Annotated in this window: 49 protein-coding genes (2 of these 49 cut by a window edge); 13 read left to right on the top strand and 36 right to left on the bottom strand. The window is 64.8% G+C overall.

Going from position 1 to position 57671, the window contains the following annotated elements:
• The 17 genes from AC1VVG_RS04450 to rfbB form a co-directional block, all read right to left on the bottom strand.
• Nucleotides 1-532 carry the start of a nucleoside-diphosphate sugar epimerase/dehydratase gene (locus AC1VVG_RS04450; protein WP_049035493.1) on the bottom strand. Its footprint begins 1352 nt before the window's first position, so only the first 532 of its 1884 coding nucleotides appear in the window; the start codon lies at nucleotides 530-532; its stop codon lies off the left edge, out of view.
• Between the two features lie 12 nt (nucleotides 533-544).
• Nucleotides 545-1561: an MraY family glycosyltransferase gene (locus AC1VVG_RS04445; protein WP_059557214.1), complete on the bottom strand. Its 1017-nt coding sequence runs from the start codon at nucleotides 1559-1561 to the stop codon at nucleotides 545-547.
• A gap of 6 nt (nucleotides 1562-1567) precedes the next feature.
• Complete coding sequence (locus AC1VVG_RS04440; RefSeq protein WP_206141210.1) at nucleotides 1568-2533, bottom strand: NAD-dependent epimerase/dehydratase family protein; 966 nt, start codon at nucleotides 2531-2533, stop codon at nucleotides 1568-1570.
• The gene (locus tag AC1VVG_RS04435) at nucleotides 2530-3399 is read right to left on the bottom strand and encodes a glycosyltransferase family 2 protein (protein WP_482835304.1); all 870 of its coding nucleotides are present in this window, start codon (nucleotides 3397-3399) and stop codon (nucleotides 2530-2532) included. Before AC1VVG_RS04435 ends, AC1VVG_RS04440 begins: the two co-directional genes overlap by 4 nt.
• A gap of 147 nt (nucleotides 3400-3546) precedes the next feature.
• The gene (locus AC1VVG_RS04430; RefSeq protein WP_482835303.1) at nucleotides 3547-4806 is read right to left on the bottom strand and encodes a sulfotransferase family protein; all 1260 of its coding nucleotides are present in this window, start codon (nucleotides 4804-4806) and stop codon (nucleotides 3547-3549) included.
• 241 nt (nucleotides 4807-5047) lie between these two features.
• Nucleotides 5048-9283, bottom strand: coding sequence for a glycosyltransferase (locus AC1VVG_RS04425; protein WP_482835302.1), 4236 nt, complete (start codon nucleotides 9281-9283; stop codon nucleotides 5048-5050).
• A 207-nt stretch (nucleotides 9284-9490) separates the two neighbouring features.
• Entirely contained in the window at nucleotides 9491-11779 is a 2289-nt protein-coding gene (locus AC1VVG_RS04420) for a glycosyltransferase family 2 protein (protein ID WP_482835301.1), read from the bottom strand.
• A 5-nt stretch (nucleotides 11780-11784) separates the two neighbouring features.
• On the bottom strand, nucleotides 11785-15048 hold the full coding sequence (locus AC1VVG_RS04415) for a class I SAM-dependent methyltransferase (protein WP_482835300.1): 3264 nt from the start codon (nucleotides 15046-15048) through the stop codon (nucleotides 11785-11787).
• A 147-nt stretch (nucleotides 15049-15195) separates the two neighbouring features.
• On the bottom strand, nucleotides 15196-16629 hold the full coding sequence (locus AC1VVG_RS04410) for a mannose-1-phosphate guanylyltransferase/mannose-6-phosphate isomerase (protein ID WP_482835299.1): 1434 nt from the start codon (nucleotides 16627-16629) through the stop codon (nucleotides 15196-15198).
• Nucleotides 16630-16715: 86 nt separating this feature from the next.
• Nucleotides 16716-18593: a glycosyltransferase family 2 protein gene (locus AC1VVG_RS04405; RefSeq protein WP_482835298.1), complete on the bottom strand. Its 1878-nt coding sequence runs from the start codon at nucleotides 18591-18593 to the stop codon at nucleotides 16716-16718.
• A 17-nt stretch (nucleotides 18594-18610) separates the two neighbouring features.
• The gene (locus tag AC1VVG_RS04400; protein ID WP_301940767.1) at nucleotides 18611-19360 is read right to left on the bottom strand and encodes an ABC transporter ATP-binding protein; all 750 of its coding nucleotides are present in this window, start codon (nucleotides 19358-19360) and stop codon (nucleotides 18611-18613) included.
• A gap of 10 nt (nucleotides 19361-19370) precedes the next feature.
• Nucleotides 19371-20153: an ABC transporter permease gene (locus tag AC1VVG_RS04395; protein WP_301940766.1), complete on the bottom strand. Its 783-nt coding sequence runs from the start codon at nucleotides 20151-20153 to the stop codon at nucleotides 19371-19373.
• 61 nt (nucleotides 20154-20214) lie between these two features.
• A complete protein-coding gene (locus AC1VVG_RS04390; RefSeq protein ID WP_482835297.1) occupies nucleotides 20215-21114 on the bottom strand; it encodes a glycosyltransferase family 2 protein in 900 nt (299 codons plus the stop codon).
• A 1-nt stretch (nucleotide 21115) separates the two neighbouring features.
• A complete protein-coding gene (gene rfbD, locus AC1VVG_RS04385) occupies nucleotides 21116-22015 on the bottom strand; it encodes a dTDP-4-dehydrorhamnose reductase (protein ID WP_059557227.1) in 900 nt (299 codons plus the stop codon).
• Nucleotides 22008-22559 carry a dTDP-4-dehydrorhamnose 3,5-epimerase gene (gene rfbC / locus AC1VVG_RS04380; protein WP_011544743.1) on the bottom strand — a complete coding sequence of 184 codons (552 nt, stop codon included), beginning with the start codon at nucleotides 22557-22559 and terminating at the stop codon, nucleotides 22008-22010. The genes rfbD and rfbC overlap by 8 nt, the downstream gene beginning before the upstream one ends.
• On the bottom strand, nucleotides 22544-23437 hold the full coding sequence (gene rfbA / locus AC1VVG_RS04375; protein WP_059557228.1) for a glucose-1-phosphate thymidylyltransferase RfbA: 894 nt from the start codon (nucleotides 23435-23437) through the stop codon (nucleotides 22544-22546). Before rfbA ends, rfbC begins: the two co-directional genes overlap by 16 nt.
• Nucleotides 23438-23448: 11 nt before the next feature.
• Entirely contained in the window at nucleotides 23449-24510 is a 1062-nt protein-coding gene (gene rfbB / locus AC1VVG_RS04370) for a dTDP-glucose 4,6-dehydratase (protein WP_482835296.1), read from the bottom strand.
• Nucleotides 24511-24854: 344 nt separating this feature from the next.
• Between rfbB and AC1VVG_RS04365 the strand changes: the two genes are divergently transcribed.
• Together AC1VVG_RS04365 and AC1VVG_RS04360 are read left to right on the top strand one after the other, a co-directional pair.
• A complete protein-coding gene (locus AC1VVG_RS04365; RefSeq protein WP_482835295.1) occupies nucleotides 24855-25691 on the top strand; it encodes a symmetrical bis(5'-nucleosyl)-tetraphosphatase in 837 nt (278 codons plus the stop codon).
• Nucleotides 25692-25803: 112 nt separating this feature from the next.
• Nucleotides 25804-26802: a glycosyltransferase family 2 protein gene (locus tag AC1VVG_RS04360; RefSeq protein ID WP_482835294.1), complete on the top strand. Its 999-nt coding sequence runs from the start codon at nucleotides 25804-25806 to the stop codon at nucleotides 26800-26802.
• 37 nt (nucleotides 26803-26839) lie between these two features.
• Here AC1VVG_RS04360 and AC1VVG_RS04355 read toward each other — a convergent pair whose 3' ends face one another.
• The 8 genes from AC1VVG_RS04355 to AC1VVG_RS04320 all read right to left on the bottom strand — a co-directional run bounded on the left by AC1VVG_RS04355 (nucleotide 26840) and on the right by AC1VVG_RS04320 (nucleotide 33443).
• Nucleotides 26840-27697, bottom strand: a complete 858-nt coding sequence (locus AC1VVG_RS04355; protein WP_226227300.1) for a lysophospholipid acyltransferase family protein — start codon at nucleotides 27695-27697, stop codon at nucleotides 26840-26842.
• A gap of 19 nt (nucleotides 27698-27716) precedes the next feature.
• Nucleotides 27717-29003 carry a dihydroorotase gene (locus AC1VVG_RS04350; protein WP_034187264.1) on the bottom strand — a complete coding sequence of 429 codons (1287 nt, stop codon included), beginning with the start codon at nucleotides 29001-29003 and terminating at the stop codon, nucleotides 27717-27719.
• Nucleotides 29004-29055: 52 nt separating this feature from the next.
• A complete protein-coding gene (locus AC1VVG_RS04345; RefSeq protein WP_006476735.1) occupies nucleotides 29056-30087 on the bottom strand; it encodes an aspartate carbamoyltransferase catalytic subunit in 1032 nt (343 codons plus the stop codon).
• A 73-nt stretch (nucleotides 30088-30160) separates the two neighbouring features.
• Nucleotides 30161-30673 carry a bifunctional pyr operon transcriptional regulator/uracil phosphoribosyltransferase PyrR gene (gene pyrR / locus AC1VVG_RS04340; RefSeq protein ID WP_034187263.1) on the bottom strand — a complete coding sequence of 171 codons (513 nt, stop codon included), beginning with the start codon at nucleotides 30671-30673 and terminating at the stop codon, nucleotides 30161-30163.
• Entirely contained in the window at nucleotides 30660-31109 is a 450-nt protein-coding gene (gene ruvX / locus AC1VVG_RS04335) for a Holliday junction resolvase RuvX (RefSeq protein ID WP_011351144.1), read from the bottom strand. Before ruvX ends, pyrR begins: the two co-directional genes overlap by 14 nt.
• On the bottom strand, nucleotides 31106-31684 hold the full coding sequence (locus AC1VVG_RS04330) for a YqgE/AlgH family protein (RefSeq protein WP_034187262.1): 579 nt from the start codon (nucleotides 31682-31684) through the stop codon (nucleotides 31106-31108). Before AC1VVG_RS04330 ends, ruvX begins: the two co-directional genes overlap by 4 nt.
• A 182-nt stretch (nucleotides 31685-31866) precedes the next feature.
• Entirely contained in the window at nucleotides 31867-33168 is a 1302-nt protein-coding gene (locus tag AC1VVG_RS04325; protein ID WP_124669245.1) for a hypothetical protein, read from the bottom strand.
• A 104-nt stretch (nucleotides 33169-33272) separates the two neighbouring features.
• On the bottom strand, nucleotides 33273-33443 hold the full coding sequence (locus AC1VVG_RS04320) for a rubredoxin (protein WP_004186709.1): 171 nt from the start codon (nucleotides 33441-33443) through the stop codon (nucleotides 33273-33275).
• 252 nt (nucleotides 33444-33695) lie between these two features.
• Between AC1VVG_RS04320 and AC1VVG_RS04315 the strand changes: the two genes are divergently transcribed.
• Complete coding sequence (locus AC1VVG_RS04315; RefSeq protein ID WP_034187260.1) at nucleotides 33696-34562, top strand: hydroxymethylpyrimidine/phosphomethylpyrimidine kinase; 867 nt, start codon at nucleotides 33696-33698, stop codon at nucleotides 34560-34562.
• A 186-nt stretch (nucleotides 34563-34748) separates the two neighbouring features.
• On the opposite strand, the gene groL is transcribed toward AC1VVG_RS04315, so the two are convergent.
• Together groL and groES are read right to left on the bottom strand one after the other, a co-directional pair.
• Nucleotides 34749-36389 (bottom strand): chaperonin GroEL, encoded by a 1641-nt coding sequence (groL, locus tag AC1VVG_RS04310; protein ID WP_021163332.1) that lies wholly within the window; start codon nucleotides 36387-36389, stop codon nucleotides 34749-34751.
• A gap of 46 nt (nucleotides 36390-36435) precedes the next feature.
• Nucleotides 36436-36729, bottom strand: a complete 294-nt coding sequence (groES, locus tag AC1VVG_RS04305; protein ID WP_004186661.1) for a co-chaperone GroES — start codon at nucleotides 36727-36729, stop codon at nucleotides 36436-36438.
• A gap of 669 nt (nucleotides 36730-37398) precedes the next feature.
• Here groES and AC1VVG_RS04300 point away from each other — a divergent pair.
• The 6 genes from AC1VVG_RS04300 (at nucleotide 37399) to AC1VVG_RS04275 (ending at nucleotide 45187) form a co-directional block, all read left to right on the top strand.
• A complete protein-coding gene (locus AC1VVG_RS04300; protein ID WP_482835293.1) occupies nucleotides 37399-38865 on the top strand; it encodes a carbohydrate porin in 1467 nt (488 codons plus the stop codon).
• Nucleotides 38866-38941: 76 nt separating this feature from the next.
• The gene (locus tag AC1VVG_RS04295; protein WP_124669247.1) at nucleotides 38942-40075 is read left to right on the top strand and encodes an NHL repeat-containing protein; all 1134 of its coding nucleotides are present in this window, start codon (nucleotides 38942-38944) and stop codon (nucleotides 40073-40075) included.
• 11 nt (nucleotides 40076-40086) lie between these two features.
• Complete coding sequence (efeB, locus tag AC1VVG_RS04290; RefSeq protein ID WP_482835292.1) at nucleotides 40087-41412, top strand: iron uptake transporter deferrochelatase/peroxidase subunit; 1326 nt, start codon at nucleotides 40087-40089, stop codon at nucleotides 41410-41412.
• Nucleotides 41413-41474: 62 nt separating this feature from the next.
• Nucleotides 41475-42509: an iron ABC transporter substrate-binding protein gene (locus tag AC1VVG_RS04285; protein ID WP_059557244.1), complete on the top strand. Its 1035-nt coding sequence runs from the start codon at nucleotides 41475-41477 to the stop codon at nucleotides 42507-42509.
• 2 nt (nucleotides 42510-42511) lie between these two features.
• Nucleotides 42512-44110, top strand: a complete 1599-nt coding sequence (locus AC1VVG_RS04280) for an ABC transporter permease (RefSeq protein ID WP_200097084.1) — start codon at nucleotides 42512-42514, stop codon at nucleotides 44108-44110.
• 27 nt (nucleotides 44111-44137) lie between these two features.
• Nucleotides 44138-45187 carry an ABC transporter ATP-binding protein gene (locus tag AC1VVG_RS04275; protein ID WP_482835291.1) on the top strand — a complete coding sequence of 350 codons (1050 nt, stop codon included), beginning with the start codon at nucleotides 44138-44140 and terminating at the stop codon, nucleotides 45185-45187.
• 28 nt (nucleotides 45188-45215) lie between these two features.
• Here the strand turns inward: AC1VVG_RS04275 and AC1VVG_RS04270 are convergent, their stop codons facing one another.
• The 9 genes from AC1VVG_RS04270 to AC1VVG_RS04230 form a co-directional block, all read right to left on the bottom strand.
• Nucleotides 45216-45731, bottom strand: a complete 516-nt coding sequence (locus AC1VVG_RS04270; RefSeq protein WP_482835290.1) for an SRPBCC family protein — start codon at nucleotides 45729-45731, stop codon at nucleotides 45216-45218.
• 44 nt (nucleotides 45732-45775) lie between these two features.
• The gene (locus tag AC1VVG_RS04265) at nucleotides 45776-46408 is read right to left on the bottom strand and encodes a LolA family protein (protein ID WP_034187254.1); all 633 of its coding nucleotides are present in this window, start codon (nucleotides 46406-46408) and stop codon (nucleotides 45776-45778) included.
• Nucleotides 46405-46827 (bottom strand): cupredoxin domain-containing protein, encoded by a 423-nt coding sequence (locus tag AC1VVG_RS04260; protein WP_034187455.1) that lies wholly within the window; start codon nucleotides 46825-46827, stop codon nucleotides 46405-46407. Before AC1VVG_RS04260 ends, AC1VVG_RS04265 begins: the two co-directional genes overlap by 4 nt.
• Before the next feature lie 26 nt (nucleotides 46828-46853).
• Complete coding sequence (locus AC1VVG_RS04255) at nucleotides 46854-47636, bottom strand: anti-sigma factor family protein (RefSeq protein WP_482835289.1); 783 nt, start codon at nucleotides 47634-47636, stop codon at nucleotides 46854-46856.
• Nucleotides 47633-48148, bottom strand: a complete 516-nt coding sequence (locus tag AC1VVG_RS04250) for a sigma-70 family RNA polymerase sigma factor (protein WP_049032111.1) — start codon at nucleotides 48146-48148, stop codon at nucleotides 47633-47635. Before AC1VVG_RS04250 ends, AC1VVG_RS04255 begins: the two co-directional genes overlap by 4 nt.
• 33 nt (nucleotides 48149-48181) lie before the next feature.
• On the bottom strand, nucleotides 48182-48541 hold the full coding sequence (locus AC1VVG_RS04245; protein ID WP_034187251.1) for a COG4315 family predicted lipoprotein: 360 nt from the start codon (nucleotides 48539-48541) through the stop codon (nucleotides 48182-48184).
• Nucleotides 48542-48825: 284 nt separating this feature from the next.
• Complete coding sequence (locus tag AC1VVG_RS04240) at nucleotides 48826-51429, bottom strand: beta strand repeat-containing protein (protein ID WP_482835288.1); 2604 nt, start codon at nucleotides 51427-51429, stop codon at nucleotides 48826-48828.
• A gap of 538 nt (nucleotides 51430-51967) precedes the next feature.
• Nucleotides 51968-53212, bottom strand: coding sequence for an NAD(P)/FAD-dependent oxidoreductase (locus AC1VVG_RS04235; protein WP_034187249.1), 1245 nt, complete (start codon nucleotides 53210-53212; stop codon nucleotides 51968-51970).
• Between the two features lie 67 nt (nucleotides 53213-53279).
• Nucleotides 53280-54059, bottom strand: a complete 780-nt coding sequence (locus AC1VVG_RS04230; protein ID WP_034187454.1) for an ABC transporter substrate-binding protein — start codon at nucleotides 54057-54059, stop codon at nucleotides 53280-53282.
• 381 nt (nucleotides 54060-54440) lie between these two features.
• Here AC1VVG_RS04230 and AC1VVG_RS04225 point away from each other — a divergent pair, with 381 nt between their 5' ends.
• The 4 genes from AC1VVG_RS04225 to AC1VVG_RS04210 all read left to right on the top strand — a co-directional run.
• Nucleotides 54441-55403 carry an ornithine cyclodeaminase family protein gene (locus AC1VVG_RS04225; protein WP_482835287.1) on the top strand — a complete coding sequence of 321 codons (963 nt, stop codon included), beginning with the start codon at nucleotides 54441-54443 and terminating at the stop codon, nucleotides 55401-55403.
• Nucleotides 55400-56194, top strand: a complete 795-nt coding sequence (locus AC1VVG_RS04220; protein ID WP_482835286.1) for a helix-turn-helix transcriptional regulator — start codon at nucleotides 55400-55402, stop codon at nucleotides 56192-56194. The genes AC1VVG_RS04225 and AC1VVG_RS04220 overlap by 4 nt, the downstream gene beginning before the upstream one ends.
• 182 nt (nucleotides 56195-56376) lie before the next feature.
• Nucleotides 56377-57108 carry a DsbA family oxidoreductase gene (locus AC1VVG_RS04215; RefSeq protein WP_343726971.1) on the top strand — a complete coding sequence of 244 codons (732 nt, stop codon included), beginning with the start codon at nucleotides 56377-56379 and terminating at the stop codon, nucleotides 57106-57108.
• 138 nt (nucleotides 57109-57246) lie between these two features.
• Nucleotides 57247-57671, top strand: partial view of a DHA2 family efflux MFS transporter permease subunit gene (locus AC1VVG_RS04210; RefSeq protein WP_200088946.1) — the start only. 1015 nt of this gene lie beyond the right edge of the window; the window shows 425 of its 1440 coding nt (coding positions 1-425); its start codon is at nucleotides 57247-57249; its stop codon lies beyond the right edge, outside the window.

Genomic DNA, 57671 nt, shown 5'->3' with positions numbered 1-57671 from the left:
CGTCGTCGAGCAGGCCGACGAGGCGCCATTCGCCGGAACGCGACAGTTCGCGCGCGAGACTCGCGCCGGCCGTGCCGGCGCCGAGCACCAGCACCGGCTTGCCCTTGCCGACGAGGCCGCCGTACAGGTAGTACTCTTTCGTCGCGCGGTAGAGCGCGCGGGCGCCGCCCATCGCCAGGAACAGCATCAGCGGCGACACGAGCAGCACCGAGCGCGGAATGATCGGCTGCGGCTGGAACATCACGGCGCCGATCATCACGATCACGCCGCCGCCGACCACCGCCTTTGCGATGCGCATCAGGTCGGGCAGGCTCGCGAACACCCACAGGCCGCGATACAGGCCGAATCCGTGGAACATCAGCGCGTAGACGGGAAGAGCCCAGGTCAACGCCATCAGCGCACCGCTCAGGAAATCATGCGGAACGCTGCCGTTGAAACGAACGAGATAGGCGAACAACCATGCGGCGGCAACCGCCGTCAGGTCGAACAGGAAAGCACTCAGCGACAGCCACGACGCTCTGGATCGAAACATCGGCGGGAAACCTCAATAGTTGTTTTTGGCGGCCGACTGAAACCGGCGCCAACGCATGTCGATCAACCATCCGAAACATGCCAGGACGCCATACCACGCGAGGAACGACAGCCATTGCTGCAGTTCGGGGCGGCCCTTTGCCCACACGGCGACAATTATGCCCGCGAGCATGATGAGGTACCAATAAAGGGCGGTCCGGCCATGACTCACGCCCGATCGGACCATCCTTTGATAATAATGCTCGCGGTGCGCCTGCCAGAACTTTTCTCCGCGTAACAGGCGTCTCAAAAGTGTTACAGATGCATCGGCAATAAAGGGCGCGAACACCATCGCCGGAAACCAGATCGGCCAGACATCGGTCCGCCAGCCCCAGTAGCCCAACGCACCGGCCAAGAACCCAAGCGGAATCGAGCCGGCGTCGCCGAGGAACAGCCTGGCCGGGTGGAAATTGAGCAGAAGAAAGCCCAGCGCCGCGCCTGCGATCGCCGCGCCTGCCACGACCAGATCGGGCGACGTATTCGCGCCGCCGAGCGCCGCGGCCGCGTATCCGCCGAAGCCGAACAGCGCCATGCCGCCCGCGAGGCCGTCGGCGCCGTCCATGAAGTTGTACAGGTTCGTCAGCCATACCATCGCGAAACCCACACCGGCGAGCAGCCACCAGGGCGCATCGGCCGGGAACACGACGAGCAGCGCGACGACGGCCGCGAGGTGCGCCGAGAACCGCACGCGGGCCGGCAGCCCGCGCCGGTCGTCGATCTGCGACATCGCGGCCAGGCCCGCAGCGGCGATGGCGATCAGCCAGAGTCGCGGTGCCAGCGCCAGCAGCGCAACGACACAAACCGGCACGATGCCCCATCCGCCCACGCGCGGGGTGGGCAGCGTATGAAGCGAACGGTCGTTTGGAATGTCGGTCGCCAGGCGCCAGGCCAGTCCGGTGGCGAGCAGCACGCGGAGAATCGTCGTCGAAGCGAATGCGGCGGCCAGGGCCACCGCGGCCGTGGTGAGCCAGGTGGGGTTCGCGAGAAGCATGTGGTCTTATTTTCGTGTATCGCGCGAACGATACCATGCGGCGGTCGCTTCGAGGCCCTGGCGGGTCGTATAGGGCGGATGCCAGCCCAGCACGCGCTTGATCCGGCCCGTGTCGAGCTGCAGGCTGCCGGTCAGGCGGTCGATCGCCGCACTACGGCCGGTCAACTTTCCGAGCACACGCAACAGCGCCGGCGGCACCGCGATCAGCCGGGCCGGCTTGCCGAGCGCGTCGCCGACGAGACGCAGCAGGCTCGCGACCGACGGCGCATCGTCGTCGGCAACGTGAAAGCATTCGCCGGCCGCGCGCGGGTCGATTGCGCAACGCAGCAGCGCCTCGGCGAGGTTATCGACGTAGACGATGCTGCGGCGCGCCGAAACCGCGCCGAGCGGCAACGGCATCCCACGTGCGACCGCATCCATCATCCGCAGGAAGTTGGCGCGTACCGCCGGGCCGTAGACGAGCGGCGGACGAACGACGACGATGTCGAGCCCCGCCGACGCGCCGAACTGCGCGAGCTGCCGCTCCGCCCGCAGTTTCGAACGGCCGTATGCATCCTGCGGATCGGGTTTGGAAGCCTCGGACAGCGGCACCCCGCCGTCGCCCTCCCCAACCGCCTTGATGCTGCTCGCGAACACGATGCGGCACACGCCGTGATGGCGCGCCGCCTCGGCGAGACGCAGCGTACCGGCAACATTGGTGGCATCGAACGCGGCGTCGGGATCGGGCGACTCGTCGCGCATCACGTGTACGCGCGCGGCGAGATGGATCACGCAATCGGCGGCCAGATCGGCGGGCCACGCTTCAGCCAGCGCATCGAAATCGGCGGTGTCGTGCACCCACTCGCGCACGCCGTCGATGCAGCCGCCCGGACGCCGCACCAGGGCGGTAACCGAGTGCCCGGCCTCCAGCGCGCGGCGGCAGACCGCGCGGCCGACGAAGCCGTTCGCGCCGGTGACGACGAGATGGCTCACCAGAGCCTCCAGCCGAAGCGGTTGTAGAACTTGAATGCCGATGCGGCGAACATGCGGATGTGTGCGAAGCCTTTGTGGGATGCGCCACCGCCGTGATGAATCACGCGCACCGACGGGACATACGCGACGCGGGCGACCTCGTGCGTGCGCAGGCTCAGGTCGTAGTCCTCGAAGTACAGGAAGTAGCGCGGATCGAAGCCACCAAGTTTCTTCAGGACTTCAGTGCGGAACAGCATGAAGCAGCCGCTGACGATCGGCGGATCCCAGACGACGTCCTGGCCGTTGATGACATCGCGCATTTCGTAGCGGGCAAGGCGCCTCGCAAAATGCTCCCGGAACCGGACCGGCAGAAAGCCCCGCACAAGCAGATCGAGAACCGCCGGGTAACGGCGGCAGAGATACTGCTGGCCGCCCGCATCGTCACCGATCCACGGCGTGAGCAAACCGACCTCAGGATGCATGTCGAGGAATTCGAGTGCGCACACGAGCGCGTCGGGTTCGATATCGATGTCCGGATTGAGGATGAGGTGATAGGTACTGTCGACCGCCTCGATCGCGAGATTGTGACCCCGTCCGTAGCCAACGTTACCGTGCCCGGTCAGCAACTCGTAATCGACTCCGGTGCCGCTGACTCCGTCTCGAATCGATTCGAGCTTGGTGGCCTCTTCACCATTGTCAACGAGGCAAGTGCTGATCGCCACCTCTCCCCTTGAACGCCTCAATGGCCCACTGGCCGCCTCGACACTGGATAAGGTCCGCGCAAGCAGCGACGCGTCGGGACGAAAGGTCACGACGGAAATCGACAGATCCTTGCCGGGCGAAAAAGGCGCGCGTTGTGAAACGGATGGGGCGATTTGAGATGCCACGTTATGACGAAACCGTTAAGAGCATGCAACACCAGAAGTGTGCCACACTCGCTCGCAGCTGCCGACACGTACCGGCTCGAAGCGACCGATGTCGGCACGGCTACAGGAATGAGTTCGTCAACCGCGCGTAAGCATCGCGAACTGCGTTCACTTCCGGCTTGAAGCCAGCCCGCTGAGAAAGCGCAGCGGCTTCGTGATTCGCCAGGATCGAGACCCCTGCATTGCAGCAACAGTGCGCTCCGCTCGTTCAAGTGCGACGTGTTGCATTTCCGATGCGGTTTCGTGCGTGGCGAGGGATTCGGCGAGCGCGACCCGTTCCTTCATCGCGACTTCGAGTTCCATGCGCAGTCCGTCTCCGATCGCAATCGCCGATTCCGTGCGCTCCCGCCAGTCGTTCAGTTCGCTTGTTTGATCTTCGATCTGCCGCTGCAATGCCGCACCTTCATCGCGACACCCTGAGACTTCTGCGTTCAATCGTGCAATTTCCTGCTCGAGTCTCCACTCAAGCTGCAAAATCGGCGACAGCGCTTCAAGATACTGCCGGGCCTGCTCGATGATCGGAAGCACGCGTCGTTCGAATTCCGGATCATCGAGCTCGGTTGCTGATTCGAGGGCGCCAAAGAGTGCCTTCACGTGCTGCTCGGCCGAATTTACCTTCGACAGATCACCCGACCCGAATTTCGTGTGCCGCAATCCACCGTCAAGAAACTCGTCCTCGAACGCCGTCACGCGTGATACATCGAGCGGCAGTTCGAGACGCGCCGACATCCGTGCCAACTCCACTCGCGGCGCCTCCATCAACTTGTCGTAGTCGACAAGCACTCGCTGCCTGCCTTTCGTATGTTCGAGCGACGGGATGGTATGCATCAGCCAGAGCAGAAATGATTTATCGTGAGAGAAGTTGTCACGCTTCTCCAGCGATAACCCGACGCTCATCGGATTCCGTATGGCCAGCGCATAGACGACACGTACGTCAAGGCTGTCGAAAATGGGTTGCCAGAATGGCAACAGGCGCGAAATGCGCGGGTCCTTCAACGCAAAGATCTTGTTTCTGCATTTCGTCGACAGAAGTTCTGTCGCTCGCTTGCGAATCGCCTGCAGGCTGACTTCACCGATCTTGCCGAATTCAATCGGAGCGAGACTGTGCCAGTCCGCACCGGCCAGACTCAGGATCTCCTGGTTGATCGCGTTGATGTCGAGATCCTCGAAGAATCCCTTGTCATTCACACCCTGCACTGCCGGCATGAGATTGTCACCAAACTCAGCGCCCATCGTCTCCATTGCGCGAGTAATGACGCTGGTGCCGCTTCGATGCATGCCCAACACGACGACGAGAGTGGCCTCGCTTGGCGGGTCGACGTCAGGTGTGAATTGCATATTGGATATGACGACAGGACGCACAGCCACGATTGATACCGACAACGTATGGACCTAACGAGCACGAACGTATTACCTGCCCGAGATAACGGGGCACTGAATGTGATGAAAGCACATGATTACAACCTGCCAATCGCATCATAAATTTGATGCGATTTTATCGCAATCACGAGCAGCATGAGCACACCATGATGTTTCAAAATAATACTCGCGCCGCCTGAACCGATCGGTCGTGAGAAACATCACACAAACCGACCGGCGCCGTCCACCATTACCTCACCGCAGCACTGGCTTGCATTACCTTGTCAATTTCATTAACAAAACTTTCAAGTGGCTCCTTCCACGCCCAGATTCTCGATTTCCGCTCCCGACCACCATTCAAATAATCCTGCGCAACGATCGCGGCTGCCACTGGGTCGCTGGTAACGTCGACCCCGAATGCTCGATGGGCAGGGTTATCGGACGCGATCACCGGCAGGCCCATTGCAAGTGCCTGACCAATACCGAGGTTGTATCCTTCCCATCTCGAGAAATTCGCATAGAGATCGGCACCCGCATAGAGATCGACCATTTCCTCGTCACTCACGTTCGCATGTACACAAACGCCACGCGCGGTCATTTCAGCGATATCGTCTGCGTCACCCTTGCCACACAGAACCAAGACAGTGCGCGCCGCCAGAATCGGATCAAGCAATTGGAGCGCCTGGTACATTTCAATATACTGGTCAACCCCCTTATACAGTCGCTCCGCCGCATGGAAACGGCAGACATTTAGAATGACGAATTTGTCATCCCAATTATTTTTCCTGCGAATTCGGGCGCGACGGTTATTTGATTCGTGATTCCATTGTCCCAAATGTTCATTCCCGAGCGGAATTACACCATCCGGTGGAGTAACGGCCTCTTGCGCCACGGCGTCGGAAATCGCGAATACCTTCGTACAGATCTCCAAGCTCAACGCCTTCTGGTCGAGAATATCCTGACGCGCTGCCGCATCCGGAAACAGGTTGGGCGGAGGCTCGCCATAGTCGTAAGCAATCACTGGCGGAGCATTGCCGGTCCAACGCGCAACGTCAAAGAACGGTGGCGTGTGAGCGACAATGACATCAACGCCCATCTCCACCGCGATCGTAGCAGCGGATCTGGGATCACGGACGTCGACTTTCTGGCAACCTGTATATTCGAAATCGTTCGCACCGAGGAACCCGGCAATGACAACGTCGTAACCCCTGGCCAGCAACTCACGCACCTGCAGTTCGACGACGACTGCAACACCATGACCACGCGCATGCGTCGACGAAAGCATCATCACACGAGGGCGATGCGAAGCCCTGAGATCGCTCCATACTGGACGTCGACGCGGCGCAAATGCCAGCTTGTAGGTCGATTCCATCGACAGATTCGGCGAATAGTACGGGTCGCGCCACAGTCGATCACGATGAAGCGACCAAGCAATTCGCGCCTCCTTGCGAAGCAACTTCACCTTTTCTGGCTTGTCGTCGTATCCCCGCGTCTTGCTTTCGTGATGGGTTACCAGCGCCTCCGCAAAATAGATATTCCTTCTGCCACGCGCCAGCAGATCCAGACAAAATACGACGTCGTTGAAAGCTACCCGCAGTTCCTCCCGCAGTCCGCCCACTTCATCGAACGCAGCCTTCGAGACCATAAGGCATGCGCCGGTCACAGCAGCAACCTCATGAGTTGCATTTGCGAGCCCCCGGTATCCCCCCTCGTCAGGACCAAGGAAGAGGTGAGCATGAGCGGCAACACCCTGAATTCCCAGCACTACACCGGCATGCTGTACCGTGCCATCACCGTAAAGCAGCTTCGGCCCCACCGCTCCGACATCGGGCAATAGTGCGTACGCGGCCATCTTCTTGAGCCAAGCAGGATCGATGATTTCGGTATCGTTATTGAGCAAGACAAGCAACTCGCCTCGACACGCTCGCGCAGCGACGTTGTTTAATCTCGCGTAGTTGAACTCGCGAGGATCTCGCAGGATGCGAATTCTGCCTTCGCGCTCTGCCAAACTCATTCCGTCAATCGTCATGGGATCGACTGATCCGTTGTCGATCACAATGACCTCGAGTTTGTCCTTTGGCCAATCTGTTTTTCGGAGACTCTCGAGGCAAGGCCCGAGCAGGTGCCATCCGTCGCGCGTCGGAATCAACACGCTGACGATCGGCAGTGAATCAGGCAATTTCGGCAAATCAATCGAAAGCGGGTTGAACGTCGGTATCGCGTCATGGAATGTCACGTGCGGCACGTGGGTAATCGCGCGCTGATCGATCGATAATGCAATTTCATGTGCGGTCAGGTTCAAACCGACGTCCTGATCGAGCATGCGATGTGCGACTTCAGCGCCAATGTCGCTCGACCAACGAAGTGCGACCATTTTTCCAAGGAGCAGCCCCTGCTCCGCCAGTAAGCGTGAGAAGTCAGGCTTGAACCACGGATCCCGTGGCAAACCGCCTTCGGGCAGATGATCTTCGTCGGAATATGCCAAGCGATAAGTCGCACTTCGCAGCAGTGCGTCAACAAGCACTCTGGGACCATGAGAGCGAGGAATTGCTCCCGCATCGATCAACAGCACAATCTGGCCATCATTCAATTCCGGGCGCGAGAACGAAAAGCGCGGATCATCTTCGAGTGATTGTGCACACTTCTGGGCAATTGCAGCGTCTGTGCCGCGCTCCATCATCACAAAAGCGGTCCATTTCACACCGATGATCTTTCGAAGTGCTTCCAGCGTTTCATTCCATACCGTTGCCGCTTTCGCCGTCAATCGAACGATGACGACAATCTCCGGTATCGAACTGCACGTAGCCTCCATCGCGGCCAGCACCTCGGCATCCGGCGTATCCATTCGCAATAACCACGATGAATAGGAAACCGTCACCGATTCGTGTGGTGCGAGCAGCGCAGTATTCACTGGCACTGTTACCGGTTGAGGTGGCGGCAACGCCCCCCCCCCCATACGCCGACGGAACGAATTCGAGAGCACTTGCTTAGCGGCAGGATCCCCAGACAGCACTGCTTTACGCACCAACTGCATACGCGCGCTCTGCAGACTGGCGGAGCGTCGAGTCGCCTCCACGATTGCCCTAACCGGCGCCGTCAGTTTCCATGCCTCCGACGAAAGCACCGCGCCAAGCTGGTGTTCAATCTCAGTTCGTCGAGCACTCTCTGCTGCAGCCAATTGCTCCGCATCGGATACACGTTGCATCAAATGCGCAATTTGCGCATCCCTTTCGCTAATTGACCGTGCTCGACTCGATAGAAGTCCGGACAGCGCTTCACGCATCTGGATTTCCGCTTCCTGACCGGCGACAACTGCTCGTTGCGCGTCATCTCGCTCCTTCTGGACAGCTTCCAGTTGTTCTCGAGCGTCGCTCAAGTGAGCCTCAGCCTCTTGCAAGCGATGCGCGAGTCCGCTCCTTTGCTCACCCGGCAATACATCGATCGACGTATCGGTCAGGCCAGCGTGTCGACGCAATTCATCGACCAGCATCCGGGTTCTCCGCAGATTTTCGCGGAGCGTATTGTTCTCCGCGTCGACTCGGGAGACGTGCTGATCTCCGCCCCCTATCGGAAATGCATCGCCAGCAACTAACACATTCGCTCTACGATCACCCTCGGCAGCTTGAGGAAGTACTGCAATGTATTGCTCCTGCAGCGATCGGCATATTTCCTCAAACCTTCTTTCGCCATCGATACCTTCTTCCAACTCCCATGTCTTCAGTCGATCGATGATGTCGTAGACAGCTCGCAGCAGGCCGACAGCGGCCGGATAGTCGCCGCGCCCTTGCGACTTCGACAGACTAGCCCATCCATCGATTCTGGCGTGCGCGTAAGCAATCAGGTCACTTCCGCCGTCATCGTCCCTTGCACGGTCGATGCGTGACGTATAACGATTCGATTTCTCGATCCATTGCTCTACACTTGCATGCGACAGATGATGCATGCAGACGCCCGATTCAGGCGGAATTGCATAAACACGATCCGTTTTTGGTTTAATTCCTCCATGCACGGTCGAGAGAATCTCTACGGCGTCTTTCCGGAAAAATCTTGCCTGATGCTCAGGCCAGTAATAAGCTTGCTCGTCGTGAATGCCAAGAATATAATGCCTCTGCGGGAGCAGATATACATCGGCCCTTGGATTCAGCAATTCATCACGAAGATATTCCCCCGTCTCGACACTCACGCATTCGTCATCGTCGAGGCACAGCACCCATTCATGAGTACATTGCGAAATAGCAAACTGACGCGTGTCTTCGACGACAGGGGACCATGGAACAGAAATCGTGCGATGCGCAAACGCCTGAGCAATCTCAAGTGTTCCATCTGTCGATGATTTGTCGACAACCAGCAACTCGTCAGCAAACGATAGCGCCCGAAGGCATGTCTCAATTAGGTTCGCGCGATTATATGAAATCACGAGCGCACTGATTTTTTCAGAGCGGTTCTCTCGATCGTCCAAAAGCCCACCCTCAACATACTCGCTCATTAAATTTCCCACCGCAATAAATTTACCGCACACAAAAAATTCGGATACCGAATCCGATCCGCCATCGCATCTCGACTCCATGCATCATGCCCCTTTGGCCAAGGGACTCGCGGCGCGCTCGCGGAATCCATGGCGGGCCGGCCGGCCCCGACATGACCACTCGCCAATCACATGCGCTTGCCATGGAGGGCACCCTGTCGCCGAGCCCTACGCCGCCACGCCCTCTTCCCGGTCATTCTCGTCGACCCACGGCTTGCGCACGCGCGGCGGAAAATTGGGGCGGAAATCACCACCACTTATGGTCAGATTCGGGTTATAGAAAGGATCATTCCTGATGACATCCGCCCAGATTCTACGGAAGTTGTCGCATTCCTCGAGGAACTGCCGCCGGCGATCTTCGTTCGTCGGCAGTCCGAGGCTCGCTGATTCATGATGGAAAAGCAATGCACGCGGCGTCCACACATTCGCGTATCCCGCATGTCCCAGACGCATGCCAAGATCCACGTCATTGAACGCCACCGCGAAATTGACTTCGTCAAAACCCGAGACTTCGAGAAAAACCTCGCGACGCATCACAACACATGCGGCTGTCACGGCCGAGTACCGCTGAGTACACACAGCACGACCAAAATAGCCGAACGTTTCGCGAGGCTCTCCAACATGCGGGTGCCCGGCAAGGCCGCCGATACCTACGACTACACCACTGTGCTGGATCGTCTCATTCGGATAAAGAAGCTTGGCACCAACCGAGCCGACCTCGGGGCGCAACGCGTGCCCGACCATTTCTCGTAACCAGTTCGGTTCGATCACTTCAATGTCGTTGTTCACGAAAGCGAGCAACGGCGCGTCTGTCTGGGTCACGGCCCAGTTATTAAGCGCGGCAAAACTGTACGGCTTGTCATAATCGAGCAAATGAACCTTTGGCGATTGCAGCGCCTGAGCAAAATACTCCATCGTGCTCGCTTCCACACTACGATTGTTCACGATGACGATTTCGTAGTTTTCGTAGGTCGTTTTCTCGAGAATCGAATCGACTGCAACACGCAGCAGTTCGACCTTGTCCTTCGTCGGGATAATGATTGCGACCTTCGGCTCAGGCGCAGGAACCGGCCACGTAACCTGGTAGTAGCCGAGATGCGGCTGACGTTCCACCGTCGCGCTCCGTCCGGTTCGCTCGAGATGTTCGCGAATCGCACGCTCCGCTGCCTCGTACGGATACAGCTTCTCCGTCGTAGCGAGCGCAACAGAGCCGCTGATTGCTCGCCAGTGGTACAGAATGAAGGGAATATGCTTGATGCGCTCCGACGTCGTGTGCTCGCTGAAGCGAAGCGTCACATCGTAGTCCTGACTACCATTGAATGCACTCCGGAAACCGCCGATCCCCCGCAGTATCGATGTGCGGTATACCGCCAGGTGCACCACCGCATTCTGCGACAGCATCAGATCGTAGTTCCAGTCCGACTTGAACCACGGCTCGTAGCGCTTACCCTGCTCGTCGATTTTGTCTTCATCCGAGTAGAGCATATCAAGATCAGGCTGCTTGTTCAGTTCCACTGCGACCATATACAGCGCGTGAGCGGCAAGCTCGTCGTCATGATCGAGCAGCGCACAAAACTCGCCTGTCGCGAGCGACAACGCCGAATTGGTGGCTTCGGCAATATGTCCGTTCGTCTCGCGACGCAAATATCGGATTCTCGAATCCTGTGCCGCATATCGTTCGCAAATCTGCTGCACATGAGGTTGCGGCGATGCATCGTCAACGAGGCACAGTTCCCAGTGATCATAAAGCTGCTCACGCATCGATTCGATACATCGGATAAGGAATCGCTCGGGCGTGTTGTAAAGGGGAACCAGCACGGAAATGAGCGGACGATACTCGAGACGCTGGATATGCGCCGCGATCATGGATACATCGTCCTGCGACAATGTGTCATAGCGTGCCACCCAATCTCCATACTCGCTGCTCAACTGGCCCGGCAAGGTATCGGCAGTACGATCCCTGAGTGCATGCCGCAGCGCGCCAGCGACTCCGCGCGCCTTGAGCAGCCGCATGGCTTGCACGGCGTACGGGAAAAACAGCGCGGGCTTGTCACACAGCACGCGGATCATCGGCTTCATGCGCCGCCACGCCAGCGACAGCCTTGACATGGGTTGAATCGAGAACCGCTTGATCCTGAAACGTCCAGGACAACTCATCGGATCCAGGCGAATCGTCCGTACATTCGCCGGAAACACGACCATCGCGCCCTGCGCCGACAAAGACGTTGCGGGCAATGCCTGCGCAAGCTCCTGCGAAAAACCGGTGCCGGCGTCGAAATAGAACGTCGGAGCAAGAACGCCACTCTCAAGTTCGACCTCGAGCGTGACGAGGTTCCACCCCGCCAAGATTCGAGCATTGCCGAAATCAAGCAGAAAATACGGATCGGCCCCGGTGGCAACCCACCATGGTCCGTCCGGCGTCAAATCATTCGCCGGTTTGAGCGACGGCTCGATCATATGAGTCATTTCTGAGTTGACGAGTTGCGGGACGGACGATCGCCGCCGGGAATCTGCACAAACAAGTCGCTTACGGTCTGATCGAAATGCTGCGTCGAACAATCGACGGCAACGCGCTCAAGCGCGTTCGCCCGCACCGCATTCCACAATACCTCGTCGCTGTACAAGCGCACACATGCGCCGGCATACGCATCGGCATCGTCCTCAGCCAGGAGATGCACACCGGACTCCCAACCCAGTTGTTCGGCAATTAGCCGGGTCGTCACCATAGGAACACCATACGATGCCGCGCTATGCGCCTTGAATGGGATGCCTGCGGCAATTCGAGTTGGTGCAATGACAACACGCGCAGCGTCGTACCACGGCTCTAGATCATCGACTCGACCGACTAGGTGCACTGATTGATCCTTCAATGCGAAAACACTGGCAGCCCGGTTGTAGCCGACGATGTGGAGCTTGAGATCGGCGCCCAGTTTCTTGAGGATCCTCGGCCAGATTTGCGTTACAAACCAGCGCAGGGAATCGGCATTGGGCGATTTGTCGTCGTGAATTCCGCCGACAAAAAGGAAGTCGGCACGTTGCGCGAACTCACGTGGTGTCGGCTTCGGTTCGACCGCGTGGCCAAGCACGTAGACGGGTCCCACACCATGCGATTCGAATTGACACTTCTCGGCTTCGGACACGGAAATAATCGCCTTGGCCGGACGGGTCAGCGCGATTTCCTCTCCAACCAGTTTGCGCGCATCGTCTGGAGATACCGTCTCGCCAGACAATTTTTTCTCAAGCAGTACTCTCGAAGAAAACAGCGATTCCGCGTCGTAAATGATGGTCGCGTTGCTCACCCAGGGCGACTTGCCCTCGTTGGTTGCCCCGAGGAACGCTTTCATATTATGCGGACGACAAACCACAATCGCGTCGTAATAGCCCGCACGCTCCTTCAAGAACTGAGGAAGCTCTCGTGCCGAATAGTCGCGCATCACTTCAACTGAAGCCGGCACAGTGCGCCGGATATCCGACCAGCTCTCGTCGTGGCGGAACATCGGAAAGAGCGTGATATCTGATCCTGCCTTTTCCAGTGCACACAGAAGCCCGAGTGCGCGAGGGTAACCCGCGCCCAGATTTTCGTGTGGAACGCGATCTTCGATAAAGAGGAGTCTTTTTCGGCTGCTGCGTGCGGCTCGCGCCCACAGGATCTTGTCCAACTCCACCTCGCGCTGATCTCGGAGCCAGTCCGCGTGCCGCTCGCGGAAGATCGCATGGTTTCTTTGCTGCAATTGCAACGCCTGGTCACTGGTCGACGCGCTGCCAAACTCATAATGCATGATGACGACATCCGGATCGAACACTACTCGGTGCCCCGACTCCCACAGCCGTAGGCAATAGTCCGTTTCCTCGTAATAGGCAGGCGCATAGCGTTCGTCGAACGCGTTGAGGCTTTCGAACAGTTGCCGCGGGGTCAACAGGAAAGCTCCCGAGCAATAGTCGACATCGCGGCGAAACATGTATTCCGCACCGTCTGGTGCAGCACCTCGGCCGTAACCCGTACATGCACCGTTGCGCCAGACTACAGATCCGGCCTCCTGCAACGATCCGTCCGGCAGGATGATACGACCGCCAACTGCTCCGACGTCGCCTTCCGCCTCGCAAAGCGCCACCGCTGCCTCCAAGGAACCGGGCATCAGGAGCGCATCGTTGTTGAGGAAAAGTAAATACTTGCCGCGCGCCTCCTTCGCAGCCCGGTTCGTGCCCCTCAGGAAATGCAGATTCTCCTTACTACGGATGATCGCTGCGCCCTCTATCCGATCAAGGAGCCGTGAAGTTGCATCGGTCGATGCATTATCCAAGATGACCACTTCCGCCCGGATCTCACTGTTTCCCAGGACTTCAGCTATCGATGCCAGGCATGCATAGCTCAGCTCGACGCTGTTATATAAGATCAGCAGAATGCTCACGTCCGGTTCGGCCTGCTGCTTGAAACGCAGCTTGCCACTCGAGGTCAGAAATGCGTCGAATCGGACCTTGAATCCTGCACGCATCGCTGTCTTTGCATCGACGCTGTGGCCTGCATCGGAAGCGCGGGGTGCCTTCGTCAGCAATCCGCCCGCGCCAGAACCTCCGATGGACGAACGCGCGAGCGGACTTAGGGGGCCGGCACCACGTAGCCGAGAAATCACTGCCCGCATCGGCGCCGTCACGCGCCAAGACGTAGAGCGCTGGAATGATTGAACGATTTGATCGCGCTCGCGCAGCTCACTCTCCATCAGGCTGTGCAACTGCCCTTCATACTCACTGCGCTGTTGCGCAAGCTTTGCTTCCAGTCGTTCGACTGCGGACGAAAGGCGCGCACATTCTGCTTTACTCGCAGCTCGAGACGATTGCTCTTCGCGTGCTTGTTCCAGATCTGCCTCAAGCGCAGCGATACGCTCATCGAACCCGGCCTCGGCCGCCTGCGCGTCACGCGACAGGCGCGCGACTTGGTCGCTCAGGTTGTGGGCAAGCCTGCCGAGCTCGATGGCCTGAACCTGACGGCGAAATGCCTCGCCGCGCGCAGCAAACATCGCCCGAATCGTCGATGCGGCCGCTGGATCGGCATTCAACTCGATCAGCTTGGCAATTAGCGGAGCACTCTCAGTACCCGTGCACAGCACTCCGAGCCCCTCGGAATTATCGAATTCGAACGACGGGTACCTTGCAGACAGTTCCTGCCAAAGCTGCCACACGCCGAAGCCGCGTTCGCGAACGTTGATATCGTGGAAGAGGACAACCGCTCGATCCGAGAGTGCGTCGAACCATGTATCGAAATCATGCTTGACTGCCTCGTAGGTGTGCAACCCGTCAATGTGAAGTAGATCGATTTCTCCCTGCGGTTGGCTCGGAAAATATACTCTTGCTTCGTCGAACGTCATTCTGAGCAGCTTCGAAAAACCTGCATAGTTCAGATCGTTGAACGTCGAAATGCTATCGAATACATCTTCGTCGTAATGACCTGCATGTTCGTCGCCTTGCCAGGTATCGACCGCAAAGCAGCGAGTCGATAGTCCGTATTGCGAAACTGCTTGGCAAAAAGCTGAGTATGAGTTGCCGCTGTGGGTACCTAATTCCACCAACACGCGCGGCTGTATCGCTTTCACAAGCCAGAACGCGGTCGCAATGTGGCCTGCCCATGCGCCGGGAGATACGAGCCTGCGCGGCTCCCAGAACAGCTCACCGTCGACGTCCAACGCTTCGACGATCTCCGATAGCGAATATTGACTAGTTGTATTTTTCACTTGGTTCCTTCGTAGTCAAACGACCATGCCGCCCCCGCCAGCAATCGTTTCTGTGTTCGTATGAACGCGATGCATACTGCTACAGTCCGTATCTTGCTCACGCTCTGTCGGGCCCGTGCGGCGGCCGTCACGACGCAGCACGCGCGCTTATACCGACTTAACATCCCGCCCGTAATTGTCTTCAAAGCGCACGATGTCATCCTCGCTCAAATAAGCACCCGACTGAACCTCGATCAGTTCGAGCGGGATCTTTCCCGGGTTCTCCAGCCGATGCTTCGCACCCAGCGGGATATAGGTCGACTGATTCTCCGTCAGCAGCAGCTCGCGCCCATCGTTCGTCACTCGCGCTGTGCCGCGCACAACAATCCAGTGTTCGGCGCGATGATGATGCATCTGCAAACTCAGAGATGACCCGGGGTTCACGATGATTCGCTTCACCTGAAATCGCTCGCCCTGATCGATGCTTTCATAAGTGCCCCATGGGCGCACGACCTTGCGATGCGTCACGGACTCGTGCCGCCCCGACGCGTTAAGGCGCTCGACGATCGCTTTCACGTGCTCCGCCTGGCTGCGGTGAGCAACCAGTACCGCGTCCGCCGTCTCAACGACGATCGTATCTTTCAGCCCAAGGGCGGCCACCATCCGGTGGTCTGCCCGGATGTAGCTGTCCGATACGTCCTCCGCGATCACATCACCCGACAACGAATTGCCGTCCGCATCTTTCTCCGTGATGTCGGCGAGTGCAGACCATGAGCCAATATCACTCCAGCCCATGCCCGACGCAACGACCATTGCTGCACGGTCGGTTTTTTCCATGACGGCATAATCGATGGATATATCGGGACACAAGGCAAACGCTTGCGCGTCCAATCGTATGAAATCCTCATCGCGCCGGGCTTGTGCGACTGCTTGTTCGATGTGCGCCAGTACCGCCGGAGCATAACGGGACAGATCTTCCAGGTAGGTCGATGCCTTGAGCATGAACATGCCGCTATTCCAGTAGTACCCGCCCTCGTCCACGAAGTGTCCCGCCGTTTCAGCGTCGGGCTTCTCCGTGAATCCATCGACGCGGCGCGCTCCACCGAAACCGTCCAGCACCGCGCCGCTACGGATATAGCCGTAGCCGGTATGAGGGCTCGTCGGCTCGATTCCGAAAGTCACGAGATAGCCTTCTCGTGCGATATCGGCTGCAGTCGACGCCAGATCAGAAAACATGGCGGTGTCGAGGATGACGTGATCGGATGGCAAGACCATCAGCAATGCATCCGACGATCGCTCGACAGCAATCAACGCGGCTGCGGCAACCGCGGGCGCCGTATTGCGCTTCATCGGCTCCAGAACGATGGCCTCCGGTTCGACACCGATGCCCTGCAACTGATCTGCGACCAGAAAGCGCTGATCCTGGTTTGCGACGACAATCGGCACGGCCACGCCCGCGAGGCCGGCCAGCCGCCGTACCGTTTGCTGGACGAGTGTGTGCTCCCCCGTCAGCCTCAAGTACTGCTTCGGATATCCGCCGCGCGACATGGGCCACAAGCGGGTGCCACTACCCCCGCACAAAACGACAGGAAAGATGTTCACGTCAACTCCATTCTCTCTGGTGCTTCCTCAATGATCTGTTCGACAGTTCACTTCGTGCACCATCGCCACCGGTTTCCGCAAGACACCTAAGCAAGCGGAGCCACCCTGGGGGGCCAGGCTAGGCTGAAATCCTCACGATCGAGGGTCAGGTTGGGGCTATAACAGGGGTCATCCAGCAACATCTTGCCCCAACGCTGCGTCATATGCGCGGTTTCGCGGTGGAAGCGCTGCTGGTTGGCGGTATCAGTTTCCGGGCCGCGCGTCGCAGATTCATGGTGATATAGCTCCGCAAACGGCGTCCATACGTTCCGGTAGCCAGCCTCGCGAACGCGCAAACAGAAATCGACATCGTTGTAGGCCACGGCCAGATTTTTTTCGTCCAGTCCGCCGACCTCCTGGTAAATCGACCTGCGCACCAGCAGGCAGGCAGCCGTCACCGCCGAGAATCCGCTGACGAGAGCAGCCCGCCCGAAATACCCGCGCGTCGTCCTTGGAACGTGCTTGTGTGCATTGCCAGCGACGCCGAGGATGCCCAACACAAGACCCGCATGCTGCACGGTATCGTTCGGATACAACAATTTTGCACCGACCGCGCCCACTCCGGCCTGCATCGCCAAACCAGCCATGTCGGACAACCAGTCCGGAGAAATGACTTCGACGTCGTTGTTGAGCAAACAGACGAATTCGCCGTTGGCCGACGCCACCGCGGCGTTGTTCAGCGCCGAATAGTTGAACGGCCGATCATCCCTCAAGACCCGAATTCTGGGGTCCTCAACGAGAGACTCGAAATATTGCAACGCTTCCGCGTCATCCGAACCGTTGTCAACGATCAGGATTTCGTAATTTTCGTATGTCGTGCGTACGAGAATGCTATCGATGCATTGGCGCATCAGGTGCACTGCATTACGGGTCGGAATGATCAGCGTAATGAGCGGCAACTGCGCCGGCAGCGCATGCCGAACACGATAGCCATATCCGATGTATTCGGCGTGTGCTGCAACATTCAGCCTCCCGAAATGCTCGTTGATGGACTTTTCGCCGACCATCGCTGCGTAGGGCTTGGCTTCTACGCCGCTCGACGTGCTGGTCGTATGGATACGCCAGTGATACAGCACGCGGGGAATATGACAAATGGCCTTCGCGTCGACACGCTCGATGCAACGCAGCGCGAGATCGTAGTCCTGCGACCCTTCGTAGCCGATGCGAAATCCGCCGACCTCATCCAGCAATGCTTTCTCGTAGACCCCGAGGTGGCTGAACATGTTCTGCGAATGGAACAGATCCGGATTCCACTGACATTTGAAGTACGGGTCCCTACGTTTGCCACGTTCGTCGATCTTGTCCTCGTCCGAATAAATCAGACGGATGGACGGATTTCTCTCGATCGTATCCGCCACACAGTAGAGTGCATGCTCCGGGAGAAGATCGTCGTGATCCAGCAACGCAACCCACTTCCCGGTTGCCAGACCGAGCGCGCTGTTCGATGCCGCGGAAATATGGCCGTTCGTTTCGCGGAATACCACTTTGATCCGCGAGTCCACTGCTGCATAACGCTCGAGCAGCGCACGAATCGCCGGATCCGGTGATTGGTCGTCAGCGATGCACAGTTCCCAATTCGGATAGAGCTGGCCGCGCACCGATTCAATCGCTTCCGCCAGCCACTCGAGACGGGGGTTGTAGACGGGCATCACGACCGAAATCAGGGGTGCCGCTACAAACTCACTGATGCGACGCCCGATCGCCGCACGCATGGCGTCGTCGATCCGATCATGACGACTGATCCAGTTCGCATAATCCTCAGGATCGATCGCGCCGGGCGCACCGGCCATCATCCACGTGAGCTTGCGCTTGACCCCGCCGAAACCTTCACGGCGATAGACGGCATAACCCTGGCGCAACATGGCGCCAATGTTCCTGCCACCGGTGATCCGCCCTACGAGCGAACTGACTTTTGACAATGTCATCTGAATAACGGCGAGACTCAGGCTACCGCCGCCTCGTACTGCGACACAACGTCATCCGCCGGACCGAACGCGCGAACCCGGCCGCGCTCCATCCAGAGCGCTTTGTTGCAGACCTTACGGATTTCGCTGTTCGAATGCATGGCCAGGACGACGATCTCGGCACGACTATGCAGATCAGCCAGGCGCGCCTCCGCCTTGTGCATGAAAGACGCGTCGCCAACGCCCATCACTTCGTCGAGCAACAGGATCTCCGCATCAACCGCAGTAGACACGGCGAAGGCGAGTCGAACCCGCATGCCGCTTGAATAGGTACGAATCGGTAGATCGAGGTAGTCACCGAGTTCGCAGAACTCCGCGATATCCTGCTGCTTCTTCCGGATTTCTGCGTCGGACATTCCAAGCAGCAGTCCCCTCAAACGGATATTCTGCATGCCGGTGGAGTTTTCATCCATGCCGAGGCTGATATCCAGCAACGGTACGGCCTTGCCGCTGCGCGACACGGTGCCGGCTGTCGGCGGATAGATCCCCGCCATCACACGCAGCAGCGTCGACTTTCCCGCACCGTTGTGCCCGATCAGCCCGATGCGATCACCACGCTCGAAGCGGACGTTGACGTCGTCAAGCGCGCGCACCACGATCACGCCGTCACTGTCCTCCGCAATACGATTGCGTCGTCCCATACGCATGACCTGCTTCTTCAGCGAGCGTCCCTGCACGTCATAGATCGGCAAATCGAGCGTTACGTTCTTCAAATCGATATAGGCCATGACGTGCTCCTCAAACCCAGTACGGGATACGTTTCACATAACGACCGGTCAGCCACAACGCGACAATCCAGCCTACTGCGGCCATACCGGCCGTCACCCCCCACGTCAGTGCACTCGGTGCCTGCCCGATCAGCGGACCACGCACGACATCGATCAAATAGGCGAGCGGATTCCACTCGACGATGAAGGTATAGCGGTTCAATGCGTTCGGACGAAAGATGATCGGCGTCACATAGAACGCAACCTGTAGCAATGCCGAGATGATCTGGGGAAGATCGCGAAAGCGTGCGGACAGCAAGCCGACCGTCATCGCAATCCAGAGAATGTTCAGGATGTACAGCAACAGGCCGGGAATGAACAACGGCAGAGTTTCCCAGCTCTTCACGCCAAACACCGCCAGGAGCACAACGATGATCACCGCGTTGTGAGTCATTACGATCAGGTTGCGCCACACCACCTGCAGCATGTAGATCAGCTTCGGCGTCGCCATTTGCCTGATGTATGACGCACTGTTGATGTACGCAACGCTACCGTCCTGAATCGTCTGCGAAAGCAGCCCCCACATCACAAGACTCGCTGCCAGGAACGGCAGATACGCGTGCATGTCCTGACCGAAGAGCGTACCGTAGACGACGCCCAACGACCCGATCATGACGCCCATGCTGATCGTCAACCAGAACGGGCCGACCCGTGAGCGCGCATAGCGCTGCCGGATTTCCAGCCAGCCGAGCAGCGTCCATAACCGCCAGGACACGATGCTTTGTTTGAGGTCTGTAATTGCGACAGTGAGCATGCGATTCTTCAATAATTAAATAGTTAGACGACAAATTCTGGAATCTGCCGTAATCGATGGATTACAGCTCCCCCGAGCGTCCGGACAATCCGTGCCAGATTCCAAGAAGCGAAAGTCGCAGGTGCGCCATTCGAGGCTGCATGAACAACGCGTAGATCGCCAACCGGACCGGCATCTTGACCAGTTCGGTCGACTTCCAGCTCCACGGCACATAGGAACGGCGGATCAACGCGATTGCATTGCGGAACAGATAGTAGTGCCGAACCGCGCTGTGCCCCGGGTAGCTCCGCCCGAAGAATCTCACCGGTTCACCACCCAGTTCATGCTTCAACCGCAACGCGGGCGCCCCAAGTACCGAATAGCCTTTCGCGCGAGCGCGGACACACCATTCGAGATCGACGAAGTCGATGAACAACGAGTCGTCCATCGGACCGATGTCGCGCCACACATCGAGATTCACGCACGACCCCGACGTGATCAGAAAGTCGACTTCGACCGGCTGCACACCCTCCGGCTGAACCCGGCGCAGCTTCACGTACCCGAATCGAACGAACGGCGCGACACCGCCCAGCCGTGCGTCCTCGTACGCGGGGCCAACGAGTGCCACGCGACGATTGCGCATGCGCTCGGTCGCCATTGTCCGAGGCAGTTCGATCAGCAGTTCGTCCGATGGCTCGCTATCCTGATCGAACAGCAATACCGACGTACAGTTCGCCGCAGCCAGGCGTTCGATGCCCTGGTTGAGCGCAGTCGCGATCCCAAGATTGGCACCGTTCGCGACATAGTCGATACGCGCGTCGAGCCCGAGCACGCCCGGCGCACTGATGCTCTCCGTGTTGTCCACCACCACGCAGGGCCATACTTGGGCGAGCCGATTCGCGCGAGCCACGCAACCGCTATCTGGTCGATAGAACACGATGACGACACCGGCCCGCTCCTGAACCGCGGAATTCTGATTCAAGTTACTCACTCAGGCACAGCTTCAATGCATCGGCCCAGTCCGGCAGCCGCAGCCCGAATGCTTCGGTCAGCTTGTCGTGCGACAGTCGCGAATTGGACGGACGCTTGGCGGGAACCGGGTAGTCGCTCGCCGGAATCGGCAACACCTTCGGCGCACGCTCGCCCATCGCGTGGGCGAAGATTGCCTCGGCAAACCCGTGCCACGACGTCGCGCCTGCCGACGTGAAGTGATAAACGCCGGAACGCTGCGCCCACCAGTCCGCGTCATCGGCCGCCAACGCCTGCGTGACGATGTGCGAGGTCGCGGTGGCGATCGTCTTCGACCACGTCGGCGCGCCAACCTGATCCGCGACGACGCGCAGTTCCGGACGCTCGCTGCCGAGCTTCAGCATCGTCAGCAGGAAGTTCTTGCCGCGACGGCCGTACACCCAGCTCGTCCGCAGAATCAAGTGCGCGCAACCCGTCGCCGCGATGGCCTGCTCGCCCTCAAGCTTGGTCAGCCCGTACACGTTCTGCGGATTGGTCGCATCCGTTTCGACGTAGGCACCGTCTTTGGTCCCGTCGAACACGTAGTCGGTCGAATAATGAACCAGCGCTGCGCCGAGACGCGCCGCCTCCTCCGCAAAAGCGCGCGGAACTTCGGCATTCAGCCGGCGCGCGGCGTCAACGTCCGTCTCGGCCTTGTCGACCGCCGTATACGCGGCCGGATTCACGATGATCGACGGCTTCAGCCCGCGTACGACACTGCGTACCCGATCGAGATCGGACAGGTCGAGCATCGAGCGGTCGCACGCCACCACACGGCCGAGGCCTTGCAGCGAGCGCAGCAGTTCGAACCCGACCTGGCCATTCACACCCGTCACGAGGATCGTCGGCTCTGGAGTCACACCCACCTCACGCATAAACTTCGGCTTCGCTCAAACGCTTGCCGGCTGCGTCCTTCGCCGCCAGCAGCGGCTCGAAATCGATCGGCCACTCGATCCCGATCTCCGGGTCGTTCCACACGATGCTGCGCTCGTGTTCCGGAAACCAGTAGTCGGTCGTCTTGTAGAGGAACTGCGCGGCCTCCGACAGCACGACGAAGCCGTGTGCGAAACCGGGCGGCACCCACAGCTGCCGATGGTTGTCGTTCGACAGGACAACCCCTACCCACTTGCCGAAGTTCGGCGAATCCTTGCGAATGTCGACGGCCACGTCGAACACTTCGCCCTCGACCACGCGAACGAGCTTGCCCTGCGCGTGCTGGATCTGATAGTGCAGCCCGCGCAGCACGCCCTTCGACGAGCGCGAGTGGTTGTCCTGCACGAATTCGACGCCAGGTGCGACCTGCTCGGCGAATTCCTTCCCGTTGAAGCTTTCGTAGAAGAACCCGCGCGCGTCGCCGAACACCTTCGGCTCGATGATCTTGACTTCGGGCAGCGCCGTCGCCGTTACTTGGATGGCCATGCGACTTGATCCGTGAGAATGTTCTTGAGGTACTGACCGTATGCGTTCTTAGCCAGCGGCTGCGCCAGCTTCAGCACTTGCTCCGCATCGATCCAGTCGCGGCGATAGGCGATTTCTTCCGGACATGCGACGACGAGACCCTGCCGCTTCTGCAACGTCGCGATGAAGCTGGCCGCCTCGATCAGCGAATCGTGCGTGCCGGTATCGAGCCACGCATAACCGCGCCCCATGATCTCGACGTTCAGCGCACCGCTGTCGAGATAGCGCGAGTTGACGTCGGTAATTTCCAACTCGCCGCGCGGCGATGGCTTGATGTCGGCCGCGATGTCGCATACGCGGTTGTCGTAGAAATACAGGCCCGTCACTGCGTAGTTCGAACGCGGCTTCGCCGGCTTTTCCTCGATCGACAGCGCACGGAACGACTTGTCGAATTCGACGACGCCGTAACGCTCCGGGTCATGCACGTGATACGCAAACACGGTCGCGCCAGTTTCCTGTGCATGCGCGCGCTCCAGCTGCTTCGCCAGATCGTGCCCGTAGAAGATGTTGTCGCCGAGAATCAGCGCGGACGGATCGTTGCCGACGAACGCCTTGCCGATGATGAACGCCTGCGCGAGACCGTCGGGCGACGGCTGCACCGCGTACTGGATGTTCATCCCCCACTGGCTGCCGTCGCCGAGCATCGCTTCAAAGCGCGGCGTGTCCTGCGGCGTGGAGATGATCAATACGTCGCGAATGCCCGCGATCATCAACGTCGACAGCGGGTAGTAGATCATCGGCTTGTCGTACACCGGCAGCAGCTGCTTGGAGACGACGTGCGTGATCGGATACAGCCGCGTGCCGGAACCGCCGGCGAGAATGATGCCTTTACGTGCCATCGCTTCTCTCCTCAGTTGCGTTTCGCGTAGTTCGTTTCGACCCACTTGCGGTACTCGCCCGATGCGACCTCGTCGACCCAGACCTGATTGTCGAGATACCAGTCGACCGTCTTCGCCAGGCCAGTCTCGAACGTTTCCGCGGGCTTCCAGCCGAGCTCGCGTTCGAGCTTGCGCGCATCGATCGCGTAGCGGCGATCGTGGCCGGGCCGGTCCGTCACATAGGTGATCTGGTCGCGGTACGAACCCGCTGCCTTCGGGCGCGCCTTGTCGAGCAGGTCGCACAGCGTATGCACGACTTCGAGGTTCTTCTTCTCGTTCCAGCCGCCGACGTTGTACGTCTCGCCGGGCACACCGCGCGCGAGCACTTCGCGAATCGCGCTGCAGTGATCGCCGACGTACAGCCAGTCGCGCACGTTCTTGCCGTCGCCATACACTGGCAGCGGCTTGCCCGCGAGCGCGTTCGCGATCATCAGCGGAATCAGCTTCTCGGGGAACTGATACGGGCCGTAGTTGTTCGAACAGTTCGTCGTCAGCACCGGCAGGCCGTACGTATGATGGTAGGCACGCACCAGGTGGTCGGAACCCGCCTTCGTCGCCGAATACGGGCTGTTCGGCGCGTACGGCGTCGTTTCGGAGAATTGCGGGTCGGTGGCCGACAGCGAACCGAACACCTCGTCGGTCGACACGTGCAGGAAGCGGAACGCCGCCTTGTCCGCGTCGTTCAGGCCGTTCCAGTACTGGCGGGTCGCCTCGAGCAGAGTGAACGTGCCGACGACGTTGGTCTGCACGAAGTCCGCGGGGCCGTGGATCGAGCGATCGACGTGGCTTTCCGCGGCGAAGTGCAGTACCGCACGGGGCTTGTGCTCGGCGAGGAGCGCATCGAGTGCGTCACGGTCGCAGATGTCGACGCGCGCAAACACGTGCTTCGGGTTCCCGTCCAGCGACTGCAGCGTGCGCAGGTTCCCTGCGTACGTCAGCTTGTCAACGTTGAGCACGGCTTCGTCGGATGCGCGCAGCCAGTCGAGTACAAAATTGGCACCGATAAAACCCGCGCCGCCCGTAACCAGGATCATGAGGCTCCCTCAAATAATGTGCGGCAGGCGTCATCAAACGCCCGCCACATCGGATTCGCAAATGCTGGTAACTTGGGATTGCTACCGTCAGACCGGGAATTTTAACCGGTCGACATGGCCTCCAAAGTCATGAAATGCTAATTTTGTTCGGGAAAGCGACAATTATAGAGAGCCGTCACCTGCAAAAGCCATGCCGCTAACAACTTGATACAGCGCTTCGAACCTCGTCCCAGCATGAAATTTCTTGCCAAATCAACCCGTTCTCGCGGAACAAAAATTGTACAACCCTGCGTTGAATGGATGATTTTTCCCACGTTATCGGTACTCGCAACATCCGCCGCCCCATGACCCTCCCCCCCATCGCCATCGGAGACATCCAAGGCTGTCATTCCGCTTTCCAGTCGCTGCTCGACAAGCTTTCGCCTCCCGCCGACACCCCGCTGTGGATAGCCGGCGACGTCGTCAACCGCGGGCCCGGCTCGCTTGCCGCGCTACGTGCGGTCGTGGACCTCGGCCCGCGCGCGACCGTCGTGCTCGGCAATCACGACCTCCACCTGCTCGCGGTCTCCGCCGGGCTGCGCACCGAGCGCCCGGGCGACACGATCGGCGAGATCCTCGACGCGCCGGATGCCGATGCGCTGCTCGACTGGGTCCGCCACCGCCCGTTCGTCCATGCGGAGGACGGAATGCTGCTCGCGCATGCGGGCGTACTGCCGCAATGGGACACCACGCTCGCGCTCGAACTCGCGGACGAACTGCAGCGCGCGCTGCGCGCGCCCGACTGGCGCGACACGCTGCAAGGCCTGTACGGCAACGAGCCGAATCAATGGAGTCCGAACCTGAAGAAGCGGGACCGGATGCGCGTCGCCTTCAACGCGTTCACGCGCGTACGCTTCTGCACGCCCGACGGCGCGATGGAATTCAAGGCGAACGGCGGCCCGGACAGCGCGCCGCCCGGCTACCTGCCGTGGTTCGACGTACCAGGGCGCCGCACGGAGGACGTGACGGTCGTGTTCGGGCACTGGGCCGCGCTTGGCCTGATGCTGCGCGACAACGTCGTCGCGCTCGATTCGGGATGCGTATGGGGGAACCAGTTGTCGGCCGTACGGCTGACCGCCGACCCGGCACGGCGCACGGTCACGCAGGTGCAGTGCGAAGCATGCGGCACGCCGGGCGAATGAGCGCCGACCATCGCACAATACGCCGGAAACTTTCCGGAACCGCACCTCGACTTCGCGCGGTAAATTCCGGAAAGTACGCGCCATGCGCATTCCAAGGACCCCAAGGACACCGATGAGCAGCCTGCCGCCCGACTTTTCCGCCGAAGCCTATCTGCTGTTGCATCCCGACGTACGCGCTGCGGGCGTGGACCCGGCGCAGCACTATCTCGAACACGGCAAACGCGAAGGCCGCCCATACCTGCCAGCAACGTCCATCCACCGGGAAGCACTGCCGGGCGAACCCGGATTCCAGCCGTTGCCGCTGATTGTCATTTCGTACAACCGGGGGGCCATGCTTCGACGCGTCATCGCGTCGTACCGGCGGCAGCGCGTGCCGGTGGAGATTGCCGTCCACGATAACGGCAGCGGTGATCCGGAAACACTGCGCGTGCTCGACGAGCTTGAGCACGATGGAATCCGCGTGTTCAAACGAGCAGCAATTTCGACTGTCACCGAACTAAATCTCGTCGATGAAACCGTGTCGGCGATGTTTTCGTCGCGAAAGTCAGGTCCGTACATCGTGACGGACTGCGACATCGACCTAGCCACATCGAGCCCTGACGCCATCACTGTCTATCTCGAGTTGCTGAATGCGTTTCCGGACATCGAATGTGCCGGGCCGATGCTGAAAATCGATGACATTCGCAAGAGCTATCCACTGTTCGGGCGCGTGATGAACCGCCATATCAGCCAGTTCTGGCACCAACGCCCCGAAATCGGCACGATCGGCGGTCGGGAGATCGCATACCTGCGTGCGCCGATCGACACGACCTTTGCCGTACATCGCTCCGCGCAGCCGTTCCGGCGCCTGAAATCAGGCATGCGCGTGTACACACCGTTCGATGGTCGCCATCTCGACTGGTATCCGCACGAGCAGCAGAACAACGACCGTCCTGCGTCGGACGTCTACCAGCGGGCGTCATCACCGGAGATTTCTCACTGGGACAATCAAGCGTACCTGAGCGCATATTCGTCCGAACAACCGGAATACGACGACTATGTCGTCGTCAGGCAGCATGCGTCCGGCGCCCTCGAAATCGATACGCAGCACATCGCCAACCATCCCGACTGAGCACCCGCAGCAACGGCACACCACCCGTGCGAACTCATCAACCCTCGCGCCCCGGCACCGGCTCATCGGCCGCCGCATCGGCTGCCGCCCCGCCACCGACCTCGGTCGCCGGATACGCATGCTTCTGCAACTCCGCGAGCGCCTCGGCCGACGGCTTGCCGACCGTCTCCTGCAACGTCGCCAGCGCGGCCGCGATCGCATCGCGCGCCGCCGCGGACGTCGCCCGCCGGTCGCCGCCCGGCGCAATCGGATCGCACACGTACAGATGCGCGACGAGCGGCCCGCCACGCAGCACCATGTCGAGTGACTTGCCGAGCGACAGGTCGCCCGTGTAGGCCGGCGCGACCGACTGACGCCCTTGCGCATCCTCGTACATCAGACAGATCGGCTGCACCGCGCAGCCGGCCGATACCGCGGCCTGGAACAGGTTCGCATGGAACGGCAGCAGCGCCTGGCCGTCGGACGTCGTCCCTTCCGGAAACACGCACATCACACCGCCGTTGCGCAACCGTTCCGCCATCTCGTGCATCACCCGCATTGCCTCGGTGCGCTTCTCGCGCTGCAGAAACACGGTGTCGAGCTTCTCGGCCAACCAACCGACCACCGGCCACTGCCGCACCTCGGCCTTCGACACGAACGGCGTCGGCCGCCACGCGTTGACGGTGTAGATGTCGAGCCACGACACATGGTTGCCGACGACGAGCGCACCCGCGTCGAGGCGCGCCGCGTCGTTGTGGACGACGACGCGCATCCCGCAGATCCGCAGCATCTTGACCGACCAGCGACGTATCAGCTCGGCGCGACGCGCGGGCGTGACATGCGAAAAACGCAGCGCGACGATCGCCATGCCGCGCAACAGGTGAAAAACGAGACGCAGCTTGCGAAAGGCGGTCATGGCGAGGATCCGGCGTGGTTCAGTGGCGCTCGAATGCGACCTGCCCGGACACGAGCGTCGCGCGCACGGTGGCCGGCAGTTCGTAGCCGAGGAACGGCGAGTTGTGGCCCTGGCTCTTCAGCGCGCGCGGTTCGACGCGCCAGTGCGCGCGCGGATCGAACACGCACAGATCGGCCGCGCCGCCTTCGGCAAGGCGACCTGCCGGCAGCTGCAGCACGTCGGCCGGCGCGGACGTGATGCGGCGCAGCGCCTGCGCAAGCGGCGTACGCGTCTCGTCCGCCCACTTCAGCGTCAGCGACAGCAGCAGCTCGAGGCCCGTCGCGCCAGGCGTCGCTTCGCCGAACGGCAGCAGCTTCTCGTCGTCGTCGACCGGCGTGTGGTCGGAGCAGATCGCATCGATCGTGCCGTCGGCGAGCGCCACACGGATCGCCTCGCGGTCGCGCTCGCCGCGCAGCGGCGGATCGAGCCGGAACTGCGAGTCGAAGTAGCCGATGTCGACGTCGATCAGATGCAGATGGTTCACGCCGACGTCGCAGGTCACGGGCAGACCTTCCGCCTTCGCCGCGCGCACGAGCGCGAGGCCGGCCGCGGACGACAGCCGCGCGAGGTGCACGCGCGCGCCCGTCACGCGCATCAGTTCGAAGATCGTGTGCAGCGCGATCGTCTCCGCCGCGACCGGCACGCCGGACAACCCGAGCCGCGACGCGAGTGCGCCGCTCGCGGCCACGCCGCCGCGGCCGATGAACGCGTCGAGCGGACGCAGCCACGTCGTGTAGCCGTAGGTGCTCGCGTACTGCAGCGCGCGCAGCAGCACCTGCGTGTCGCGCACCGGCACGTTCGCATGCGTGAAGCCGACGCAGCCGGACTCGGTCAGCGCGACCATCTCGGTGATCACTTCACCCTTGAGGCCGACGGTCAGCGCGCCCAGCGGGTGCACGTTCGCCTGGTGCAGGTTGCGCGCGCGGAACTTGAGCATCTCGACGAGGCCCGGCTCGTCGAGCACGGGGTCGGTATCCGGCGGGCACACGAGCGTCGTGACGCCGCCGGCGACGGCCGCGGCCATCTCGGACGCGAGCGTCGCCTTGTGTTCGTAGCCGGGCTCGCGCAGCCGCGCGCACAAGTCGACGAGGCCGGGCGCGACGATCAGGCCCGACGCGTCGATGGTCTTCGCGGCGTTGAAATCGGCCGGCGCCTTGCCGTCCTCGGCGATCGCGACGATCTTGCCGGCCGCGACGAATACATCGGCCTGCCGCTCGGTGCCGGCGACCGGATCGATCAGCGTGCCGCCTTTGATATGAATCTTCATGCGCTGTCAGTGAATGCGTTGATTGCGTGAATAAGGAGGCGCGAAAGCGGGCTCAGTCGCTGTTGCCGGCAACGATGCCCATCACCGCCATCCGCACGGCGATGCCGAACGTGACCTGGTTGAGGATCACCGACTGCGGGCCGTCGGCGACCTGCGAATCGATCTCGACGCCGCGGTTCATCGGGCCCGGGTGCATCACGATCGCGTCGGGCGCGGCGAGCGCGAGGCGCTCGGGCGTCAGGCCCCACGTCTTGAAGTACTCCTGCGCGGACGGCAGCAGCGCGCCGCTCATCCGTTCGTTCTGCAGGCGCAGCATGATGATCACGTCGACGCCCTTCAGCCCTTCGTCGAGGTTGTGGAACACCTTCACGCCCATCTGCTCGAGCCCGCCCGGCAGCAGCGTGCGCGGCCCGATCGCGCGCACTTCCGGCACGCCGAGCGTGGTGAGCGCATGGATGTCGGAGCGCGCGACGCGCGAATGCAGGATGTCGCCGACGATCGCCACGCGCAGCTTCGTGAAGTCGCGCTTGTAGTGACGGATCGTGTACATGTCGAGCAGGCCCTGCGTCGGGTGCGCGTGGCGGCCGTCGCCGGCATTGATCACGTGCACGTGCGGCGCGCAGTGCTCGGCGATCAGGTACGGTGCGCCGCTCGACGCATGGCGCACGACGAACAGATCGGCATGCATCGCCGACAGGTTGTTGATCGTGTCGAGCAGCGATTCGCCCTTGCTCGTCGACGACGCGTTGATGTTCAGGTTCAGCACGTCGGCCGACAGGCGCGTCGCGGCGATCTCGAAGGTCGTGCGCGTGCGCGTCGAGTTCTCGAAGAACAGGTTGAAGACGGACTTGCCGCGCAGGAGCGGCACCTTCTTCACTTCCCGGTCCGTCACGCTGACGAACTGCTCGGCCGTATCGAGGATATGGTTGACGATCGAGCGCGGCAGGCCCTCGATCGACAGCAGGTGCTTCAGCTCGCCGTTTTTCGTGAGCTGCGGGTTGCCCTTCAGGAACCCGTAGCGGAACCGGTCGGGGCTCGCGGCCGCGGCGGGATTGCCGGTGCGGCCAGTGGTGTCGGTGGTCATGGTGTGCGTGATTCCAACTATGCAAACGGGCCGCGGTGCAAACCAGCGGCCCGGGATACGGTTCGCGTGTCGTTCAGGCGCCGTGCGGGTCGACGCGCAGCGTGAACCGCGCGTCGTCGCGCGCGAGCACGAGCGTCGCGCCGGCCGGCACGTCGAGCGTGCCGCCCGCGAAGCGTGCGGCGACCGGCAGTTCGCGGCCGCCGCGATCGGCCAGCACCGCCAGCTCAACTGCGGCCGGACGGCCGTAGTCGAACAGCTCGTTGAGCGCCGCGCGCACGGTGCGCCCGGTGTACAGCACGTCGTCGACGAGCACGATGCGCGCGCCGTCGATCTCGAACGGCAGCGATGTCGGGCTGGCCTGGCTGTGGAGCCCCTTCTTCGCGTAGTCGTCGCGATGCAGCGCGACGTTCACGACGCCGAAGGCCGGCGCGCCGAGATCGCGTGCGAGACGCTCGGCCAGCCATGCGCCGCCGCTGTGAATGCCGGCGAGCCGCGGGCCGCCCGGTTCGGCGAACGCCGTGCCGTACGCGGCGCGGATCTGGTCGAGCAGGACGCGGTAAAGCGCCTCGGCATCAATGGTGCTCATGATCGGACAATTGATCGAGATACTGTTGAAGAATGACGCGAGCGGCCTCGGCATCGAGCATCTCCGCGCGGGCGCGGCCGCGCACGTTGCGCTCGCGCAGCCCGGCCTCGGCCTCGACCGACGAATAACGCTCGTCGACCCACGTGACGGGCAGCCCGAAGCGGCCGTTCAGCTGGTTGCCGAAGCGCTTCGCCTGCTGCGTCATGTCGTGCGGCGTGCCGTCCGGATGCATCGGCAGGCCGACGACGAGCGCGTCCGGCCGCCATTCGGCCAGCAGGTCGCCGACCGCCTTGAAACGGTGTTCGCGATTCAGGTTCTGGATCACGACGAGTGCACGGGCCGAGCGCGTCAGCGCGTTGCCGACCGCGACGCCGATCCGTTTTTCGCCGTAGTCGAACGCCAGGAGCGTCGCATCGCGCGCGCTCGCGCCGCTCATGCGTGCCCTGCTTCGCCGGACAACATCGACGAGCTGACGCCGAGCAGGCCGAGGGCGGCTTCGAAGCGCTCTTCGGCCGGCGTGTCGAACACGATGCGCGGATCGGCGGCCACGGTCAGCCAGCCGTTGCGGGAAATTTCTTCCTCGAGCTGCCCCGCGCCCCAGCCGGCATGGCCGAGCGTCAGCAGGAAGCGTTTCGGGCCGGTGCCCGTCGCGACCGCCTCGAGCACGTCCTTCGACGTCGTCATCTCCAGCCCGCCGTCGACGGACATCGACGAGTTGTAGTTCGCGCCCTCGACCGGCTCGTGCAGCACGAAGCCGCGCTCGGTCTGGACCGGGCCGCCGAAGTACACGGGAATGTGCAGCAGCGGCTCGATGTCGAGCTTCAGGTCGATACGGTTGAACAGCGATTCGAGATCGATGTCGGTAGGACGATTGATGACGAGGCCGAGCGCACCGCGCTCGCTGTGATCGCAAAGATAGACCACCGTCCCCGAGAACGTCGGATCGGCCATGTTGGGCATGGCGATCAGGAACTGGTTGGTGAGATTGATGCGATCGGAAGGCTTTGACATGGTTTGAATTTTAGCAAAGACGCCGCGACCTGACCGGGCCGCGATCAACAAGCAACGCCGCGCCACGCTGGCAACGACGCGCGCGGATCACACGGCACTCTAACACGCGCGCGGGTGCTGTCGGCAGCGTGTTGCAGGCCCGCGCGACAAGGGGCGCCGCCATCTGCCCGTCCCCTCGTTCGTCAGGTCCGGCCGAGCGCCGTGCCGAGCGCGCCGGATGCCGCGGTGAGGTCCGGCGGCGCGACGCCGGCCGCGATCTTCAGCAGCGCCGCGCGCAGCATGTCGGACGCGTGGCCGTGCGCGTCGAGGCCGCCGTCCGCGAGCGGCATGCCGTGGGCGGCACGGCGCCATGCGAGGCCGAGCGTATCGGCCAGCAGTGCCGCGTGGCCGAGCCCGAGCGCGCACGCGGCCGTCCCGACCCGGTAGGCGGCGCCGGACGCGTGCCAGGCGGCGCCTGCGTCGGCTCTGGCCGGGTCGGCGGCGAGGTCGGCCATCGACGCATCGGCCGTCTGCAGGAAATCCTCGTACGCATGCGCGTTGACGGTCACGACGCCGAGCGCGCGGGTCGGCGCGACGGCGACCGCATCGTGCTCGGCCCGCGCGGCATCGGCTTCCCACAACGCCTCGGACGCCGGCGTGCCGGCGACGTGCCAGTCGACCGTCAGCCCGTAGTCGTGCAGCACCTCGACGAGCGCGACGTCCTCGGCCGCGGCGCCGAACAGCGCGAAATCGCGCCACAGCAGCGCCACCGTCTCGCGCACGAGCTCGGGCGGCGCGCTGCGCCGGCCCCGCACCTGTTCGGCGAGCAGCAGGTTGGTCCGCGCGAGAAAGCGTTTCAGCTCGGGCGCGCCGCTTGCGCGCAGCGCGCGCAGGCACGCGTTCGCGAGCCGCCAGAAATCGTACGGCCCGTCGTCGGCGAGCGCGACCTGCATCGCATCGAGTTCGTCCAGCGCCGCGTCGGGCGCGCCGCGCTCTGCGCGCAGCAGCCCGAGCAGCGCCTGCTCGTAGCGGGCGCGAAACCGGGCCGCTAACGCGTCGGGCAGCGCGCGCAACGTGGCCGGCGGCACCGCGCGGCCGACCAGCGCGAGCGCGTCGGGCGGCGCGCTGGCACGCAGGTCGGCGGCGCTTTGCGCGCGCAGTGCACGGAAATGGTCGAGGAGAACGGGCGAGCACGCGAGCTCGCGCAGGTTGTGACGCCCGACGGCCGCGCGGAAGTCGCGCAGCGCGCCACGCCAGCCGGCCGACGTCGGCTCGGCGGCGACCAGCGGCGCGGCGGCCGCCAGTTGCCCGGCGAACCGCGCGGCCGGCAGCCAGCCGGCTTCCGCCAGCACCGCCGCGGCGGCGGACAGCGGCGCAGCCGCATCGTCGTGCCGCCCGAATGCGTCGGCGGCCGCCGCAAGCCATGCGTCGGCCGCGCGCACGGCCCCGCCGCGCGGGTTGGGCAGTGCGTCAGGGTGGGGAACGTTCGCCGGATCGGACGTCATGGACACGCGCGCCTGTCATCGTCAAGTCGCTCGCCCGAACCGCGGCGCGCGAGCGCCGGGCCGATGCGAGGCCGGAGCGGAGTGTCCGTGGGCCAGCGGTCCGATCAGATCTGGACCATCTCGAAGTCTTCCTTGCGAGCGCCGCATTCGGGGCACGTCCAGTTGATCGGGACGTCTTCCCAGCGCGTGCCCGGGGCAATGCCCTCTTCCGGCAGCCCGGCTTCTTCGTCGTAAATCCAGCCACAAATCAGGCACATCCAGCTCTTGTATTCCATCTTAGCCGCGTCGGGAAAAGTCGGTAAATTCGGGAGCCATGATGGTACCGTGTCGGGGCCGGACTGCCTAGCAATCGCGCTGGAGGACGGCGACTACGTTGCGCTGCGCTAAAAAATCCGTCGTGCGGGCCGGATTCCACCGCATAATGGCTGAAAAGTGCGGCCTGCCGGGCAACACAGGGCCGAAAACGGCCACTCGCCTCGCGGTCCGCATCTCCGTCGCTTTCCGTTTTTCTCTTGCCCCATTTTTACATGTCCAGCAACGCCCCTCCGATCGTCCTCACCTTCGGCCTGTCCGATCCCACCGGCGGCTCCGGCCTCCAAGCCGATCTGATGACCCTGGCGAGCATGGGCTGTCACGGCGTGTCCGTCCTGACGGGCTACACCGTGCGCGACTCCGCCGCCTGCGACGAAGTGACCGGCCTCGACCCCGAAGTCGTCGCCGCCCAGGCGCGCATGCTGCTCGAGGACATGCCGGTCGCCGCGTTCAAGATCGGCGCGGCGACGCGCGCGGAAGTCGTCAGTGCGATCGCCGAGGTCGTCGCCGACTACGACGGCGTGCCGCTCGTGCTCGCGCCGGATTTCACGCTCGACGACGAGCACGTGCTCGCGGCCGACGACCTGCGCGAGTCGATCGCCGACCTGCTGGCGCCGCAAACCACGCTGCTGGTCGCCGATCACGCCACGCTGATCGCGCTCGCGCAGCCGGACGGCGACGCCGAGGCGCCGAATCTCGACGCCGCCGTGTCGCACCTGCTGTCGCAGGGCTGCGAGTACATCCTGTCGTCGGAGACGGGCTCGCACCGGCTCGTCAACACGCTGTACGGCGAGGAAGGCCAGCTTCGCGAGGACATGTGGGATCGCTCGCCGCACCGGCTGATGGGCATCACCGATACGCTCGGCGCGGCCATCGCGGCGCTGCTCGCGAACGGCCAGGAACCACCCGAAGCGGTGCGCGAGGCGCAGGAGTACCTGTACCAGGCCGTGCGCGACGCGTTCCGGCCCGGCATGGGCGCCTACCTGCCCGACCGGTTCTTCTGGGCGCGCAGCAATGAAGAATCGGATACGCCGCCGGCCGTGAAGGCCGATCCGGTATCGCGGACGTCGCACCGGCATTGACGCGGGCACGGCGGGCATGCCCCGCCGTCGCACCTGCCGCGCCGCTGCGGGCACAACACTTCCGGCCGCCCCGCACGCACATCAAGATCCTCGCACCAATAAAAAAAGACCCGCATCGCTGCGGGTCTTTTCTTTTGGCTGGAACGCGCATCGCTGCGCGTTCCGGACACCATCGACCGAGGTCGATTACATGTCCATGCCCATGCCGCCCATGCCGCCCGGCATGCCGCCCGGCATCGGTGCGTCTTCCTTCGGCAGTTCTGCGACAGCTGCGTCCGTCGTCAGCAGCAGGCCAGCAACCGACGCTGCGTTCTGCAGTGCGGTGCGCGTGACCTTGGTCGGGTCGACGACACCGGCTTCAACCATGTCGACGTACTCGCCCGTTGCTGCGTTGTAGCCGTAGTTGCCCGTACCTGCAGCAACGGCCGCCACCACGACGCTGGCTTCTTCGCCGCCGTTCGTGACGATCTGGCGCAGCGGCTCTTCCATCGCGCGCAGCACGATCTTGATGCCGGCGTTCTGGTCGGCGTTCGCGCCGGTCAGGCCTGCGATCGCGGTGCGAGCGCGGATCAGCGCAACGCCGCCACCTGCCACGATGCCTTCTTCCACAGCTGCGCGCGTTGCGTGCAGTGCGTCTTCGACACGTGCCTTCTTTTCCTTCATTTCGACTTCGGTCGCAGCACCGACCTTGATCACTGCAACACCGCCGGCCAGCTTGGCCACGCGCTCTTGCAGCTTTTCACGGTCGTAGTCCGACGTCGCTTCTTCGATTTGCGCGCGCACTTGCTTCACGCGTGCTTCGATGTTCACGGCTTCGCCTGCGCCGTCGATGATCGTCGTGTTTTCCTTGCCCACTTCGATGCGCTTCGCCTGGCCCAGTTCTGCCAGCGTTGCCTTCTCGAGCGTCAGGCCGGTTTCTTCGGCGATCACCTGGCCGCCCGTCAGGATCGCGATGTCTTCCAGCATCGCCTTGCGACGATCGCCGAAGCCAGGCGCCTTGACCGCAACGGTCTTCAGGATGCCGCGGATGTTGTTCACGACCAGCGTTGCGAGCGCTTCGCCTTCGATGTCTTCGGCGATGATCAGCAGCGGACGGCCAGCCTTCGCGACTTGCTCGAGCACCGGCAGCAGATCACGGATGTTCGACACCTTCTTGTCGTGCAGCAGCACGAACGGGTTGTCGAGGACGGCGACTTGCTTTTCCGGGTTGTTGATGAAGTACGGCGACAGGTAGCCGCGGTCGAATTGCATGCCTTCGACGACGTCGAGTTCGTCAGCCAGCGACTTGCCGTCTTCGACGGTGATGACGCCTTCCTTGCCGACCTTGTCCATCGCTTCAGCGATGCGATCGCCGATCGACGTGTCGCTGTTCGCCGAGATCGAGCCGACCTGTGCGATTTCCTTGTTCGTCGTGCACGGCTTGCTGATCTTCTTCAGCTCGTCGACAGCCGCTGCGACTGCCTTGTCGATACCGCGCTTCAGGTCCATCGGGTTCATGCCCGATGCGACGTACTTCATGCCTTCGCGAACGATCGATTGCGCGAGGACGGTTGCCGTCGTCGTGCCGTCGCCTGCGTTGTCGCTGGTCTTGGAAGCGACTTCCTTGACCATTTGCGCGCCCATGTTCTGGAGCTTGTCCTTCAGCTCGATTTCCTTCGCGACCGACACACCGTCCTTGGTGACCGTCGGGCCGCCGAAGCTGCGCTCGAGCACCACGTTGCGGCCCTTCGGACCCAGCGTGACCTTGACTGCGTTGGCGAGAATGTTCACGCCTTCGACCATCTTCGAACGGGCGGAATCGCCGAATACGACGTCTTTAGCTGCCATCTTCTAACTCCTTGAATTCTTGGGAATATGTACCGTCGGAGGACGCTTACTTCGCGTTGACCACGGCCATGATGTCTTCTTCGCGCATGACCAGCAGTTCCTGGCCGTCGACCTTCACGGTCTGGCCTGCGTACTTGCCGAACAGGACGCGATCGCCGACCTTCACGTCGAGCGCGATCGGTGCGCCCTTGTCGTCGCGCTTGCCCGGGCCGATGGCCAGGACTTCGCCCTGGTCCGGCTTTTCAGCAGCGGCGTCGGGGATGACGATGCCCGAGGCGGTCTTGGTTTCCTGATCCAGGCGCTTGACGATCACGCGATCGTGCAAAGGACGAAGGTTCATATTCACTCCTCTCTTGACTGAGATTGAAGAACGCTTAGGGAATCTGCCCGGCTTGTCGCCCGGCAGAGAATTGTTAGCACTCTCGTGCAGCGAGTGCTAATTATATGGACGGGTTTTGACAAATTCAAGAAGGGAAACCGGACGAATTTTCAACGCGGCACGGAAGCGGGGAAAACACCCGAAAATCACGAAAAATCCTTTTAAAACAAAACCCTGACCCACGCTACCCGGCTTGGCGAGCGAGTCCGCGCGGCCCGCGAATCGCATCCAGCCCCGTTTGGACACCGGGTAAGCACGGAGTTCCTGCGACCGGCGACATCGCATCGAAAAACCCGCGCAGGCGCCGATTCCGTCCGCCACAACGCGCCCGGTGCCCCGTCCCGCCCCCCCAGCCGGCGATCCATCGCTCCGCATCGAAGCATTCATTTTCATTACGCCGATATTTACGTTTTTTCTTTCGGAAAACACCCGTCGGCCCCCATCCGTAAGCCCTCCCATTACATTCAGTAATTTAGATGCGAATCATTCTCGTTTACATTGACATTCCCATTCGACACTCCTACGATGCGCCGCGTTGCGCTCTTCTTCATGCCCTGGCCGATCGGTGCCGAGCGTCGGGACAGCGACCGACAAGCAGGACTCCAAACCAATTAGAACCAGGAATTTGATATGAAGGTTGCGTCGTTCCATGGAGACCGCGTCCGCACCCGGATGCGCCCCGCCGCCTGTGCGGCCGTCCTCGCGTGCGCATCGTTCGCGAGCGGCGCTGCGTTCGCCACCGCGTCGGTCGACGCGCAGCCCGAAGCGCCCGAGGCCGACCTCGCGATCCAGGCGAAGCCGGCCGGCATGTGGACCGGCATCTGGACGCGCCAGAGCCTGCTCGGCGACATGGGCGGCATCCGCCCGTGGCTCGGCAAGTACGGCGCGACGCTGCAGATCACCGAAACCAGCGAATACCTCGCGAACCTGCGCGGCGGCCTGAACCGCGGCGGCACGTATGACGGGCTGACGACCGCGACGCTGACGGTCGATACGCAAAAGGCGATCGGCCTGCCCGGCGGCACCTTCAACGTCAGCGCGCTGCAGATCCACGGCAGCAACCTGAGCGCGCGCAATCTCGGCACGCTCAACACCGCGAGCGGCATCGAGGCGCAGGACACGACGCGCCTGTGGGAACTCTGGTACCAGCAATCGTTCCTCGACAAGCGCGTCGACGTGAAGATCGGCCAGCAGAGCCTGGACCAGGAGTTCATGGTCAGCACGTATGCGAACACGTTCGTCAATACGATGTTCGGCTGGCCCGCGCTGCCGTCGTACGATCTGCCGAACGGCGGCCCCGCGTATCCGCTCGCGGGCCTCGGCGTACGCGTGCGCGCACAGCTCACGCCGAAACTCACCGCGCTCGCGGGCGTGTTCGACGGCGATCCGCTCGGCAACAACCCGGGCAACCTGAGCGGCACGAACTTCAACCTGCACAACGGCACGCTCTATATCGGCGAGCTGCAGTACGCGCTGAACCAGCCGTCCGACGGCGAAATGGACACCGGCCATTCGAACGGACTGCCGGGTACCTACAAGATCGGCCTGTGGTATCACAACGGCCGCTTCGCGGACCAGAACGCCGGCACCGACGGTCTGTCGCTCGCCGATCCCGCATCGAACGGCAACGCGCGGCAGCACCACGGCGACTACAGCTTCTACGCGGTGGCCGACCAGATGATCTGGCGTCCCGACCCCACCGGCGCGAAAAGCCTCGGGGTGTTCGCGCGCGTGATGGGCGCGCCGGGCGACCGCAACCTCGTGAGCTTCGCGGCGAACGCGGGCATCGTGCTGAAGGCGCCGTTCGACGGTCGCGACAACGACAGCGTCGGCCTCGCCGTCACGTACATCCGGGTCGGCAGCCACGTGACCGACCTCGACCAGGCCGCGCGCAACTTTGCAGCCGGCCCGTACGGCGTGCGCACCCGCGAGACGACCGTCGAGGCGACCTACCAGTATCAGGTCAACCCGTGGTGGGTGATCGCGGCCGATGCGCAGTACACGTTCAACGCCGGCGCGGGCCAGAACCCGGGCGACGCGACCCAGCCGCTGCGCAACACGTTCGTGCTCGGCGCACGCACGACGATCACGTTCTGACCGCCGCGCGCCCGCCGTCCGCCCACGCCACCCGTTTTCGCGCGCGCCGACGCGGCGCGCCTCCCAGGAGATCCCGATGATTCAATCCGCCCCGCTTCGCCGCCTCGCGACGGGCGCGCTGGCCGCCGTCGCGCTGACGGCCGCCGCCGGCGCGTTCGCCGAGCCGCAAGGCTTCCTCGAGACGCTGCATCGCCATACGCTGCTCGTCAACACGGTGCCCGACAACGGCGACCAGAACCCGTACGCGATCGCGGTTGCGCCGGTGTCGGCCGGCACGATCCAGGCAGGCGACGTGCTCGTCGACAACTTCAACAACGCGGCGAACCTGCAGGGCACCGGCAGCACGATCGTCGACTATCGGCCGTCGACGAAGCAGATGAGCCTGTTCGCGACGATTCCACGCGACCTGAAGGCGTGCCCGGGCGGCGTCGGCCTGTCGACCGCGATGACGATGCTGAAGTCGGGCTGGGTGATCGTCGGCAGCACGCCGAGCAACGACGGCACGACGTCGACGAAAGGCGCCGGCTGCCTGATCGTGCTCGATCCGCACGGCCGGATCGCCTCGACGTGGTCGAGCGCGAACATCAACGACCCATGGGGCAACATGGCCGTGGTCGACCGCGGCGACAGCGCGACGCTGTTCGTCAGCATGGCCGGCTTCGGCGTCGGCGGCGCGGACGGCAACCCGCCCGTCTACAAGCAGGCGACGGTACTGCGCCTCGACCTCGACGTGCCGGCCGGCAAGCCGCCCGTCATCAAGCAGGAAACGGTCGTCGCGAGCGGCCTCGGCGCGCAGGCCGACAAGGGCGTGTTCCTGGTCGGCCCGACCGGCCTCGCGCTGTCGGGCGACCAGAAGAAGCTGTACGTCTCCGACGCGATCGGCAACCGCGTCGTCGAGATCGACGATCCGCTCACGCGCGACACGAGCGCGGGCGTCGGCCGCCAGGTGACGGCCGACGGCTTCCTGCGCCGCCCGCTCGCACTCGCGACCGCGCCGAACGGCCATCTGCTCGCGACCAACGCGCTGAACGGCCAGGTCGTCGAGATCGATCCGGTCGCCGGCAAGCAGCTCTATGCGCGCTGGATCGATACCGACAAGGCGCAGTCGCCGCCCGGCAACGGCGACCTGTTCGGGATCGCGATGACGCCCGACGGCGACGGCTTCTATTACGTCCAGGACGACGTCAACACGCTGATGCTCGCGAAGTAACGGAGCCGACCATGGCAGACGATCTGAACCCGCCGTCGCGCCCCGCGCGCCGCGGCTTCCTGAAGGCCGGCGGCGCCGCAGTGGCCGCGGGCCTCGCGGCGGGCACGATGCCGGCCGCACGCGCGGCCGACGCGGCGCCCGCGGTCGCACCGGGCGCACCGGGCGCACCGGGCGCGCACGCGCACGACGACGACATCGAGCCGTTCTACGGCAAGCACCAGGGCGGCATCACGACGCCGCAGCAGCGCAACGCATATTTCGCGGCGCTCGACCTCACCACGACCCAACGCGCGGACGTGATCGCGCTGCTGAAGACCTGGACCGACGCGGCCGCACGCCTCACGCGCGGCGACCCCGCGCAGCCGCTGCCGGCGACCGGCGGCGACGACGTCGCGCCGGCCGACTCGGGCGACGCGCTCGGCATCGGCGCGTCGCGGCTGACGATCACGTTCGGCTTCGGGCCCGCCCTGTTCGCGGTCGGGGGCAAGGACCGCTACGGCCTCGCGAAGCAGCGACCGGCCGCGCTCGTCGACCTGCCGCGCTTCAACGGCGACCAGCTGATTCCGGAGAAGACCGGCGGCGACCTGTTCATCCAGGCGTGCGCGAACGACGCGCAGGTGGCGTTCCACGCGGTGCGCCAGCTCGTGCGCCTCGGCGGCAAGGCCGTGCAGATGCGCTGGGGCCAGGCCGGCTTCACGTCCGGCAAGCCGGGCGAGACGCCGCGCAACCTGATGGGCTTCAAGGACGGCACGATGAACCCGTCGCGCGACGATCCGGCCGCGATGAACGAATTCGTGTGGGCCGGCAACGAAGGCCCGGCGTGGATGAACGGCGGCACCTACACGGTCGTGCGCCGCATCCGCATCACGCTCGAACACTGGGACAACACCGAGCTCGGCTTCCAGGAACAGGTGTTCGGCCGCAAGAAATACAGCGGCGCACCGATCGGCGGCCAGCACGAGTTCGAGGCGCTCGACCTCGACGCGGTCGACAAGGACGGCAATCCGGTGATCCCCGACAACGCGCATGCGCGTCTCGCATCGCCGCAGGTGAACAACGGCGCGCAGATCCTGCGCCGCGCGTATTCGTACAACGACAGCACGAACTTCTACATCGAGCGCTGGCCGCCGTGGCGCCAGCAGACCGAGTACGACGCGGGACTGATGTTCGTCGCGCACCAGCGCGACCCGCGCCGCGGCTTCATCCCGATCAACGAGAAGCTCGCGAAGCTGGACATCATGAACCAGTTCACCACGCACGTCGGCAGCGCGATCTTCGCGTGTCCGCCGGGCGCGCAACCCGGTTCGTACATCGGCGCCGCGCTGTTCGAAGCGTAACGGCATCGCGACGCCACGCCCCCATTTCCCCGGCCCGTCCGGATGCAACTCACGACGACGACATGAACACTTTTCCCGTTAGCCGCCCGCTGCGGCACCTGATCGCCGCGGCCGCCGCCGCGCTGATGCTGACCGGCGCGCTGCACGCCACGCGCGCGCACGCCGCGACGCTCACGCTGTACAACGCGCAGCACGAGCAGGTCGTCAACCAGCTCGTCAAGGACTTCGAGGCACAAAGCGGCATCACCGTGAAGGTGCGCTCGGGCGAGGGCCCGGCGCTCGCCGCGCAGATCGTCGCGGAAGGCGACCGCACGCCGGCCGACGTGTACTTCACCGAGAACTCGCCGGAACTCGTGCTGCTCGACCGCAAGGGCCTGCTCGCGAAGACCGACGGCGCGACGCTGCAGGCGGTCCCCGCCCGCTTCAACCCGGCCGACGGCAACTGGGTCGGCGTGCTCGCGCGCGAGAACGTGCTCGTCTACAACACCGCGAAACTCCAGCCGCAGCAACTGCCCGCGTCGCTGCTCGATCTCGCGAAACCGGAATGGAAGGGCAAGGTCGGCGTCGCGCCGAGCGATGCGGACTTCCTGCCGCTCGTGAGCGCGGTGCTCGCGCTGCACGGCGAAGCCGCGACGCTGCAATGGCTGAAGGGCCTGAAGGCCAACGCGCAGATCTTCGACGACGACGAAGGCGTGACGGCGGCCGTCAACCGCGGCGGCGTGCAAACCGGCATCATCAACAACTACTACTGGGACCGCCTGCACGCGGAGCTCGGCGACAAATCGACGAAAAGCGCGATCCACCACTTCGGCAACCATGACGTCGGCGCAGCCGTGAACGTGTCGGGCGCCGCCGTGATGAAGGCATCGAAGCACCAGGCCGATGCGCAGAAGTTCGTCGCGTATCTTGTCGGCGAGCGCGCGCAGAAGCTAATGGCGAACGGCCATATCAGCTTCGAGTATCCGCTGCATCCGGGCGTCGCCCCCGATCCGATCCTGAAGCCGTTCAACGAACTGAGTCCGCCGGCACTGACGTTCGAACAGCTCGGCGACGACAGCCAGGCCGGCAAGCTGCTGCGCCAGGCCGGCCTGCTCTGACCGTGAGCGACGCCGTGTCCCGCACGGCGCGCATCGCGCGCGAAGCAGCACGCCCCGCGACGCGGCGGCGCCCGTCGCGCGCGCTCGTCGCCGCGGCCGCGTGCGGGCCGCTCGCGATCCTGCTGCCGCTCGCCTTCACGCTGTACCGCGCGGCCACCTTCGGCGTCGACGATGCGATCGCGCTGCTGTGGCGCCCGCTCGTCGGCGAGCTGCTCGTCAACACGCTGTCGATCGCATGCGCCGCGACGCTCGCATGCGCGCTGCTCGGCACCGCGGCCGCGTGGTTCATCGAGCGCACCGACCTGCCCGCGCGGCCGCTGTGGACCGCGCTCGCCGCGGCCCCGCTCGCGGTGCCGCCGTTCATCACGAGCTACGCGTGGGTGTCGCTGAGCCTCGACCTGCAGGACTTCGCCGGCGCGCTGATCGTGCTGACGTCCGCGTACTTCCCGCTCGTCTACCTGCCGGTGGCCGCCGCGCTGCGCGAGCTCGACCCCGCGCTCGAAGAAAGCGCGCGCACGCTCGGCTGCCCGCCGTGGCAGACGTTCTTTCGCGTCGTGCTGCCGCAATTGCGCCCCGCGCTGTGCGGCGGGATGCTGCTCGTCGCGCTCGGCGTGCTGTCCGAATTCGGCGCGTTCCAGCTGCTGCGCTTTCGCACGTTCACGACCGAGATCTATGCCGAGTACCGCACCGCGTTCGACGGCGGCGGCGCATCGCTGCTCGGCTGCGTGCTGATCGCGCTGTGCCTGCTGTGCCTCGCGATCGAGGCGCGCGCTCGCGGCCACGCGCGCTACGGTCATACGCACCGCGCCGCACGCCGCGTCGCGATGCGTTATCCGCTCGGCCGGTGGCGCGGCCCCGTCACCGTCGCATTCGCCGCGCTCGCGGCCGCGACGCTCGGCGTGCCGCTCGCGATGATCGGCTACTGGCTCACGCAACAAGGGGCCGCCGCCGTCACGCCGGCCGACGTGTCGCCCGAACTGCTGTGGCAAGCCACGCTCGCATCGTCCAGCTACGGCCTGATGGCGGCAGCCGTTACCACGCTGCTCGCGCTGCCGCTCGCGTTCCTGCTGGTCCGTTATCCGGGCCGCGTCGCGACGCTCCTCGAGCGCACGGCGATGACCGTGCAGGGCGTGCCGGGCATCGTCGTCGCGCTCGCGATCGTGTCGATCACGGTGCGGCTGCTGCAGCCGCTCTACCAGAGCGCGCCGGCGCTCGTCGCCGCGTACGCGATCCTGTTCCTGCCGCTCGCGGTCGTGAGCGTGCGCGCGGCGCTGTCGCACGTGCAGGTCCGGCTCGAGGAAACCGCACGCTCGCTCGGCCTCGGCTGGCGCGCAACGCTCACGCGCGTGGTGCTGCCGCTCGCGGCACCCGGCCTCGGTGCGGCCGCGACGATGGTGTTCATCTCGGTCGTCACCGAACTCAACGCGACGCTGCTGCTGTCGCCGATCGGCACACGCACGCTCGCCACGCAGGTATGGAGCGATACGGCGACGCTCGCGTTCGCGGCCGCGGCACCGTACGCGGCGCTGCTCGTCGCGCTGTCGCTCGGCGCATCGGGACTGCTGTTCCTGCTGCTCGGCCGCGCGTCGGTGCGCGACTGAGCATCGCCCTTTTTCCCGGAACCGCCCATGAGCGAACTACGCATCCACGACCTGTCGAAATCGTTCGGATCGCATACCGTCCTGCACGACATCGATCTCACGGTACGGCGCGGCTCGCGCCTCGCGCTGCTGGGCCCGTCCGGCAGCGGCAAGACGACGCTGCTGCGCGTGCTGTGCGGCTTCGAGCGCGCCGAGCGCGGCACCGTCGAGATCGACGGACGCCGCGTGGCCGCCCCCGACGTGCACCTGCCGCCCGAACGGCGCCGGATCGGCTACGTGCCGCAGGAAGGCGCGCTGTTTCCGCACCTGTCGGTGGCCGACAACATCGCGTTCGGGCTGCCGCGCGCGGCACGGCGCCGCCATCACCGCGTCGACGAACTGCTCGAGATGGTCGGGCTGCCGGCGTCGTATGCGAGCCGCGCGCCGCAGCAGCTGTCCGGCGGCCAGCAGCAGCGCGTGGCCCTCGCGCGCGCGCTGGCGCCCGAGCCCTCGCTCGTGATCCTCGACGAACCGTTCTCCGCGCTCGACACGTCGCTTCGCCATGAAACGCGCAGCGCGGTGGCAGACGCGCTTGCCGCGGCCGGCGCGACGTCGGTGCTCGTCACGCACGACCAGCCCGAGGCGATGACGCTCGGCGACGAAGTCGCGGTGATGTGGCAAGGCAGGCTCGTGCAGACGGCCGCGCCGCAGATGCTGTACCGGCAGCCCGTCACGCGCGACGTCGCGTCGTTCGTCGGGCAGGCCGTGCTGCTCGCGGGTCACGTGCGCGATGCGCGCATCGCCTGTGCGCTCGGCGAGCTGCCGCTCGTCGCCCCGCTGCCCGACGGGCCGGCCGACGCGATGCTGCGTCCCGAGCAGATCGGCATCGTGCCGGTCGCGCAGGCCGGCGCGGCGCGCGGCCGGACGGCGCGCGTCGAAGCCGCGCAGTTCGCGGGCCAGGATGCCGACGTGCTCGCACGCCTCGATGCCGATCGCGACGTGCTCGTGCGTATCCGCGTGCCGGGACACCGGTGCCCGGCCGTCGGCGAGCGCATCGCGCTGGCGGTGGACGGCGCGGTGATGGCGTACGCGCGCTGACCGACGCGACGCGCGTCCTCACGCGCTGCTACGCATCGGCGCAGCCTGCGCCGGACAGCGGCCGGAAGGTCCGGCCATCCGTCTCGACGGCCGCCCCCAGCAATTGCGCGAGCCCCTTCGCGCCTTCACGCATCACGACGTCGTGATTCCAGCGGAACAGCGGGCGCGCGAGCGGCTCGAGCCAGTTCATCCAGCGCACCTGCGTGCGAATGTGCCAGTCGTAGCGCACGACGGTGTGCGCGCCGTCGCCGGCGAACGACCAACGCCCGTCGCCTTCGATCGCGCCGCTTGCGCGGCCTTCGAGCGCATGCGGCCGCTCGACGCGCCGCACGCGCATGTCGAACGTCAGCCGGTACGGCAACGCGCCCTTCCACGTATACCGGTGCAGCGCCCCGACGCCGCGCGCGTCGCCATGCTCGATCTCGACGGTACGAATGGCGCCCTTCCACCAGTCGGGCCAGCGGTCGACCTGGTAGATCGCGTCCCAGACCGCCGCGAGCGGCGCGTCCACGCGCCAGGTCGTCGAGAACCGGTATTCCGCCATGCAGCCTCCGGCATGTCCGTCACGGACACGCGCCCACTCGTCGGTCAAGGTGCGAAGAAACGCTCGGGGAACGCGACGTCGATTTCGACGTCGTCGAGCGTCACGGTTTCGAGCGGCACGTCGTCGCCGTCGGCGAAGCTGACGACCTTCAGCGGAAAGCCGTCCCCGGCGTCCAGCCACAGCCGGTAGCGATGCACGCCGTCGACCGCGTGCGCGGGTGCGCCGGTGACCGACACGCGCAGCGCGGTCCGGCCGCCGACGGCCTCCTCGCCTTCGGTCACCGTCGCGCCGCCCTGCTGCAGCGCATGCACGTTGCGCAGCAGTTCGCCGACGTCCGACCGGTCGACCCGGTGGCCGCTGCGGTCGCGCACGAGCGGATTGGACGGCGACAGCGTCAGCGCGGGCGGCGCGTGCGCGCCGAACGGGCGCAGCCGCACCTTGCCGTCGCCGGGATCGTACGCGAGCACCGCGCCGCGATGCGGCGACACGAAATCCATCCGGACGAAGCCCGGTTTCAGGTAGGCGTAGCGGATTTCGGTGTGTTCGCCACCGCGCGCCGACGAGCGGATCGTCGCGCGATACGAGCGGACGTGGTCGAAATGCGCCTGGGCGACGGTCACGGGGTCGGCTGTCATGCTCGCTCCTATCAGGCTCGCGGCCAGCAACGCGGCGATCACGGCGCCGCCTCGACATCGAGCACGCCTTCCATTCCGCGCTCGCGATGGCTCCTGAAAAACAGCAGCCGATGCGTGCAATAGTAGGCGAACCGGCCCGGCTGCGCCGGCGTGAAGCGGAACGTCTTCGGCGTCGTGCCGAGCTCGGTTCGCACCGCCATGCCGGCCTGCGGCGGCGCAGCGATCTCGAAGCTGTGCGGCACGACGCCCGGCTCCGCCGACACGGTCAGCTCGACCGGCACGTGCGCGCGCACGATCACATGGTTCGGCCGGAAGAAATAGCTGCCGCCGACGATGGCGACCCGCTGCACGCCGTCGGCGTCGACCGGCACGCGCACGGGCGCGTCGCCGTCCGCCCGCGCGAGGGTCGCACCCGCGGCGAGCGCCGCCGCCACGAGCACCTTCGTCATCGTCGTCTTCATCGCCTGCTCCCTGCCGGTGGCACGCGTCAGCTCTTCCACGCGTCGGTCGGGCCGCCGAGCGCGCCGCACGCCTCGATCGCGAGCGCGCGCAGGCGCCGTTCGTCGCCGCGGCCGGACAACGCATAACCCATGCCGCGATCCGACCAGAAATACGTGTAGCGGCCGTCGGCCGACATCGACTGCGGCGCGAGATGCCGCGCATCGTAGGCGGTCACGTAAAGCGTCACGCGTGCGCCGTCCGTGCGCTGGTACATGAACTGCGCGGCCGGCCCGCCATCGCCGGGGAGCAACCGGCCGCCCAGCAGCACGTAGCCGTATTCGTCGAGCGACGGGGCGCGCACGGGCCGTCCGACGCGCGCCGACAACCACGCGGCGAGATGCGCGGGATCGCCCGCGCCGACCTCGACCGGATGGTCGCGATCGGCTGCGTACACGGCATACGCGACATCGGCGCGCGCGGCGAACGCCGGGTCGCGGCCGATCGCCAGCCAGCCCGCAGGCAGCGCAACGCCGATCAGCAGCCCGGCGGCCAGCCCCGCGAACGCATACGCGAAGGCACGACGGCGCGGCGCGCGACGCTGCACGAACAGCGCGGGGGCCGCGCCCGGCAGCGGGAACAGCGCCTTCAGCGCGTCGCGCTGCGCGCGGTAATGCGCGAATCGTTCGGCCTCCTCCGGATCGGACTGCAGGCGCTCGAGCATCTCGCGCCGCTCGCTCCCGGACAGCTCGCCGTCCAGCAACGCGGACAGCAGTTGCGCCGACGCGTCCTCGTCCCGCCCGTTCGAAGGCTTGTGCGGATCGTCCATCATGTTTTCCCGATCACCCGTAACGCGGCCGTGCCGTGCGCCGACGGCTCGTCCGACAGCAGTGCGCGCATCTGCGCGCGCGCCCGCGCGAGCCGCGACATCACCGTGCCCACCGGTACGCCGAGTACCTGCGCGGCGTCGCGATAGCTCAATTCTTCAAGCGCGACCAGCAGCAGCACCTCGCGCTGCTCGACCGGCAACCGGTACAACGCGCGCTGCACGTCGCGCAGCACCAGCCCGCCGATCTCGCCGGCCGGCGCGGCCATCGTCTGCCACGGCGCGGTCGCATCGTCGACCGCGATCTCGTGCCGCGCGCGCAACTGGTCGATGAAACGGTGCCGCAACAGCGTCAGCAGCCACGCGCGCAAGTTGCCGCCGTCGCGCGGCGGCCGGTTCAGCGCACGCTCGAGCGTGTCCTGCACGAGATCGTCCGCCCACGCGCGGTCGCCCGTCAGCGCACGCGCATAGCGCGTGAGATGCGGCAGCCACACCAGCAGATCCGATTCGTAGCTCATCAGGAAGCCTTGCGCATCCGCATCGCCGCGCGGTCACGGGTGCGCGACGTGCCACATGCCGCCGATCCCGTCGCCGCCGGCGTCGCCCGCCTTGCGGTCCATCTTCCAGCGATACAGCGGGCGGCCGCGGTACGCCCATTGCTTCTTGCCATCGTCCCGCGCGACGAGACTCAGTGCGCCCGATGCCTTGTCGTACGCGTCCGCGATCGCGGGCGGCCAGTTGGCCGCACACGCGCTGTCGCACGCGCTCTTGCCGGGCGCATCGCGATCGAACACGTACAGCGTCATGTGTGCCTCGTCGACCAGTTTCCCGTCGCTCACCTGAGGCGGTTCCGCGGCCGCCGGCCGCACGATCGCCGCCGTCAGTGCGGCGGCAAAGAGCATCCGTTTCATTCCCGTTCTCCTTGGCAGGGCCTGGCGGCACGGCGCCGCCGGACGGGACGATCGGTTTCGTTGCGACCATTATCCCGCCGGCGGGCCGGGCCGGAACTCGGTAGGTAAACGGACGGCGGGAACCGGTTATTCCATGCCGCGTTGAAATAGTCGGCCGCGGTTGCTCATGCGACGCAAGACAGCGGGAGGCCCGAAAAGACAACGCGGCATGACATCGCTGTCATGCCGCGTTGCGCGAGCGCGGCGCACGGCGGCCATGCGGCGCCGCCGTGCGGATCCGGCCCTTACTTCGGCAGTGCGCCGGTCAGCGACTGGAGCAGCGACGTCACCGGCGCGAGCGGGTTGTTCGGCGCGCTATTGCCCGAATGCGGCGTCACCGACAGGCTCGGCGCGGAACCGAGCGCCGTACCCACCGACGTGCCGGCCGCATTGACGACCGTCGCCGTCGCGTTGGCGCCCGTCGTCAGCAGCGAGCCGACTGCACCCGCCGTGCCGCCGGCCGCGTTCGCGCCCGAGCCGAGCAGGCTGCCGCCCGCCGCTGCCGTCGAACCGGCCGCGCCCGACAGCGCACCGGCCGCCTGGCCGAGGGCTGCCGGGCCGTTCGCGAGTGCGCCCGTCACCGAGCCGAGTGCACCGGTCAGTGCGCCGGCCGGGTTGCCGCCGCCCGTCAGGCCGTTCACGAGGTTCGTGATCGGGGCGATCGGGCTGCTGCCCGCCGCGCCCGACAACGCGCCGACGACCTGGTTCACGACGCCTTGCACCGGCGCCAGCGGGTTCGTGCCGCCCAGCGCGCCGAGCGCACCCGCAACCGAGCCGACCGCGTTGCCGAGGGCGCCCGTGGCCGTCCCGACCGCGTTGCTCAACGTGCCGGCCGGATTGCTCCCGCCGAGCGTGCCGACGACCTGGTTGACGACACCTTGCACCGGCGCCAGCGGGTTCGCGCCGCCGAGGTTGCCGAGGGCGCCCGTGACCGAACCCAGTGCGCCGGTCAGCGCACCGGCCGGATTGCCACCCGGCAGCGCGTTCTGCAGGCCGTTGACGAGGTTCGTGATCGGCGCGATCGGGCTGCCGCCGCCCGCACCCGACAGCGTGCCGACGACCTGGTTCACGACGCCCTGCACCGGCGCCAGCGGATTCGCGCCGCCGAGCGCACCCGTCACGGCGTTCAGCGCGTTCGTCAGCTCGCCGGCCGGATTGCCGTTGCCGAGCGTGCCCGCGAGTTGCGTCACGACACCTTGCACCGGTGCCAGCGGGCTCCCGGCGCCGCCGAGGTTGCCGAGCGAGCCCGTGATCGTGTTGACCGCGTTGCTCAGCGTGCCGGCCGGATTGCCGCCGCCAAGCGTACCCGTGACCTGGTTGACGATGTTCTGGATCGGGGTAATCGGATTCGTGCCGCCGCCGATGCCGCCCAGTGCGCCCGTGACCGTACCGAGGGCGCCGGTCAGCGCGCCAGCCGGGTTGCCGCCGCCGAGCGCGCCCGTCACCTGATTCACCGCACCTTGAACGGGCGCCAGCGGATTCGTGCCGCCGCCGATTCCGCCCAACGCGCCAGTGACCGTACCGAGGGCACCGGTCAGCGCGCCGGCGGGATTGCCGCTACCGAGCACGCCCGTCACCTGATTCACCACACCTTGAACCGGTGCCAGCGGATTCGTGCCGCCGCCGATTCCGCCCAGTGCCCCCGTGACCGTACCAAGTGCGCCGGTCAAGGCACCTGCCGGGTTCCCGCTACCGAGTACGCCTGTGACACCGTTCACGACGCCTTGCACCGGCGCCAGCGGGTTCGAGCCGCTGCCGAGATTACCTAGCGCCCCCGTCACCGTGTTGACGACACCCGTGAGTGCGCCAGCCGGATCGCCGCCACCAATCGACCCGGTAAGCCCGTTCACCACACCCTGCACCGGCGCCAGCGGGTTCGAACCGCCGCCGATACCACCCAGCGCACCCGTCACCGTGCCGAGTGCGCCCGTCAGCGCCCCGGCGGGGTTGCCGCCACCCAACGCGCCCGTGACTTGATTCACCACACCTTGCACCGGCGCCAGCGGGCTCGACCCGCCGCCGATACCGCCCAGTGCGCCCGTCACCGTGCCGAGCGCACCGGTCAGCGCGCCAGCCGGGTTCCCGCCACCAAGCGCACCCGTGACCTGATTCACCACACCTTGCACCGGCGCCAGCGGGCTCGACCCGCCGCCGATACCGCCCAGTGCCCCCGTCACCGTACCGAGCGCACCGGTCAGCGCGCCAGCCGGGTTCCCGCCACCGAGCGCACCCGTGACCTGATTCACCACACCTTGAACCGGCGCCAGCGGGTTCGACCCGCCGCCGATGCCGCCCAGTGCGCCCGTCAGTGCACCGGCCGGATTGCCGCCGCCGAGCGCGCCCGTCACCTGATTCACCACGCCCTGCACCGGCGCCAGCGGGTTCGTCCCGCCGCCGACATTCCCCAATGCGCCCGTTACGGTGCCAACCGCATTGCTCAGCGTCCCCGTCGCCGTATTCAACGCACTGGTCAGCGCGCTTGCCGGGTTGCCGCCATTCAGCGCCCCCGTCACCTGGTTCAACACACCCTGGACCGGTGCGAGCGGCTGCACCGTGCCGCCGCCGAGTGCGCCCGTCACCGCCCCCACGGCTCCCGACAGCACTTGTCCCGGATCGCCGAGCGAGGTCTGGATCGCGCCCGACCCGCCCGCCGTCACGGTGACCGAGCCCAGCGGCGACGTGCCCGTGGCGACCAGCCCGACCGACACGCTGTTCGTCGGCGGGTTGACGATCACTTGCGGGATCGGCAGCGAATCGAGGGCACCCGCCACTGCGGAACCCGAAGCCAGTACCCCGAACACCGTCGCGACCGACAGCGCCACACCCGTCAATTTAAGATTGTGTCTCATCGTTATTTTCCCTATCTCGGTTGGCACTACGTTGATAAAGCATGGGGACGGATTGCACGAAGCGTGCCAATTCAAAAAAAGGATGGATTCGTCAGCCTATTGACTGGAAATAACGATTTTTTAATCGATTTCAGACGAAATTCAGGGGTTGCCCAGGGATTGACGGGCATCAATCGTCTGATGAAAAAGGCGGACAGGGCGTGGATGTAACGTAACGTTTGCGAGCCCCGCAGTAACGTGTTCCGGTACATTCCGCGCAGCGCCGGAACAGCCGGTCGCGATGGTGCCCGATACCGTCATGGACGGCTGCCCATTACGCATTTCACCGATATGAAAATACATTGATAAATCGCTGATTTACTAATTTTTTGATTCGCGATTTTCTTTCTTGACGATTACGCAGATCATTTTCGATCACGCGGCTCTCGATTATCCGGACAGCAGAATGAAATACTGTGAATGCCCTCTCGTGATCGGCGCGCGTGACGCGACGCACGGCGGCGGCGGCAGGCGCCGCTTCGCCGCGTAGCGTCGCCGGTCAACCGAAGCGCGCGGGCCGGTATGGACGGGGATCGATGTAGGTCGGCGCGCCGGTCATCATTTCGGCGAGCAGGCGCCCGGTCGCGGGGCCGAGCGTGAGCCCGTGGTGGCAATGACCGAACGCGAACCACAGATGGCGATGGCGCGGCGCGGGCCCGATCACCGGCCGCATGTCGGGCGTGCACGGCCGCATCCCGAGCCACGGCTCGGGATCGAGCCGCTCGCCGATGCCAAACGCGTCGCGCGCCAGCGGTTCGGCGCGCGCGAGCTGCACGCCGGTCGGCGGCGCACCGCGCAGCGCGATCTCGACGCCGGTCGTGAGCCGCAGACGGCCGCCCTCCATCGGCGCGACGACGAATCCTTCCTCGGTATCGCAAACGGGCACGTTCAGCGGCGTGCGCGTCGGCCGGTAATGCATGTGATAGCCGCGCTTCGCGCGCAGCGGAATGCGGTAGCCGAGCGGCGCGAACACATGATCGGACCACGGTCCGAGCGCGACCACGGCCGAACGTGCCGAAATCGGCCCGTGTTCGGACCCGAGCCGCCAGCCGCCGTCCACCTGCGCGAGCGTCCTCGCGTCGCCGAGCGCGAACGTGCCGCCGTCGCGCTCGAAGAGCCGCGCGTAGGCCTTGGTCAGTCCGCCCGGGCTCGACACGGTCTTCGGGTCCTGCCAGTGGAAGGCGCCGCAGAATGCGTCGCCGATGCCGGGCTCGCGCTCGCGCAGCGCACGCGCGTCGAGCACGGCCATCCGCAGGCCGTGCTCGACAGCCACGCGTTGCTGCGCGCGCGCTTCGGCATCGAACAGCGCGGGCGAGCGGAACGCCTCGATCCACCCGCCGTCGTGCACGAGCGGCTGGGCATCGGTACGCGCGAGCAGCGCGTCGTGCTCGACGACGCTCGCCGCGACGAGCGGCAGCAGGTCGCGCGCGGCGGCCGCGAGCCGCTGCGGCGACGATTCGCGCCAGAACCGCGCGAGCCAGCCCGCATAAGCGGGCAGCGCGCGGTAGTCCCAGTACAGATCGACCGAACGGTTGCGCGCGTAGCGCAGCAGCGTGCCGAGCCGGCGCGGAAACGCGTACGGCACGACCGACGAGCGTTCGATCAGCCCGGCATTGCCGTGACTGGTTTCCTCGCCGGGCGCGCGCCGATCGACGAGCGCGACGCGCAGCCCGCGATCCTGCAGGTGCAGCGCCGACGACACGCCGACGATGCCGGCCCCCAGAACGATGACGTCGAAATCCATGGTTCCCCGTCCTGCGTCGAGATTCGATGCGCCGCGCGCCGGCACCGCGGCCGGCGCGCGGCGGTGCTTATTTCGCGATGATGTCGCGCTTGAAGTACTTCTGCGACAGCGCGCTCAGCGTACCGTCCTTCTTCAGCGCATCGAGCGCCCCAACGATCTTCGCCTGCAGCGCCTTGTCGCCCTTGCGCATCCCGAAGCCCGTGCCTTCGCCGAGCGTCGCCGGATCCTTCAGCGCGTCGCCGACGATCTGGTAGTCGCGGCCGGCCGGCTTGTCGAGGAAGCCGTCCTGCGCGGTCTGCGCTTCCTGGACGGCCGCGTCGAGCCGCCCCGCGACGAGATCGGCGTAGATCTGGTCCTGATCCTGGTACGACACCACGGCCACGCCCGCATTGGCCCAGTGCGCCTTCAGGAAATCCTCCTGCGACGAACCCTGCAGCACGCCGACGTGCTTGCCGCGCAGGCTCGCGACGTCGGGCCGCAGCGGCGAGCCGCGCTTCGCGACCATCACGATCGGCACCACGTAGATCGGCGGCGTGAAATCGATGCTCTGCTTGCGCTTCGCGGTGATGTTCATCGCCGAATTGATCGCATCGAACTTGCGCGCCTGCAGCGCCGGGATCAGCCCGTCGAACGCGTTCTCGACCCACACGCATTTCACGTTCAGCTTCGCGCACACCGCGTTGCCGAGGTCGACGTCGAACCCCTGCAGCTGGCCGGCCGGCGTCTTGCTCTCGAACGGCGGATAGGCGGCTTCGATGCCGAAACGCAGCGTGGTCTGTTCCGCATGGGCCGTGACGGCCGCGCACGCGAGCGCCGCAGCGGCGCAAAGGGAAAGCTTCCAGTTCATGACGGTCCTTCTGTTCCGGATTGAGGCGAGGAAGATCGGTCGCACGACGTCGTCGGACAGGCGCCGGATCGGCATTCGATGCAGGCGGCCGCCGCAACACGATGTGCCGTGTCCCGCAGCCGAAATATAGACTCAAAGTCTACTATAGACTATAGGGGATACGATGATCGTGCGTCGTCGCGTGACCTCCCCGCTTGTGCCCGCCACGACGAACACCGTTGATTTACCTATGTTTTCCCGGAAAACCACGGCGAAACACGGTCTCGAAAAGAAAAATTCTCCAGATCTTGTTTGTCTATATTAGACTTTTCGTCCATCACGAACACCGCCGGACACCGTCTTTCGAGACCGTCCTGTCCGGCCCCGACCGGAGATGTCCCCATGACGCAAACCGCCCCGACCCCGCCACTGACCGTCGACGAAGCCGCGGTGCGCGCGGCCCTGCCGTCGCTCGACGTGCTCGGCACGTTGCGCCGCATGTTCGCGTCGCTCGCCGCGGCGCGCGCGGTGCAGCCGCCGCAGACGCTCACGCTGTTTCCCGACCAGGCCGGCGACTTCATCACGTATCTCGGCGCGCTCGCCGATGCGCAGGTGTTCGGCGCGAAGTTGTCGCCGTACGTCGTGACGGGCGGCAAACCGATCGTCACGGCCTGGACCGCGCTGATGTCGATGCGGACCGGCCAGCCGCTGATGTGGTGCGACGCGGGGTTGCTGACGGTCGAACGCACGGCCGGCACGACGGCGCTGGCGGTCGACTGCCTCGCGCCGCGCGACGCACGCCGTCTCGCGATCGTCGGCGCGGGCGCGGTCGGTCTCGCGCATCTGCGGCACACGGCGGCGCTGCGCGACTGGGAGACGATTCGCGTGTACTCGCCGGCGCTGGCCGGCAATGCGCCGCTGCAGGCCACGCTCGCCGAACTCGACCCGCGCGCCCGTGCGGCGGCGAGCGTCGCAGCCTGCGTGCGCGACGCGGACGTGGTGATGCTGTGCACGTCGTCGGGCACGCCCGTGCTCGGCGACGGGATGCTCACGCGCCCGGCGCTCGTCACGTCGATCAGCACGAACGTCGCGCGCGCGCACGAAATCCCGCCCGCCTGGCTGCCCGACATGGATGTCTACTGCGACTACCGGCACACGACGCCCGCCAGCGCCGGCGAAATGCAGATCGCGACGGCCGATCACGGCTGGGATGCCGGGCGGATCGTCGGCGACCTGCCCGCGCTCGTCGCCGGCACCTGCGCGGCGCCGTCGCGCACGCGTCACGCGTTCTTCCGCTCGATCGGCCTCGGGCTCGAAGACATCGCGATCGCGCACGCGCTGTACACGCACCTGACGCACGCATGAGCGGCGCGCGCGCGCGGGGCCGATACAATGGCGCAACCGCCGCGGCGGCCGCGCGCGGGCGCACGGGCATGCCGGCCACCGGTATGCCCGTGCGCCGGCCCGATGCGCTGCCCGGCCCCCGCCCACCCGAGATGGCGACACCGATGCGCAAGAAGAAATCCCCCGTCAAAGACCTGCTGCTCACCCGCTATGCGCCCGTCGCCGACGGTATCGCCGCGCTGTTCTTCCCGTACGCGGAAGTCGTGATCCACGACCTGCACGACCAGACCGTGCTGTATCTCGCGAACAACCTGTCCAAGCGCGAGGTCGGCGACGATTCCGCGCTCGAGGAAATCGATCATTCCGCGCGCGAACGCGTGATCGGCCCGTACGAGAAGCTGAACTGGGACGGCCGGCGGATGCGCTGCGTCAGCAACGTGCTGTTCGACGACGAAGGCCGCCCGGCCGGGATGATGTGCATCAACTTCAACATCGCGGTGTTCGACGAGGTGCGCGCGACGCTCGACCTGTTCATCAAGGGCGCGGGCGTCGTCGCTCAGCCCGACGAGCTGTTCCGCGACGACTGGCAGGAGCGCATCAACACGTTCCTGCACGGCTGGCTGCGCGAGCGGCAGGTCGGGCTGAACGGGCTCACGCGCGAGCACCGGCGCGAGCTCGTCGAGGCGCTGTACGCGGAAGGCGCGTTCCGCGGCAAGAGCGCGGCCAACTACGTCGCGAACGTCCTCGGGATGGGGCGCGCGACGGTCTACAAACACCTCAAGCACCTGAAGGAAACGCAGGGCGACGCGTAAGCGCCGCGCGGCGGGCGCACGACGGCCGCCTCGGTCGTCGCTATCGGGATGCCGTTTCCCTGTCTATGCTTCGTGGTACGCCGGGCGCGCCCCCGCTCCACACGGAGCTTCGCGCGACCGGCGGTGTCGAAGCACGAAATGATACAATCACGGTTACATTTCATTGCCGCCCGGAACCGCCCATGACGACTGCTCCCGCCCCGACTGCCCGCCCGACCCTGACCGTCGAAATCTGGTCCGACCTGATCTGCCCGTGGTGCTGGATCGGCAAGCGCCGCTTCGACGAGGCGCTCGCCGCGTTCGCGCACGCCGATCGCGTCGACGTCGTGCTGCGCGCGTACCGGCTGATGCCCGGCCAGCCGGTCGAGCCGGTCGAGGTCATGCTCGCGGGCAAATACCGGATGTCACCCGCGCAGGTCGACCAGATGCTGCGCCAGGTGACCGATGCGGCCGCGAGCGTCGGACTGCGCTACGACCTGCCCGGCACGCTCGTCGGCGATACGCTCGACGGCCACCGGCTCGTGAAGCTCGCGGAAGCGACGGGCCGCGCGCACGCGCTGACCGAACGGCTGTACCGCGCGTATTTCTGCGAACACGGCTCGCTGTTCGATCACGCGGCGCTGACCGAATTCGCGGTCGAGGCGGGGCTCGAACGCGCGGCCGTCGAAGCCGTGCTGCGCAGCGATGCGTACCGCGACGAAGTCGAAGCCGACATCGCGCGCGCCGCGCAGATCGGCGGGCGCGGCGTGCCGCTGTTCGTGTTCGGCGGCCGCTACGCGGTGTCGGGCGCGCAGCCGGCCGACGCCTTCGCGCAGGCGCTCGACCAGGCGTGGCGCGACGGCATCGTCGAACTCGACGGCGCCGACGCGGCCGCCTGCGACCCCGACGGCTGCGCACTGCCGGCGCGCGCGTAACGCGCGTCGATGCGTCCGGCCCGCCCGTCCGCGGATGCGTGCCACTACGCGACGCTCCTGCCACAAACCGGCAGGAAGCGCGCACCGATGACGTCTACAATGCATCCCTTCAAATAACTGTCAGAAGGCTGCGAGCCCATGACTCACGGGATCCACGGCGAGAAACGCTGGTACGCGCTGATCGTTCTCTGTCTCGGCGTGCTGATGATCGTGCTCGACAGCACGATCGTGAACGTTGCGCTGCCGTCGATCAGCACCGACCTCCATTTCACCGAAACGGCCCTCGTGTGGGTCGTCAACGCGTACCTGCTGACGTTCGGCGGCTGCCTGCTGCTCGGCGGCCGGCTCGGCGACCTGTACGGCCAGCGGCGCATGTTTCTCGCGGGCCTCGTCGCGTTCACGCTCGCGTCGCTCGCATGCGGCCTCGCGCAATCGCAGACGATGCTGATCGCCGCGCGCGCGGTGCAGGGGCTCGGCGGCGCGGTGGTGTCGGCCGTCTCGCTGTCGCTGATCATGAATCTCTTCACCGAGCCCGGCGAGCGCGCACGCGCGATGGGCGTCTA

This window comes from Burkholderia sp. L-4 (assembly GCF_056856535.1).
The sequence above is the reverse complement of the archived record's forward strand: the minus strand, read 5'-3'. Positions and strand labels throughout refer to the sequence as shown.

What these genes read in the sequence shown, in the direction of transcription:
- groES (WP_004186661.1), bottom strand. Translation starts at nt 36,729, where the DNA reads ATGAACCTTCGTCCTTTGCACGATCGCGTGATCGTCAAGCGCCTGGAT.
- AC1VVG_RS04315 (WP_034187260.1), top strand. Translation starts at nt 33,696, where the DNA reads ATGTCCAGCAACGCCCCTCCGATCGTCCTCACCTTCGGCCTGTCCGAT.
- AC1VVG_RS04445 (WP_059557214.1), bottom strand. Translation starts at nt 1,561, where the DNA reads ATGCTTCTCGCGAACCCCACCTGGCTCACCACGGCCGCGGTGGCCCTG.
- groL (WP_021163332.1), bottom strand. Translation starts at nt 36,389, where the DNA reads ATGGCAGCTAAAGACGTCGTATTCGGCGATTCCGCCCGTTCGAAGATG.
- ruvX (WP_011351144.1), bottom strand. Translation starts at nt 31,109, where the DNA reads ATGAGCGGCGCGAGCGCGCGCGATGCGACGCTCCTGGCGTTCGACTAC.
- AC1VVG_RS04330 (WP_034187262.1), bottom strand. Translation starts at nt 31,684, where the DNA reads ATGTCAAAGCCTTCCGATCGCATCAATCTCACCAACCAGTTCCTGATC.
- AC1VVG_RS04405 (WP_482835298.1), bottom strand. Translation starts at nt 18,593, where the DNA reads ATGACATTGTCAAAAGTCAGTTCGCTCGTAGGGCGGATCACCGGTGGC.
- AC1VVG_RS04220 (WP_482835286.1), top strand. Translation starts at nt 55,400, where the DNA reads ATGAGCGGCGCGCGCGCGCGGGGCCGATACAATGGCGCAACCGCCGCG.
- AC1VVG_RS04285 (WP_059557244.1), top strand. Translation starts at nt 41,475, where the DNA reads ATGAACACTTTTCCCGTTAGCCGCCCGCTGCGGCACCTGATCGCCGCG.
- efeB (WP_482835292.1), top strand. Translation starts at nt 40,087, where the DNA reads ATGGCAGACGATCTGAACCCGCCGTCGCGCCCCGCGCGCCGCGGCTTC.
- AC1VVG_RS04425 (WP_482835302.1), bottom strand. Translation starts at nt 9,283, where the DNA reads ATGAGCGAGTATGTTGAGGGTGGGCTTTTGGACGATCGAGAGAACCGC.
- AC1VVG_RS04325 (WP_124669245.1), bottom strand. Translation starts at nt 33,168, where the DNA reads ATGACGTCCGATCCGGCGAACGTTCCCCACCCTGACGCACTGCCCAAC.
- AC1VVG_RS04260 (WP_034187455.1), bottom strand. Translation starts at nt 46,827, where the DNA reads ATGAAGACGACGATGACGAAGGTGCTCGTGGCGGCGGCGCTCGCCGCG.
- AC1VVG_RS04250 (WP_049032111.1), bottom strand. Translation starts at nt 48,148, where the DNA reads ATGAGCTACGAATCGGATCTGCTGGTGTGGCTGCCGCATCTCACGCGC.
- AC1VVG_RS04255 (WP_482835289.1), bottom strand. Translation starts at nt 47,636, where the DNA reads ATGATGGACGATCCGCACAAGCCTTCGAACGGGCGGGACGAGGACGCG.
- AC1VVG_RS04295 (WP_124669247.1), top strand. Translation starts at nt 38,942, where the DNA reads ATGATTCAATCCGCCCCGCTTCGCCGCCTCGCGACGGGCGCGCTGGCC.
- AC1VVG_RS04240 (WP_482835288.1), bottom strand. Translation starts at nt 51,429, where the DNA reads ATGAGACACAATCTTAAATTGACGGGTGTGGCGCTGTCGGTCGCGACG.
- AC1VVG_RS04355 (WP_226227300.1), bottom strand. Translation starts at nt 27,697, where the DNA reads ATGACCGCCTTTCGCAAGCTGCGTCTCGTTTTTCACCTGTTGCGCGGC.
- rfbC (WP_011544743.1), bottom strand. Translation starts at nt 22,559, where the DNA reads ATGGCCATCCAAGTAACGGCGACGGCGCTGCCCGAAGTCAAGATCATC.
- AC1VVG_RS04360 (WP_482835294.1), top strand. Translation starts at nt 25,804, where the DNA reads ATGAGCAGCCTGCCGCCCGACTTTTCCGCCGAAGCCTATCTGCTGTTG.
- AC1VVG_RS04270 (WP_482835290.1), bottom strand. Translation starts at nt 45,731, where the DNA reads ATGGCGGAATACCGGTTCTCGACGACCTGGCGCGTGGACGCGCCGCTC.
- AC1VVG_RS04395 (WP_301940766.1), bottom strand. Translation starts at nt 20,153, where the DNA reads ATGCTCACTGTCGCAATTACAGACCTCAAACAAAGCATCGTGTCCTGG.
- AC1VVG_RS04320 (WP_004186709.1), bottom strand. Translation starts at nt 33,443, where the DNA reads ATGGAATACAAGAGCTGGATGTGCCTGATTTGTGGCTGGATTTACGAC.
- AC1VVG_RS04215 (WP_343726971.1), top strand. Translation starts at nt 56,377, where the DNA reads ATGACGACTGCTCCCGCCCCGACTGCCCGCCCGACCCTGACCGTCGAA.
- AC1VVG_RS04420 (WP_482835301.1), bottom strand. Translation starts at nt 11,779, where the DNA reads ATGATCGAGCCGTCGCTCAAACCGGCGAATGATTTGACGCCGGACGGA.
- AC1VVG_RS04300 (WP_482835293.1), top strand. Translation starts at nt 37,399, where the DNA reads ATGAAGGTTGCGTCGTTCCATGGAGACCGCGTCCGCACCCGGATGCGC.
- pyrR (WP_034187263.1), bottom strand. Translation starts at nt 30,673, where the DNA reads ATGAGCACCATTGATGCCGAGGCGCTTTACCGCGTCCTGCTCGACCAG.
- AC1VVG_RS04225 (WP_482835287.1), top strand. Translation starts at nt 54,441, where the DNA reads ATGACGCAAACCGCCCCGACCCCGCCACTGACCGTCGACGAAGCCGCG.
- AC1VVG_RS04245 (WP_034187251.1), bottom strand. Translation starts at nt 48,541, where the DNA reads ATGAAACGGATGCTCTTTGCCGCCGCACTGACGGCGGCGATCGTGCGG.
- AC1VVG_RS04345 (WP_006476735.1), bottom strand. Translation starts at nt 30,087, where the DNA reads ATGACCACCGACACCACTGGCCGCACCGGCAATCCCGCCGCGGCCGCG.
- AC1VVG_RS04365 (WP_482835295.1), top strand. Translation starts at nt 24,855, where the DNA reads ATGACCCTCCCCCCCATCGCCATCGGAGACATCCAAGGCTGTCATTCC.
- AC1VVG_RS04230 (WP_034187454.1), bottom strand. Translation starts at nt 54,059, where the DNA reads ATGAACTGGAAGCTTTCCCTTTGCGCCGCTGCGGCGCTCGCGTGCGCG.
- AC1VVG_RS04400 (WP_301940767.1), bottom strand. Translation starts at nt 19,360, where the DNA reads ATGGCCTATATCGATTTGAAGAACGTAACGCTCGATTTGCCGATCTAT.
- rfbD (WP_059557227.1), bottom strand. Translation starts at nt 22,015, where the DNA reads ATGCGTGAGGTGGGTGTGACTCCAGAGCCGACGATCCTCGTGACGGGT.
- rfbA (WP_059557228.1), bottom strand. Translation starts at nt 23,437, where the DNA reads ATGGCACGTAAAGGCATCATTCTCGCCGGCGGTTCCGGCACGCGGCTG.
- AC1VVG_RS04235 (WP_034187249.1), bottom strand. Translation starts at nt 53,212, where the DNA reads ATGGATTTCGACGTCATCGTTCTGGGGGCCGGCATCGTCGGCGTGTCG.
- AC1VVG_RS04275 (WP_482835291.1), top strand. Translation starts at nt 44,138, where the DNA reads ATGAGCGAACTACGCATCCACGACCTGTCGAAATCGTTCGGATCGCAT.
- AC1VVG_RS04350 (WP_034187264.1), bottom strand. Translation starts at nt 29,003, where the DNA reads ATGAAGATTCATATCAAAGGCGGCACGCTGATCGATCCGGTCGCCGGC.
- rfbB (WP_482835296.1), bottom strand. Translation starts at nt 24,510, where the DNA reads ATGATCCTGGTTACGGGCGGCGCGGGTTTTATCGGTGCCAATTTTGTA.